General features: G+C 72.1%; 56 protein-coding genes (1 of these 56 running past the window's edge). 24 read left to right on the forward strand and 32 right to left on the reverse strand.

Features of this window, described 5'->3' with window-relative positions:
- Positions 1-910 (reverse strand): AfsR/SARP family transcriptional regulator (locus ABZ459_RS34290; RefSeq protein WP_357979297.1); only part of this gene is annotated, 910 nt, incomplete at its 3' end.
- A 79-nt stretch (positions 911-989) separates the two neighbouring features.
- Here ABZ459_RS34290 and ABZ459_RS34295 point away from each other — a divergent pair.
- The gene (locus ABZ459_RS34295; protein WP_357979299.1) at positions 990-4406 is read left to right on the forward strand and encodes a serine/threonine-protein kinase; all 3417 of its coding nucleotides are present in this window, start codon (positions 990-992) and stop codon (positions 4404-4406) included.
- On the opposite strand, the gene ABZ459_RS34300 is transcribed toward ABZ459_RS34295, so the two are convergent.
- A complete protein-coding gene (locus ABZ459_RS34300) occupies positions 4403-4843 on the reverse strand; it encodes an ATP-binding protein (RefSeq protein WP_357979301.1) in 441 nt (146 codons plus the stop codon). The two genes, ABZ459_RS34295 and ABZ459_RS34300, sit on opposite strands and share 4 nt — an antisense overlap.
- A 107-nt stretch (positions 4844-4950) precedes the next feature.
- On the opposite strand from ABZ459_RS34300, the gene ABZ459_RS34305 reads away from it, so the two are divergent.
- Together ABZ459_RS34305 and ABZ459_RS34310 are read left to right on the forward strand one after the other, a co-directional pair.
- Positions 4951-5724, forward strand: a complete 774-nt coding sequence (locus ABZ459_RS34305; RefSeq protein ID WP_357979303.1) for a helix-turn-helix transcriptional regulator — start codon at positions 4951-4953, stop codon at positions 5722-5724.
- Positions 5715-5954: a DUF397 domain-containing protein gene (locus tag ABZ459_RS34310; protein WP_357979305.1), complete on the forward strand. Its 240-nt coding sequence runs from the start codon at positions 5715-5717 to the stop codon at positions 5952-5954. Before ABZ459_RS34305 ends, ABZ459_RS34310 begins: the two co-directional genes overlap by 10 nt.
- A 32-nt stretch (positions 5955-5986) precedes the next feature.
- On the opposite strand, the gene ABZ459_RS34315 is transcribed toward ABZ459_RS34310, so the two are convergent.
- The gene (locus ABZ459_RS34315) at positions 5987-6466 is read right to left on the reverse strand and encodes a hypothetical protein (RefSeq protein WP_357979307.1); all 480 of its coding nucleotides are present in this window, start codon (positions 6464-6466) and stop codon (positions 5987-5989) included.
- Positions 6467-6790: 324 nt separating this feature from the next.
- The gene (locus ABZ459_RS34320) at positions 6791-7522 is read right to left on the reverse strand and encodes a Mut7-C RNAse domain-containing protein (RefSeq protein ID WP_357979309.1); all 732 of its coding nucleotides are present in this window, start codon (positions 7520-7522) and stop codon (positions 6791-6793) included.
- A gap of 26 nt (positions 7523-7548) precedes the next feature.
- Here ABZ459_RS34320 and ABZ459_RS34325 point away from each other — a divergent pair, with 26 nt between their 5' ends.
- Complete coding sequence (locus ABZ459_RS34325) at positions 7549-8448, forward strand: TAXI family TRAP transporter solute-binding subunit (RefSeq protein ID WP_357979311.1); 900 nt, start codon at positions 7549-7551, stop codon at positions 8446-8448.
- On the opposite strand, the gene ABZ459_RS34330 is transcribed toward ABZ459_RS34325, so the two are convergent.
- From ABZ459_RS34330 to ABZ459_RS34355, 6 genes are all read right to left on the reverse strand, one after another.
- Positions 8439-9764 (reverse strand): HAMP domain-containing sensor histidine kinase, encoded by a 1326-nt coding sequence (locus ABZ459_RS34330; RefSeq protein ID WP_357979313.1) that lies wholly within the window; start codon positions 9762-9764, stop codon positions 8439-8441. The two genes, ABZ459_RS34325 and ABZ459_RS34330, sit on opposite strands and share 10 nt — an antisense overlap.
- Complete coding sequence (locus ABZ459_RS34335; protein WP_357979315.1) at positions 9761-10426, reverse strand: response regulator transcription factor; 666 nt, start codon at positions 10424-10426, stop codon at positions 9761-9763. Before ABZ459_RS34335 ends, ABZ459_RS34330 begins: the two co-directional genes overlap by 4 nt.
- Positions 10427-10435: 9 nt before the next feature.
- Positions 10436-11746, reverse strand: a complete 1311-nt coding sequence (locus tag ABZ459_RS34340) for an MFS transporter (protein WP_357979317.1) — start codon at positions 11744-11746, stop codon at positions 10436-10438.
- A gap of 108 nt (positions 11747-11854) precedes the next feature.
- Positions 11855-13981 (reverse strand): glycoside hydrolase family 6 protein, encoded by a 2127-nt coding sequence (locus ABZ459_RS34345; RefSeq protein ID WP_357979319.1) that lies wholly within the window; start codon positions 13979-13981, stop codon positions 11855-11857.
- A gap of 26 nt (positions 13982-14007) precedes the next feature.
- Positions 14008-14982, reverse strand: a complete 975-nt coding sequence (locus ABZ459_RS34350; RefSeq protein ID WP_357979321.1) for a GNAT family N-acetyltransferase — start codon at positions 14980-14982, stop codon at positions 14008-14010.
- Between the two features lie 59 nt (positions 14983-15041).
- Positions 15042-15287, reverse strand: coding sequence for a DUF2630 family protein (locus tag ABZ459_RS34355; RefSeq protein ID WP_352327988.1), 246 nt, complete (start codon positions 15285-15287; stop codon positions 15042-15044).
- A gap of 38 nt (positions 15288-15325) precedes the next feature.
- On the opposite strand from ABZ459_RS34355, the gene ddaH (ABZ459_RS34360) reads away from it, so the two are divergent.
- On the forward strand, positions 15326-16072 hold the full coding sequence (ddaH, locus tag ABZ459_RS34360; protein WP_357979323.1) for a dimethylargininase: 747 nt from the start codon (positions 15326-15328) through the stop codon (positions 16070-16072).
- 239 nt (positions 16073-16311) lie between these two features.
- Positions 16312-18018 carry a 2-isopropylmalate synthase gene (gene leuA, locus ABZ459_RS34365; protein ID WP_357979325.1) on the forward strand — a complete coding sequence of 569 codons (1707 nt, stop codon included), beginning with the start codon at positions 16312-16314 and terminating at the stop codon, positions 18016-18018.
- 67 nt (positions 18019-18085) lie between these two features.
- On the opposite strand, the gene ABZ459_RS34370 is transcribed toward leuA, so the two are convergent.
- Positions 18086-18781, reverse strand: a complete 696-nt coding sequence (locus tag ABZ459_RS34370; protein ID WP_357979327.1) for a TetR/AcrR family transcriptional regulator — start codon at positions 18779-18781, stop codon at positions 18086-18088.
- A 117-nt stretch (positions 18782-18898) separates the two neighbouring features.
- On the opposite strand from ABZ459_RS34370, the gene ABZ459_RS34375 reads away from it, so the two are divergent.
- From ABZ459_RS34375 to ABZ459_RS34385, 3 genes are read left to right on the forward strand one after another with little or no spacing between them, the layout of a single operon-like run.
- Positions 18899-19252, forward strand: a complete 354-nt coding sequence (locus tag ABZ459_RS34375) for a YrdB family protein (protein WP_357979329.1) — start codon at positions 18899-18901, stop codon at positions 19250-19252.
- Between the two features lie 2 nt (positions 19253-19254).
- On the forward strand, positions 19255-20166 hold the full coding sequence (locus ABZ459_RS34380; protein ID WP_357979331.1) for an NAD-dependent epimerase/dehydratase family protein: 912 nt from the start codon (positions 19255-19257) through the stop codon (positions 20164-20166).
- The gene (locus ABZ459_RS34385) at positions 20163-21047 is read left to right on the forward strand and encodes a Gfo/Idh/MocA family oxidoreductase (RefSeq protein WP_357979333.1); all 885 of its coding nucleotides are present in this window, start codon (positions 20163-20165) and stop codon (positions 21045-21047) included. The genes ABZ459_RS34380 and ABZ459_RS34385 overlap by 4 nt, the downstream gene beginning before the upstream one ends.
- On the opposite strand, the gene ABZ459_RS34390 is transcribed toward ABZ459_RS34385, so the two are convergent.
- The 4 genes from ABZ459_RS34390 to ABZ459_RS34405 all read right to left on the reverse strand — a co-directional run bounded on the left by ABZ459_RS34390 (position 21031) and on the right by ABZ459_RS34405 (position 25432).
- Complete coding sequence (locus ABZ459_RS34390) at positions 21031-21855, reverse strand: hypothetical protein (RefSeq protein ID WP_357979335.1); 825 nt, start codon at positions 21853-21855, stop codon at positions 21031-21033. The genes ABZ459_RS34385 and ABZ459_RS34390 overlap by 17 nt on opposite strands.
- Positions 21856-21926: 71 nt before the next feature.
- Positions 21927-22931, reverse strand: coding sequence for an acetamidase/formamidase family protein (locus ABZ459_RS34395; protein ID WP_357979337.1), 1005 nt, complete (start codon positions 22929-22931; stop codon positions 21927-21929).
- Positions 22928-24295, reverse strand: a complete 1368-nt coding sequence (locus ABZ459_RS34400) for an APC family permease (protein WP_357979339.1) — start codon at positions 24293-24295, stop codon at positions 22928-22930. The genes ABZ459_RS34395 and ABZ459_RS34400 overlap by 4 nt, the downstream gene beginning before the upstream one ends.
- A gap of 57 nt (positions 24296-24352) precedes the next feature.
- On the reverse strand, positions 24353-25432 hold the full coding sequence (locus ABZ459_RS34405) for a substrate-binding domain-containing protein (RefSeq protein ID WP_357979341.1): 1080 nt from the start codon (positions 25430-25432) through the stop codon (positions 24353-24355).
- 51 nt (positions 25433-25483) lie between these two features.
- Between ABZ459_RS34405 and ABZ459_RS34410 the strand changes: the two genes are divergently transcribed.
- Positions 25484-25969, forward strand: a complete 486-nt coding sequence (locus ABZ459_RS34410; protein ID WP_357979343.1) for a MarR family transcriptional regulator — start codon at positions 25484-25486, stop codon at positions 25967-25969.
- Here the strand turns inward: ABZ459_RS34410 and ABZ459_RS34415 are convergent.
- The 3 genes from ABZ459_RS34415 to ABZ459_RS34425 form a co-directional block, all read right to left on the reverse strand.
- Positions 25938-26420: a cupin domain-containing protein gene (locus ABZ459_RS34415; protein WP_357979345.1), complete on the reverse strand. Its 483-nt coding sequence runs from the start codon at positions 26418-26420 to the stop codon at positions 25938-25940. The genes ABZ459_RS34410 and ABZ459_RS34415 overlap by 32 nt on opposite strands.
- 28 nt (positions 26421-26448) lie before the next feature.
- Complete coding sequence (locus ABZ459_RS34420) at positions 26449-26643, reverse strand: hypothetical protein (protein WP_357979347.1); 195 nt, start codon at positions 26641-26643, stop codon at positions 26449-26451.
- Positions 26644-26715: 72 nt separating this feature from the next.
- Positions 26716-27993 (reverse strand): Glu/Leu/Phe/Val dehydrogenase, encoded by a 1278-nt coding sequence (locus ABZ459_RS34425; RefSeq protein ID WP_357979349.1) that lies wholly within the window; start codon positions 27991-27993, stop codon positions 26716-26718.
- A 240-nt stretch (positions 27994-28233) separates the two neighbouring features.
- On the opposite strand from ABZ459_RS34425, the gene ABZ459_RS34430 reads away from it, so the two are divergent.
- From ABZ459_RS34430 to ABZ459_RS34445, 4 genes are all read left to right on the forward strand, one after another.
- A complete protein-coding gene (locus ABZ459_RS34430) occupies positions 28234-29763 on the forward strand; it encodes an alkaline phosphatase D family protein (RefSeq protein ID WP_357979351.1) in 1530 nt (509 codons plus the stop codon).
- Positions 29764-29772: 9 nt separating this feature from the next.
- A complete protein-coding gene (locus tag ABZ459_RS34435) occupies positions 29773-30498 on the forward strand; it encodes a class I SAM-dependent methyltransferase (protein ID WP_357979353.1) in 726 nt (241 codons plus the stop codon).
- A 63-nt stretch (positions 30499-30561) separates the two neighbouring features.
- The gene (locus ABZ459_RS34440; protein WP_352352506.1) at positions 30562-31152 is read left to right on the forward strand and encodes an RNA polymerase sigma factor; all 591 of its coding nucleotides are present in this window, start codon (positions 30562-30564) and stop codon (positions 31150-31152) included.
- On the forward strand, positions 31145-32338 hold the full coding sequence (locus ABZ459_RS34445) for a CU044_5270 family protein (protein WP_357979355.1): 1194 nt from the start codon (positions 31145-31147) through the stop codon (positions 32336-32338). Before ABZ459_RS34440 ends, ABZ459_RS34445 begins: the two co-directional genes overlap by 8 nt.
- 140 nt (positions 32339-32478) lie before the next feature.
- Here the strand turns inward: ABZ459_RS34445 and rocD are convergent, their stop codons facing one another.
- From rocD to ABZ459_RS34460, 3 genes are all read right to left on the reverse strand, one after another.
- Complete coding sequence (gene rocD / locus ABZ459_RS34450; RefSeq protein ID WP_357979357.1) at positions 32479-33684, reverse strand: ornithine--oxo-acid transaminase; 1206 nt, start codon at positions 33682-33684, stop codon at positions 32479-32481.
- Position 33685: 1 nt separating this feature from the next.
- Positions 33686-34483, reverse strand: coding sequence for a dimethylargininase (gene ddaH / locus ABZ459_RS34455; RefSeq protein ID WP_352323414.1), 798 nt, complete (start codon positions 34481-34483; stop codon positions 33686-33688).
- A 121-nt stretch (positions 34484-34604) separates the two neighbouring features.
- A complete protein-coding gene (locus tag ABZ459_RS34460) occupies positions 34605-35093 on the reverse strand; it encodes an Lrp/AsnC family transcriptional regulator (RefSeq protein WP_357979360.1) in 489 nt (162 codons plus the stop codon).
- 91 nt (positions 35094-35184) lie between these two features.
- Here ABZ459_RS34460 and ABZ459_RS34465 point away from each other — a divergent pair, with 91 nt between their 5' ends.
- From ABZ459_RS34465 to ABZ459_RS34475, 3 genes are all read left to right on the forward strand, one after another.
- Entirely contained in the window at positions 35185-37533 is a 2349-nt protein-coding gene (locus ABZ459_RS34465) for a GH1 family beta-glucosidase (protein ID WP_357979362.1), read from the forward strand.
- A 199-nt stretch (positions 37534-37732) separates the two neighbouring features.
- Positions 37733-38620 (forward strand): MBL fold metallo-hydrolase, encoded by an 888-nt coding sequence (locus ABZ459_RS34470; RefSeq protein ID WP_357979364.1) that lies wholly within the window; start codon positions 37733-37735, stop codon positions 38618-38620.
- A 113-nt stretch (positions 38621-38733) separates the two neighbouring features.
- Positions 38734-38943 carry a hypothetical protein gene (locus tag ABZ459_RS34475; protein ID WP_357979366.1) on the forward strand — a complete coding sequence of 70 codons (210 nt, stop codon included), beginning with the start codon at positions 38734-38736 and terminating at the stop codon, positions 38941-38943.
- Here the strand turns inward: ABZ459_RS34475 and ABZ459_RS34480 are convergent.
- The 5 genes from ABZ459_RS34480 to ABZ459_RS34500 form a co-directional block, all read right to left on the reverse strand.
- The gene (locus ABZ459_RS34480) at positions 38940-39887 is read right to left on the reverse strand and encodes a 2-oxoglutarate and iron-dependent oxygenase domain-containing protein (RefSeq protein WP_357979368.1); all 948 of its coding nucleotides are present in this window, start codon (positions 39885-39887) and stop codon (positions 38940-38942) included. The two genes, ABZ459_RS34475 and ABZ459_RS34480, sit on opposite strands and share 4 nt — an antisense overlap.
- A gap of 62 nt (positions 39888-39949) precedes the next feature.
- Positions 39950-41347: a glycoside hydrolase family 16 protein gene (locus ABZ459_RS34485; RefSeq protein ID WP_357979369.1), complete on the reverse strand. Its 1398-nt coding sequence runs from the start codon at positions 41345-41347 to the stop codon at positions 39950-39952.
- 96 nt (positions 41348-41443) lie between these two features.
- Complete coding sequence (locus ABZ459_RS34490; protein ID WP_357979371.1) at positions 41444-42127, reverse strand: hypothetical protein; 684 nt, start codon at positions 42125-42127, stop codon at positions 41444-41446.
- Between the two features lie 329 nt (positions 42128-42456).
- Positions 42457-43176 carry a DUF5941 domain-containing protein gene (locus tag ABZ459_RS34495; RefSeq protein WP_357979373.1) on the reverse strand — a complete coding sequence of 240 codons (720 nt, stop codon included), beginning with the start codon at positions 43174-43176 and terminating at the stop codon, positions 42457-42459.
- Positions 43173-44681 (reverse strand): CDP-alcohol phosphatidyltransferase family protein, encoded by a 1509-nt coding sequence (locus ABZ459_RS34500; RefSeq protein ID WP_357979375.1) that lies wholly within the window; start codon positions 44679-44681, stop codon positions 43173-43175. Before ABZ459_RS34500 ends, ABZ459_RS34495 begins: the two co-directional genes overlap by 4 nt.
- Before the next feature lie 140 nt (positions 44682-44821).
- On the opposite strand from ABZ459_RS34500, the gene recO reads away from it, so the two are divergent.
- The 4 genes from recO (at position 44822) to ABZ459_RS34520 (ending at position 48953) form a co-directional block, all read left to right on the forward strand.
- Complete coding sequence (gene recO, locus ABZ459_RS34505; protein WP_357979377.1) at positions 44822-45556, forward strand: DNA repair protein RecO; 735 nt, start codon at positions 44822-44824, stop codon at positions 45554-45556.
- Positions 45553-46335: an isoprenyl transferase gene (locus tag ABZ459_RS34510; protein ID WP_357979379.1), complete on the forward strand. Its 783-nt coding sequence runs from the start codon at positions 45553-45555 to the stop codon at positions 46333-46335. The genes recO and ABZ459_RS34510 overlap by 4 nt, the downstream gene beginning before the upstream one ends.
- 120 nt (positions 46336-46455) lie before the next feature.
- Positions 46456-47364 carry an ABC transporter ATP-binding protein gene (locus tag ABZ459_RS34515; RefSeq protein WP_357979381.1) on the forward strand — a complete coding sequence of 303 codons (909 nt, stop codon included), beginning with the start codon at positions 46456-46458 and terminating at the stop codon, positions 47362-47364.
- Positions 47361-48953, forward strand: coding sequence for a polyketide antibiotic transporter (locus ABZ459_RS34520; protein WP_357979383.1), 1593 nt, complete (start codon positions 47361-47363; stop codon positions 48951-48953). Before ABZ459_RS34515 ends, ABZ459_RS34520 begins: the two co-directional genes overlap by 4 nt.
- A 256-nt stretch (positions 48954-49209) precedes the next feature.
- Here ABZ459_RS34520 and ABZ459_RS34525 read toward each other — a convergent pair whose 3' ends face one another.
- Positions 49210-49737 (reverse strand): CGNR zinc finger domain-containing protein, encoded by a 528-nt coding sequence (locus ABZ459_RS34525; protein ID WP_352323427.1) that lies wholly within the window; start codon positions 49735-49737, stop codon positions 49210-49212.
- 112 nt (positions 49738-49849) lie between these two features.
- Between ABZ459_RS34525 and ABZ459_RS34530 the strand changes: the two genes are divergently transcribed.
- The gene (locus ABZ459_RS34530; RefSeq protein WP_357979384.1) at positions 49850-50746 is read left to right on the forward strand and encodes a DMT family transporter; all 897 of its coding nucleotides are present in this window, start codon (positions 49850-49852) and stop codon (positions 50744-50746) included.
- Here ABZ459_RS34530 and ABZ459_RS34535 read toward each other — a convergent pair.
- The 5 genes from ABZ459_RS34535 to ABZ459_RS34555 are packed head-to-tail and all read right to left on the reverse strand — an operon-like array spanning position 50686 to position 54042.
- Entirely contained in the window at positions 50686-51075 is a 390-nt protein-coding gene (locus ABZ459_RS34535) for a transcriptional repressor (RefSeq protein WP_352323403.1), read from the reverse strand. The genes ABZ459_RS34530 and ABZ459_RS34535 overlap by 61 nt on opposite strands.
- Positions 51072-51944: a metal ABC transporter permease gene (locus tag ABZ459_RS34540; RefSeq protein WP_357979386.1), complete on the reverse strand. Its 873-nt coding sequence runs from the start codon at positions 51942-51944 to the stop codon at positions 51072-51074. Before ABZ459_RS34540 ends, ABZ459_RS34535 begins: the two co-directional genes overlap by 4 nt.
- Complete coding sequence (locus ABZ459_RS34545; protein ID WP_357979388.1) at positions 51941-52720, reverse strand: metal ABC transporter ATP-binding protein; 780 nt, start codon at positions 52718-52720, stop codon at positions 51941-51943. The genes ABZ459_RS34540 and ABZ459_RS34545 overlap by 4 nt, the downstream gene beginning before the upstream one ends.
- Positions 52717-53640: a metal ABC transporter substrate-binding protein gene (locus ABZ459_RS34550; protein WP_357979600.1), complete on the reverse strand. Its 924-nt coding sequence runs from the start codon at positions 53638-53640 to the stop codon at positions 52717-52719. Before ABZ459_RS34550 ends, ABZ459_RS34545 begins: the two co-directional genes overlap by 4 nt.
- Before the next feature lie 57 nt (positions 53641-53697).
- A complete protein-coding gene (locus ABZ459_RS34555; protein ID WP_357979390.1) occupies positions 53698-54042 on the reverse strand; it encodes a DUF6703 family protein in 345 nt (114 codons plus the stop codon).
- Positions 54043-54099: 57 nt separating this feature from the next.
- Here ABZ459_RS34555 and ABZ459_RS34560 point away from each other — a divergent pair, with 57 nt between their 5' ends.
- Both ABZ459_RS34560 and ABZ459_RS34565 read left to right on the forward strand, forming a co-directional pair.
- Entirely contained in the window at positions 54100-54387 is a 288-nt protein-coding gene (locus tag ABZ459_RS34560; protein ID WP_357979392.1) for an antibiotic biosynthesis monooxygenase, read from the forward strand.
- 94 nt (positions 54388-54481) lie between these two features.
- On the forward strand, positions 54482-54914 hold the 5' end (the start) of the coding sequence (locus tag ABZ459_RS34565; RefSeq protein ID WP_357979394.1) for a glycine--tRNA ligase. The gene runs 953 nt beyond the window's last position; 433 of the gene's 1386 nt are visible here — the first part of the coding sequence; its start codon is at positions 54482-54484; its stop codon lies beyond the right edge, outside the window.

Below are 54914 nucleotides of genomic sequence, written 5' to 3' on the forward strand. Positions count from 1 at the left end.
CCTTCCCCCCCCCCCGCTCTTCGGCTGTTGGCCGCTCGCGGGGGGCGCCCCCGTGGCGGCGCGCCCGGGCCAGGGCCGACTTGCCCGCGCCGGCCTGGCCGTGCACGACGACGTGGCCGCCGACCACCCGGTCGAGCAGGTCGGCGCGGCCGGTGAAGTTCGCGATGTCCGGCGGCAGCAGCACCGGGGGGCCCGCCGAGACGTGCAGCGACACGTCGTCGTGGAGCATGCGGTGGTAGAGCAGTTGCAGCTCGGGGTCGGGCTCGATGGCGTGGCCGCCGTCGAGCTGGTCGCGCAGCACCGCGTACGCGGCCAGCGCGTCGACCCGGCGGCCGCTGCGGTAGAGGGCCAGCATGTACTGGCCGCGGAAGCGCTGCCACAGCGGGTGCTGCTTGGTCAGCCGTTTCAGCTCGGCCAGCAGCTCGCGGTGGCGGCCGGCGTCGAGGTCGGCCTGGACGCGGCGTTCCAGGGCGAGCAGGCGCAGCTCCTCCAGCTCCTCGCGCAGGCGCCGGGTCTCCTCCCACCGCTCGCCGTCGGGGTCGAGGTCCTCCAGGGCGGGGCCGCGCCACAGCGACAGCGCCTCCTCGTACGAGCCGCGGTCGACCAGCAGCCGGAACCGGTCGACGTCGAGCTGGTGCGCGCCGATCGCCAGCACGTACGAGCCGGACACGGTCGTGATCACGTCCTTGCCCAGGAGCTGGCGGAGCTGGCCCACGTACCCGCGGACCAGGGAGTCGGAGCGGTCGCCGCCCTCGCGTGGCCACAGCAGCCGGCGCAGCCGTTCCACGGTCAGCGGGCGGCCCGCGTTCAGCAGGAACATCGCCAGCAGGTCCCGGTGCTTCGGGGTCGTGGGGGTACGATCCCGGCCGCCGTCGCGGACGTCGAGCGGCCCCATGATGCGGAATTCCACGCGGCCTTCCTTTTCGGAGGAGATGTCGATCAGAATGGCACATCTGATGGCTCCCCTGATTTCGTCCGACCCTCACCGCTTGGGGCGTTACTGGCTGGCCGCACGGCTGGGCGCGGGCGGCCAGGGCGTGGTCTACGAGGCGTACGGCGAGGCCGGGGAGCGCGTCGCGGTCAAGGTGCCCAGGTCCGACAGCGCGGAGTCGCGGTCCAGGCTGGTCAAGGAGGCGGCGGCGGCCCAGCGGGTGGCCTCGTTCTGCACGGCCAGGGTGATCGAGGCGCAGGTGGACGACGCGCCGCTGTACATCGTCAGCGAGTACGTGCCGGGGCCGAGCCTGCGGGAGGTGGCCGCGGGGGCGGGGGCGTACGAGGGGGACGCGCTGCGCCGCCTGGCGATCGGCGTCGTGACCGCGCTGACGGCCATCCATCAGGCCGGGATCGTCCACCGCGACCTCAAGCCGGACAACATCATCCTGGGCCCGGACGGCCCGCGCGTGATCGACTTCGGCGTGGCCAGGGAGGTGGGGCCGACCACGACCGGGCCGGTCATGGGCACGCCGGGCTACATGGCGCCCGAGGTGCTCACCGGGCGCGCCGCCACCGAGGCGGCCGACGTGTGGGCGTGGGGGATGGTGGTGCTGTTCGCGGCGCGGGGGCGCGACGCGGTCGAGGCCGGCGAGCCGATGGCGGTCGTGGGCCGGGTGCTGGAGTTCGAGGCGGACGTCACCGGGCTGCCGGAGGAGCTGGCCCCGCTGGTGTCGGCCGCCACCGCCCGCGATCCCGACGCCCGTCCAGCCGCCGGGGACCTGCTGCTCCGCCTGCTGGGCGAGGGCGCCCGCCGGGACGCCGGCGACCCCCTGGCCCGTGGCGGGATCGTGGCGGGGGAGCTGAGGGGGCAGGCCGGGCCCGATCTGGGGGCGATCGCCGAAGAGCTCTACGGCGAGCTGAGCGAGGACGAGCGGACGGCCGTGCCCGAGGTCTTCCTGCGGCTGCTCGACGACGACGGCCTGCGTCCCGTGGAGCGCGAGGAGCTGCCCGAGGCCAAGGCGGTCGACTCGATGCTCGCCGTGTTCGTCTCGGCGGGCATCCTGGCGCCGGGCGGTGGCGCGTACGAACTGGTCGCCCCCGGCCTGGTGCAGGCGTGGCCGCGGCTGCGCGACTGGCTGGCGGGCAACCGCGAGGGGCTGCCCGTGCACCGCCGCCTGGCCGAGGCCGCCGCTGAATGGGACGGCCACGGCCGCAAGCCCGCCGACCTGCTCCAGGGCACCAACCTGGACCGCACGCTGCAGTGGGCCGCCACCGAACGCAAGGACCTCACCCTGGCCGGCCGCGAACGCGACTTCCTGGACGCCGCCGCCGGGCAGGCCCGCAGGCGCACCCGGCGGCGCGGCCTGCTCGCGGCCGTGCTGGCGGTGCTGCTGGTGGCGGCGCTGGGCGGGCTCGGCGCGGCGGAGTACCTGCGCAGGGAGTCGGCCCGGCAACGTGACGAGGCGCTGGCCAGGGAGCTGGCGCTGCGCGCCGCCGGGCTGCGCGAGCTGGAGCCCGCGCTGGCCGGCCTGCTCTCCGTGGCGGCCTGGCGGCTGGCCCCGGCGCTGGTCGAGACGGCGGGCGCGCTGTACGACGCGGGCTCCCAGCACGTCACCGACGTGTTCGTGGCGCCGTACGTGGACGCGGGGAGCGTGCAGGCGCTCAGCACGGACGGCCACGTCCTGGCCTCCGTGACGGACGGCACCGCCCGCCTCTGGGACGTCCCGACCGGCCGGAAGCTGCACGAGCTGGCCGGACTCGGCGCGGGCGTGCAGAGCGTCGCCGTGAGCCTCGACGGCCGCCTCCTGGCCGCCCTGGACGGCAAGGGCGTGCGGCTGTGGGACACCGTCACCGGCAGCCGCCTCGGCGGCCGGTTCGCGAGCAGGGCGGGCGGGTTCGGGGCGCTGGAGTTCGACCGCACCGGCCGCCGTCTCGCGGTGCCGTACGGCTCCGACGGCGAGCAATGGTGGGACGTCGCCACCCGCACCCCCCTCACCGCCCCCGGCGGCGCGATACTCAACGGCGTCAGCCCCGACGGCCGCTACGGCTTCGTCGCCGACGGCGAGGACCGGTCCGAGGTGTGGGACCTGGGCCGCCGCCGGCGGCTGCACCTGCCGGCGCTGCCCGGCACCGGCACCTCCGTCGAGGCCAGGTTCAGCGACGACGGCCGTGCCCTCGTGGTCGTCGAGGACGTGGCCCGCCACGACAAACCCAAGGTCCACCTGTACGAGCTGCCCTCCGGCACCACCGAGTACGAGCTCGAAGGCGAGAACGCCCAGACCGCGGACCTGGTCTTCGACGGCCGGTACGTGGCCACCTGGCGGCCGGCGGACCTGCTCGCCCTGCGGCCGCGCGACAGCCTGGTGACCGCACTGCTGCTCCCGGTGCCGGACGGCGTCACGCAGGTCCGCTTCGACCTGGCGGGCAAGGCCGTACGCCTGCTGAACGCGGCGGGCGGCGTCTCCACCGTCGATGTCTCCACGCTGTTCGATCCCCGGCTCGACGATGAGCTGCCCGACCTGCGGATGAGCCCGGACGGCCGGGTCCTGGCCGTCAAGCGGGACGACCGGCTCGAACTGCTCGACCCGGCGACCCGCCGCCGTCTGGCCGGTCCGATCGCCTGGAAGGGCGACGGCTCGGCGATGGCCTTCAGCGCGGACGGCACGCGGCTGGCCTACGGCGACGGCGCCCGCCTCCGCGTGCTCGATGTCCTGAGCGGGCGGGAGACACACGCGTTCCGGCTGGCCGGGAAGGGGGCGGAGAAGGCCGACGCGCTCGCCTTCGACCCCGGCGGCCGCACCCTGGCCGTGCTGCCGTCCAGGTTCGAGGGACAGCTGCCGCTGGAGCTGCATGACCTCGCCGGCTCGCGGGCGCGGACCACGAAGGTGACGGGCGCCGGGCCCATGAGCTTCGCGCCGGACGGTTCGCGGCTGCTCATGGGAGGCCCTGAGCTGCGGCTCTACGATCCGGCGGGCGGGACCGTGCTGCCGGTGGGGGCCGAGGCCCGGCGGGTCGGCGGCGCCTTCGCCTACAGCCCGGACGGCCGTCAGGTGGCCTTCTCGCATCCCGACCGGATCACGCTGTGGGACCGGGACCTGCGGACCATGCTCGGCGCCTTCCCCAGCGTGCCGGGCGCGGAGCAGTTCGCGCTGCCGGTCTGGTCGCCCGACGGACGGCTGATCGCCACGTACGAGAAGGGCCCGCGGATCCGCCTGTGGGACGTGGCCTCGCGGCGGTACGTCGGGGTCGTGTTCGACGCGATGGCCGAGTCGACCGGCGACAACGTCTGGCTCGGCTTCTCGGCCGACGGCACCAAGCTGTACACCCTGGACGACGACGGCGCCTTCCGTACGCACGACCTCGACCGGCGGCATGTGGCCGCGACCGTGTGCGCCCGCGCCGGCCGCGCGCTCACGGCGGCGGAGTGGCGGACGTACCTGCCGGGGGTCGAGCCGTTCGACGTGTGCCGCTAGGACGTCCAGGCGACGACCTGGAACCAGACCGCCTTGCCGGGCGGCACGGGGTTCCAGCCCCAGTCGTAGGACAGCCGATGGACGATGGCCAGCCCCCGCCCCCGGCAGGCCAGCGGATCGGCCTGGCCCATCCGGGGGAGGGCCGCGCACGAGTCGCGGACCTCCACGGTCAGCAGCCGGCCCTCCCTGACCACCACGACCCGGACGGGTTCGGTCGAGGAGTCGTGGGTGAGCGCGTTGGTGGCCAGCTCCGAGACGAGCAGTTGCGCGATCTCGACGGCGGCCTCCGCCGCTTCGTGATCCGTGGCGACGTCGCGGACGAACCGCCGGACGGAGGAGACGCATCCGGGGTGCCGGGGCATCCGCCGCTCGCCGAGGACCGTGTCCGGCAGGGGCCGCCGGTGGGCGAGCGTCACGGCGGGACTTTCGGATTTCATGTGGCCAGCGTGACGCCATATGACTACGGTCGGTAGTGATCTGATTGCAAGGAGTGGACTTTGAAGTCCGTGCCGTTGGCGTTGAACCCGGGCGAGGGGAGGGCGGGGTGGCCGACTTCTACGCGCCTCAGGCGATTTGGGGCAGGGAGTTGCGGCACTACCGGAAGTCGGCGGGCCTGACACAGGGGCAGCTCGCCGAGCGTATCCATTTCAGCGAGGGCCTGATCAGCGGCGTCGAGACCGGTCAGCTCCCGGCCAGCCCCGAGTTCGCCGAGGCCTGCGACAAGGCCCTCGGCACCGGCGGAGCCCTGCGCCGCCTGCTCGACTGGCGCAAGGGCCAGATCTTCCCCTCCTGGTTCGGCAAGTGGCACGAGAAGGAGCAGGCGGCGCTCACCCTGCGCACCTACGAGCCGCTCCTGGTGCCCGGCCTCCTGCAGACCGAGCAGTACGCCCGCGCCCTGCTGCGCGGCAACGAGGCCGCGGTGGCGGCGCGCATGGAGAGGCAGGCGATCCTTGCCCGCGACGACCCTCCGTCGCTGCGCTGCGTCATCGACGAGGCGGTGCTGTTCCGGCCCATCGGCGGGCCGGAGCTGATGAAGGGTCAGCTCCGGCGGCTGCTCGACGCGGTCACCCCGCGGCTCAGCATCCAGGTCCTCCCGCACGGGCTGCACTCCGGCTTGACGGGTGGCTTCGTGATCGCGACCCTGGACGGAGGCTCCGAGGTGTTGTACGCGGAAACCGCGGTGCGCGGCATCACCACGAGCGATCATGAGGACGTCTCGGCGGCCGTGGAGCGGTTCGAGGCCATCCGTACCGAGGCGTTGCCCTTGAGCATGTCCCTTGAAACGATAAAGAAAGCCATGGTGGAACGATGGACCTGAGCTATGCCCAGTGGCAGAAGTCCAGTTTTTCCGGCGACAACGGCGGCAACTGCGTGGAGATCGCCGAGCTCAAGAACGTTCCTGGCGGCCCTGAGCACAAGGGCGGGCAGGCCGAGCTGGTCGTCGTGCGTGACTCCAAGGACCCCGACGGGCCCAAGCTGTTCTTCACGCCCGCCGAGTGGGACGCGTTCGTGGCGGGCGTGAAGGCGAGCGAGTTCGACCGCGCCTGACGGCGAGGGCACGGCGAGGCTCAGAGCGGGGTTCAGCAGGTGGCCGGACCGGCGTCCCGCTGGACCTCTATGGAGGGCGTCTCGCCCACGTGCGGCGGCATCGCGGACGCGGACATCAGCGGATCGCCCGGGGTGCCGCCGACCTTCTCCAGGAAGTCGGCCCACTCGGTCGGCACGGTGAGCGCGGTGATCGAATACCACTCCCCGGCCATGGCGGGGTCGCCGCCTTCGAGCGAGACGGGCACGTCCCACTGGCCGGAGGCCCGTACGGTGTCGACGCGGTAGAAGCGGGTGTGTCTGGTGCGCGGCATGCCGGTCGTGCGGCGTACGCCGATCAGCAGGGTCGTGCCCTCGGGCAGCGTGGCGGTGCCTCTCACCAGCGGGCACGGCGAGGCGGTGGCCCCGGGGCCGGTGACGGGCGCGGTGATGACGAGCCGGGGCGTCTCCCGCTCGCTCTGCGCCTGGCTGTACTTCACCACGACGCCGGGCAGGCCCACCAGCGTCGTGGCCATGCCGACAATGGCGGTCGCCCACTTCCTTCTGACGCTCCATACGCGAGGAGCGGGCCCGGCACCGTGGCCGAGCTTTCGATTCTTGGCCATTTGCGGTATTTCCCCCGATCGTGCGCCGCGAGATGGATACGCGGAAACGCGACGTGTCCGAATTTTTCCGGATAAACGTCGAATTGGAGTCTTTTGCTCAACGGGGTGGAAGGGTGTCGGCGTGCACCCTGTTTCGGGTGATGCCGTTTCCCCTGCTCATACCCTTGATCGTCCGCGTAACCCCGGCCGAGGGTGTTTTTGAGATCAACTTGACGGTCGTTCTCAAAGAGGGAATCAGTGGCTATTGGCCCAAATGCGCGCCGATTGCACGATCTCCTCAAGGTTGTCGCTGTGCGCGCCCTGCCAGTAGACCTGGCCGCAGTCGCCGCACCGGCCGTAGGCGTCGTAGCTGCGCCGGGTGCCGGCCTCCAGCAGCGGCCCGACCTCGTCCTTCGACACCGGCACGAGCACGCCGTTGCAGGCCGTGCAGCGCGTCCAGGGGGCCAGCGGCGGCTCGAAGCGTTCGAGCACGTCGCGGAGCTGGTCGGCGGGGCGCGAGCCGCGGACGTAGGCCCCCAGCCACAGCGCGCGGCGGCGCAGCAGGCCGCGGTCCTGGGTGAGCAGCACCCGCCGCTCCTCGTTGGCCTGGACCACCAGCGCCGGGTCGTCCATGTCGTTGTGGTACGCGGTGTCCACGCCGAGCAGGCGCAGCCGCCGGGCCAGCGTGCCGAGGTGCACGTCGAGCAGGAACCGCGGCTCGGCGGGCAGCGGCTGCGGCCGGGGCATCGGGTGCACCTCGACCGTCTCGCCCGGCACGAGCAGGTGGGACGGGGCCACGCCGCGGCCGTCCGACACCATCGGGCCGGCCTCGGTCAGCGGGATGCCGAGCGACTCCACGTGGTGGCCGAGCGTCGAGGTGCCGTCGGTGGTCACCTCCTGCCACTCCCGCCGGCGGCTCACGGGCAGGAACATCCTCAGCTCGGCGGCGATGCGCAGGCGTGCGTCCCGTTCGGTCACACTGTCCATTCTGCGGGACCGGATACCGTGAAATCATGCCCATGTCCCGCCGAGCCTTCCTCGGGCTCGCCGCGCTCGCGGCCGGCTGCTCCACGGCCAGGCCCGCCGAGCTGCGACTGGTCACCGGGCTGGCGGGCGGCCCGTACGGCGCGCTCGGTCAGCGGCTGGCGGGCGAGCTGCGGCACGACGGGCTGACCGTGCGGGTGGTGGAGACCGCGGCCAGCGTCCAGAACCTCACCATGATGGCCGGCGGCCGGGCCGACGTCGGGTTCGCGCTGGCCGACAGCGCCGACGACGCGGTCAGGGTGCGCCACCAGCCGGTCTCCGCGCTGGCCCGGATGTACATGAACTACGTGCATCTGGTCGTCCGCGAGGGCGCGCGCATCACCGGCGTCGGCGACCTGGCGGGACGTCCGGTGTCGATCGGGGTCGAGGGGTCGGGCACGGCGGTGACCGCGACGCGCGTGTTGTCGGCCGCCGGGCTGCGCACGCCGCCGCGGATCACCAGGCTCGGCCTCGACGCCTCCGTCACCGAGCTGCGCGCCGGCCGCATCGAGGCGTTCTTCTGGTCGGGCGGCGTGCCGACGCCCGCGCTCGCCGCGCTCGACGACATCGCGCTGGTGCCGCTGGAGTCGCTGGTGCCGGTGCTGCGCCGCCGCTACGGGCCGGTCTACGAGCACGCCGCCGTGCCGGCCGGCGCGTACGGGCTGGCCAGGCAGGTGCCGACCGTGGGCACGCCGAGCTACCTGATGTGCCGTACGACGCTCCCCGACGACCTGGCCTTCACCGTCACCGAGACGCTCTTCCGCGCCCGCGACCGCCTCCAGGCCCCCTCGGCCCCCGGCGGCCGCCTCGACAGGCGTTACGCCATCGGCACCGGCGTCGTGCCCCTGCACCCGGGCGCGGCCCGCTACTACCGCTCGGTCTACGGCTGAGCCAGGGCCAGCTCGACCACCAGCCCGTGCGGCACGGCGGGCAGCAGCCGCAGGGTGGCCCCGCACGCCTTGGCCAGCTCGGCGGCGATGGCCAGGCCGAGCCCGCTGCCCGGCACGTTCGCGTGCGCCCCCGACCGCCAGAACCGCCCCAGCGCCTCGGCCCGCTCCTCCGCGCCCAGCCCCGGCCCGTCGTCGGCGACGCGCAGCACCTCGCCGTCGAGCGTGACCGTCACCGTGCCGCCCTCGGGGACGAACTTCTGGGCGTTGTCCAGGGCGATGTCGGCGATCCTGGCCGCCGCCTCCGGCACCACCGCGCCCGCGGGGACGTCGGCCACCAGGCACACGCCCTTGGCCGCGTAGACCTCGCGCCACACCGCCAGCCGCTCGCCGAGCACGACCTCCTTGCCCGCCAGACCCGCGCCCGCCTCCACCTTGGCCAGCGCCAGCAGGTCCTCCACCAGCAACGCCAGCCGGTCGAGCTCGGACATCGCCTCGGCGTACTCGGCCGTGCCCTCCTCGCGCAGGTGCGGCTCCAGGTTCTCCAGCCGCAGCCCGAGCACGGTCAGCGGGGTGCGCAGCTCGTGCGAGGCGTCGGCCACGAACGCGCGTTGCCGTTCCATCGCGGCCGAGACCGCGTCGGCCATCGCGTTGAAGCGCTCCTCCAGCCGCCGCAGCTCCGACGGGCCCGCCCCTGGATGCGCCCGCGCGTCGAGCTGACCCTGCGCGATGGCCCGCGTGGTGCGGTCGAGCTCGGTCACCGGCCGCAGGATCCAGCGGGCCAGCCGCCGGGCCGCCAGCGCCGACCAGGCCAGCGCGACCAGCGCCCCCGCCGCCAGCGCGCCCCAGACCAGCGACACGTCCAGCCGGGCCTGCCCGGTCGGGGCTTCCAGCAGCACCACGCCGGACAGCTGCGCGTCACGCCCGGCGGGCTCGGCCAGCAGCACCGTGGCCGGGCCGAACGGGCTGACCGTGGGCAGGTCCTCGGTCGTGCGGCCGGACAGTGCGAGCCGGGTCGCCTCCCGGTCGTCGGCCTCGAACCGGCCGGCCGAGACCAGGATCGAGCCGTCGCGGTCGCGCACCCGGACGGCCGCGCCGTACAGGTCGGCGTAGCGGGAGACCTCGGTGATCAGGCCCGTACGGTCGTCGTCGCGGGCCGCGGCGTCGGCCAGCTCGGCGAAGCGGGTGGCGTCGGCACGCCGGTCGAGCAGCAGGCGGTTGGTCCGGTGGGAGGCGTAGGCCAGGCCGAGCGGCACCGCCAGCGCCGCGATCAGGAAGACGATCAGCGTGGTGAACGTGACCACCAGACGCGCGTTCATCCCGCCGGGCCCAGCCGGTAGCCGGTGCCGCGCAACGTCTCCACCAGCCCGGGACGCCCGGTCTTGGACCGCAGCCCCGCCACGTGCACGTCGAGCGACCGGGACGCCGACAGCAGCGGATCGCCCCAGACCTCGTCGAGGATCTCCTCCCGGCTGCGCACCACGCCCGGCTCGCGGGCCAGCAGCGCCAGCACGTCGAACTCGCGCCTGGTCAGCGCCACCGGCTGCCCGGCCACCGTGACCTGCCTGCACTCCAGGTCGATGCGCACGTCGCCGACGCACACCACGTGGTCGCGCACCGGCATCGGACGCGTGCCGCGCCGCAGCACCGCCTCCATGCGGGCCATCAGCTCGACCGTGCGGAACGGCTTGACCAGGTAGTCGTCGGCCCCCGAGCGCAGGCCGCGCAGCACCTCGCGCTCCTGCGTGCGCGCAGTGACCACGATGAGCGGCACCGCCGAGACGCGGCGCAGCCGGCGCAGCACGTCGAGCCCGTCCATGTCGGGCAGGCCCAGGTCGAGCAGCACGAAGTCGACGCCCCCCGCCAGGCGGAGGGCGTCGACGGCCAGGCCGGCGCGGGTGACCGAATGGCCGTGCCGGGCCAGCGCCGTGGTGAGCGCGGAGGCGAGGCGATCGTCGTCCTCGACCAGGAGAACCCGCATGGTGCCAGGTTAGACGCGGGCGGTGACCGGATCCGACGGCTCGGCGCCCTCGCTGCGGGACAGCGCCGCGTCGCGGGTCTCGCGCATGGTCAGGTAGACGACCAGGGAGACGGCGGCGCAGGCGGAGACGTACCAGAAGAAGCCGGACTCGATGCCCTTGTCCTTGAACCACAGGGCGACGTACTCGGCGGTGCCGCCGAACAGGGCGTTCGCGATCGCGTACGGCAGCGCCACCCCCAGCGCGCGCACGTGCGTCGGGAACAGCTCGGCCTTCACCACGGCGTTGATCGAGGTGTAGCCGGTGACGATCACCAGGCCGGCGAGCGACAGGACGAGCGCGCCCCCGAAGCCGCTCGCCCCGCCCAGCGCGGTCATCAACGGCACCGTCCCCAGCATCGACCCGATCCCGAACGTGATCAGCAGCGGCCTGCGCCCGATGCGGTCCGACAGCGCCCCGGCCAGCGGCTGCAGGCACATGAAGATGAACAGTGCGCAGAAGCTGACCAGCGTGGCCGTCTCCTTCGCCAGGCCCGCGGTGTTCGACAGGTACTTGGTGAGGTACGTCGTGTAGGTGTAGTACGCGACCGTGCCGCCCATGGTCAGGGCGATGACCAGCAGCGCCTCCTTCTTGTGCGCGAGGAGCTGCCTGATGGTGCCCTTGTCCCGGCGCTCCTCTTCCTCCTCGCCGTACGCCTCGGTCTCCAGCAGGCTGCGGCGCAGGTAGAACACGACGGCGGCGGCCAGGGCGCCGACCACGAACGGCACGCGCCAGCCGTAGGAGTTCAGGGCCTCCTTCGACATCGTGTTCTGCAGGATGATCTGCAGGCCGAGGCCGACGAGCTGGCCGGCGGTCATGGAGACGTACTGGAAGCTGGAGGCGAAGCCGCGCCGGCCGCGCGGGGTGGCCTCGGTCAGGTACGTGGCGCTGGCGGCGTACTCGCCGCCGACCGACAGGCCCTGGAGCAGCCGCGCGACCACCAGGACCAGCGCGCCGGCGTAACCGACCGACTCGTACGTCGGGGCGACGGCGATCAGCAGCGCGCTGGCCGACATCAGCGTGACGGTGAGCGTGAGCGCCGCCTTGCGGCCCCGGCGGTCGGCGTAGCGGCCGAGCAGCCAGCCGCCGAGCGGGCGCATGAAGAAGCCGACGGCGAAGATGGCCGCGGTGTTGAGCAGCTTGGCCGTGTCGTCCCCGTCAGGGAAGAACGAAGCGGCGAAGTACACGGCGAAGCTGCTGTAGACGAACCAGTCGTACCACTCGACCAGATTGCCGACGGAGCCGCCGATCACTGCCTTCCACGGCACGCGCGCTTTGTTCATGTAGGACCTCCTGGGGGGAGTGGGTGCAGGCCAGAGCCTCTCCCCAGAAGGTTGTTCGGACAAGGTGCGGCGGCTCAGATCTAACGTGCGCTTAACATCGGGTTCTCCTCAGCGCAACGGGGGCCGGGCGTTCCTCGCGCGTTCGAGCGCCAGGTCGGCCCACCACTCGCCGCTCTCCGGCGCCACCACGCCGCGCTCGGGGTCCTTGTCGCCGTCCGTGCCGCGCCGGCACCGTCCGCCGGAGCTGCCGGCCCGGGTGATCCACAGGTAGGCGTCCGCCAGCTCCTCGCCCGTGTCGGTCGTGGGCCGCTCGCCGACGCCACGGCCCGGTGGGTTGCACCAGGTCTGCGGGTCTTTGTACTTCTTCGTCGGCGACCACGAGCCCTGGCCGTTCCTGGCCGTGTCCACCACGAAGTGCGGCAGGTCGCCGCCGGGGTCGGCGTCCTTCGGGCAGGTGGTGCCGCCGGTTTTGCGCATGACGGCGATGCAGGCCGACAGCGACTTGCCGTACTCGACGGCCCTGGGGGTGCGCTGGAAGGAGGCGGTGTTGACGAAGAACCCGTCGGCCTGGTCGATGCCCGCGCCGATCAGGCGCTGGGCCATGACCTCGGTGCCGGGGTAGAGGTCCTGGCTGCCGTCGAGGTAGACGGCCGTGCCGGCGTGCCCGGTCCTGAGCGACCGCACGGCCTCGCGCAGGTCGCGGTAGCGCTGCTCGGCCGTGCCGGCAGACGTGCAGTCCTTGGTGCCGGGGAGGTTGACCAGGCTGGACGGCTCCAGGATGATCACGGCCTTGCGGTCCCCGATCTGGTGGGCGACGCCCTTGACCCACTCCTGGTAGACCTTCATCTCGCCGGCGCCCGTGGCGGCGCAGTCGCCGCCGCCCGGCATGTAGTTGATCAGGAACACGGGCACGCCGCCCGCCTCCTGCGCGGCGGTCACGGCGGTCTCGACCGTGGCCCTGACCTCGGGCTGGTTCAGGCGGATGGCGTGGGGGACGGCGGCCAGCCGGTCCATGAGCGCGGCGTCGGCCGGGCGGTCCTTCCGCCAGACGGCGGCCTGGCGGGCGGCGGCCTTCTCCTTCTCGGAGTAGAAGGTGACGCCGTTCTCGCGCAGCGGGTTGCGGGCTGTCGTGGTGGTGGCCGGTGTCGTGGTGGTGGCCGTGCGGCTGCTCGCGGGGGTGTCGTCGTGGGGCCACAGCAGGACCGTGGTGACGCCGGCGGCCGCCACCACGACAGCCGCGGCCGTGGCCAGCAGCCTCGTCCGCCGCTTCCCCGCCGTCGTCTCCTCGGAGGGTGAAGGGGGGAGGGTGTCCGGCGATCCGGCGGGGGGTGGTGGTGTGGCGTTCGGGCGCCGCTTCTCCGCCGTCGTCTCTTCGGGGGGTGAAGGGGGGAGGGTGTCCGGCGGCCCGGCGGGAGGTCGTGTGGCGGCGGCTGAGGGGGTGGCGGTGCTGAGGTGGTCGATCAGGTCCTGGGCCGTGGGGCGGGCGACCGGGCTCTTGGACAGGGACGCCGTCACCAGGTCCAGCAGCGGCCCCGACAACCCCCGCAGCTCGGGAGCCTCGTTGACGATGCGTAACAGGATCGTCGGCACCGACCCCGACCCGAACGGCGGCCGCCCCCCGGCGGCGAAGGCGACCGTGCAGCCCCACGAGAAGATGTCCGAGGCCGGCCCGACCCGCGACCCCGCCACCTGCTCGGGCGACATGTACGACGGCGTCCCCACGATCGCGCTGCTCATCTCCGACTCCGCCAGTCGCGCGATGCCGAAGTCGATGACCTTGGGCCCCACCTGGGACAGCAGCACGTTCGACGGTTTGAGGTCACGGTGCACGACCCCGGCCCCGTGGATGGCCCGCAACGCCATCGCCATGGCCGCGGCCAGCCCGTCGAGCGCGGAGCCCTTCAGCGGCCCGGAGTCGCGCACCGCGTCGTCCAGGCTGGGCCCCTCGACGTACTCGGTGACCAGGTACGCCACGTCCGCGTGCACGTCGGCGTCGAGCACCGGGGCGGTGCAGAAGCGGGCGACCCGCCGGGCCGCGGCCACCTCGCGGGCGAACCTGCGCCGGAAGTCGGGGTCGGCGTCCATCCTGGCGTGGATGAGCTTGACGGCCACCCGCGTGCCGCCGGGGTCCTCGCCCAGGTAGACGACGCCCATGCCGCCCTCGCCCAGCCGGCCCAGGAGGGCGTAGCGCCCCACCTGCCGTGGATCCGCGTCCCTCAACGCCTCCAACGTCATGACGTGTCAGGTTAGCCGGGGAAAGGTCAGACCGTCAGCCGCCACTCGTCCCATTCGTCGAGCAGCTCGAACCCCATGGCCTCGTTGATGGCCAGCATGTGGGCGTTGGACGTGGCGTTCCAGGTGATGATCCGCTCCAGGTGCGGCTCGCGCTCGCGCAGCCACAGCAGGTTGGAGAGCTTGAGCAGCAGGCCCAGGCGATGGCCGCGGTGCTCGCGCAGGACGGTGGTGTCGGCCTGGTGGCCCCAGCCGTCGGAGCGGTCGGCGGTGAGGTAGATCCGGGTGTAGCCGGCGGGCGAGCCGTCGGAGTCGCGCCTGGCGATCATCGTGTAACAGGTCTCGCCGCCGAGCTTGACGCGCTCCTCGCGCAGGCGCAGGCGGTCGAGGCTGAAGGTCATGTCCTCGACGTCGGCGTCGCGCGGGGCGTCGTTCATGCCGCCCATCAGCGTGGCGAGGTCGGCCAGCAGCTCAGGACCGGCCGGGCCGGCGAACCGCTCGATGGTGTAGCCGGGCACCTCGGGCAGCATGCCGCGCAGCGCGGCCCAGTCGGCCGTGCGCAGGTCGAGCGTGCGGCGGGCCTCCTGGAGGGCGACCGTCATGCCGTGGGCACGGGCGAAGCGGGCGCCGACGCCGGTGGTGGGGGTCTCGGTGAGCAGCAGGGTGCGGCCGTGGGCGCGCATCCGGCCGAGGGCGTGCTCGAACAGCTCGCCGCCGAGGCCGCGGCCGCGCAGCTCGGGCCGGACCACGAGCGGGAAGAGCCAGCCCATGTGCCGGTTGTCGTACTGGTGCAGCGCCAGGGAGTAGCCGCCGGCGACCTTGCCGCCGTCGGTCGTCACCCAGGTCTCGACCTGGTCGCCGGGGCCGCCCAGGCGGGCGATGACGGACAGGCGGGCGAGTGACAACTTGGGGCCGGGCTCGTGCGCGTGGGCGGCCAGGTAGGCGTCGTGCAGGCCCGTCATCAGCTCGCCCGGCCGGTCGAAGTCGATTGGCTGGATGTGCATCCGTCCAGCCAATCGCATCGGCGGCGCCCCCTGCCAGCCGTTTTACCGCCGGTGGGGTGCTACTGCCGGTAGTTCTCCACCTCGCCGGCCGGGCGGACGGCCGCGCCGTCGGGGTCCTCGCCCGCGCCGCGCCTGGCCCGGCGCTGGCGGAGCAGGTCCCAGCACTGGTCGAGCGCCACCTCCAGCTGCTTGACCCGCGCGTGCTCCTCGTCGGAGGTGACCTCGCCCGCCGACAGCCTGCCGCGCAGCTCGTGCTCCTCGGCGACCAGAGCGCTGATCCTGGTGAGAATCTCGTCGTCCCGCATGCCCAAGACTCTAACGACTGCGTGATAGAACACGCCCTATGTCTGGTATCGCGCTGGTAAGGAAGCCCGGACCCCGGATCGCCGAGGGCATCGTCACGCACATCGAGCGTGCGCCCGTGGATCACGAACGTGCACGTCACCAGCATGACGCCTACGTCGCGGCGCTGGCCGCGGCCGGTTGGCGGCCGGTCTACGCCGAGGACGCCGACCACCTGCCCGACGCGCCCTTCGTGGAGGACGCCGTGGTGGTGTCGGGGCGGCTGGCCGTGCTCACCCGGCCGGGCGCGCCGGAGCGGCGTCCGGAGGTGGAGTCCGTGGAGCGGGCCGTACGGGAGCTCGGCCTGAAGGCGGTCAGGATCGCCCGCCCCGGCACCCTGGACGGCGGCGACGTGCTCCAGGTCGGCCCCACCGTGTACGTCGGCAGGTCGGCCCGCACCGACGACGAGGGCGTCACCCAGCTCGCCGCCCTGCTGCCCGAGCGGCAGGTCGTGCCCGTGGACCTGCGCGGCGTGCTGCACCTGAAGTCGGCGGTGACCGCCCTGCCCGACGGGACGCTCATCGGCGATCCCGGTCGCGTCGAGCTGCCGGGCCTGCTGGAACCGCCGGAGGAGCCGGGCGCGCACGTGGTGCCGCTGGGCGGTGACCGGGTGCTGCTGGCCGCCTCGGCCCCGAGGACCGCGGCGATGCTGGAGAAGCGCGGGCTCGTCGTGACGAGGGTGGACATCTCGGAGTTCGAGCGGCTGGAGGGTTGCGTCACCTGCCTGAGCGTGCTCATCCCGGACTAGCGATGGCCGCAGCCGGAATTTCACGGCCCTGACCAGGTGTTTCACCATCGGTGGACCGATCGGCTCTCATGATATGAGATCAAGGGCAGCGAATCCCGAGACGTCTGGTAGCGTGCTTGGCATGCTGCGCGGGCTGCTTCTTAGCTGCCGCGGCGAGGGCCTGTAAGGCCGGCTCCCTCGTCGCGGAGCCAGTCATGCGCGTCGGCCGCTTTCGACTCGACCGACGAGGAGCAGCAGACATGAACGCCCAGCAGCCCAGTCCCATGCCGGCCCATCGTTATCAGCCGTTCGAACCGATCAGGCTGACCGATCGCACCTGGCCCGACCAGGTCATCGACAAGGCGCCCCGGTGGTGCGCGGTCGACCTGCGCGACGGCAACCAGGCCCTGATCGACCCGATGGACTCCCACCGCAAGCTCCAGATGTTCGAGCTGCTGGTACGCATGGGCTACAAGGAGATCGAGGTGGGCTTCCCGGCCGCCTCCCAGACCGACTTCGACTTCGTCCGGCAGATCATCGACGAGGGCCGCATCCCCGACGACGTCGTCATCCAGGTGCTGACCCAGGCCAGGCCCGAGCTGATCGAGCGCACCTTCGAGGCGATCGAGGGCGCCAAGCAGGCCATCGTCCACCTGTACAACTCGACCTCCACCCTCCAGCGCCGCGTCGTGTTCGGCCAGGACAAGGAGGGCATCACCGCCATCGCCGTCGAGGGCGCCAAGCTGGTCAGGAAGCTGGCCGAGGCCACCGACGTCGACGTCTTCTTCCAGTACTCGCCCGAGTCGTTCACCGGCACCGAGCTGGAGTACGCCGTCGAGGTGTGCGACGCCGTCAACGAGGTGTGGCAGCCCACCCCCGACCGCAAGGTCATCATCAACCTGCCCGCCACGGTCGAGATGGCCACGCCCAACGTCTACGCCGACCAGATCGAGTGGATGCACCGCAACCTGCGCCACCGCGACTCGATCGTGCTGTCGCTGCACCCGCACAACGACCGGGGCAGCGCCGTGGCCGCCGCCGAGCTGGGCTACATGGCCGGCGCCGACCGCATCGAGGGCTGCCTGTTCGGCAACGGCGAGCGCACCGGCAACGTGTGCCTGGTCACCCTGGGCATGAACCTGTTCTCGCAGGGCGTCGACCCCGAGATCGACTTCAGTGACATCGACGAGATCCGCCGCGTCACCGAGTACTGCAACCAGCTGCCGGTGCACCCGCGCCACCCGTGGGGCGGCGAGCTGGTCTACACCGCCTTCTCCGGCTCGCACCAAGATGCCATCAAGAAGGGCTTCGAGCACCTGGAGCGCGACGCCGCGGCGGCCGGCACGCCGGTGGCCGAGTTCACCTGGGCGGTGCCCTACCTGCCGATCGACCCCAAGGACATCGGCCGCACCTACGAGGCCGTCATCCGGGTCAACAGCCAGTCGGGCAAGGGCGGCGTGGCCTACATCATGAAGGCCGACCACCAGCTCGACCTGCCGCGCCGGCTGCAGATCGAGTTCTCCAAGGTCGTGCAGGCCCGCACCGACGAAGGCGGCGGCGAGATCAGCCCCACCGCCATGTACGAGATCTTCCGCGACGAATACCTGCCCAACCCCGCCAACCGCTGGGGCCGGCTGAGCCTCATGGCCCACCGCCACGAGTCGACCGTCGACGACAAAGACCGCATCGGCGCCGACGTGCGCCTCGACGGTGAGATCCGGGAGATCGCGGGCGTGGGCAACGGCCCGATCTCGGCCTTCATCGACGCCATCGCCGGCGTCGGCATCAAGGTGCGGGTCCTCGACTACGTCGAGCACGCGATGAGCGCGGGCAGCGACGCCAAGGCCGCCTCCTACCTGGAGTGCGAGGTCGACGGGCAGGTGCTGTGGGGTGTGGGCGTCGACGCCAACACCACCACGGCCTCGCTCAAGGCCATCATCTCGGCGGTCAACCGCGCCGCGCGCTGACGTCCTCGCGGAAAGGGGCAGGAGTGCCGGACACTCCTGCCCCTTTCGCCTTGCCGGGACGTTCCGATCACGCGGCGAGGCCGAGCGCCGCGGCGGCCAGCCGCAGCGCGTGGTCGAAGGCCGCCCGCCGGCTGTCGATCGTGTTGTTGAACTGGCCGAACACCTCGAAGCTGACCCAGCCGTAGAGCGTCGACCAGGACGCCATGGCCCGCCACACCACGTCGTCGGGCACGCCGGGCATCAGGGCGCGGATGTTCTCGGCGTCCGCGGCCACCTCGGCGGGCGGCTCGGGAGCGGCCGGCGGGTGCAGCTCGCCCGCGTCCCAGGCGTCGGCGACGAGCGCGCCGAGCACGGTGACGTCGCGCAGCCGGGCCGCGACGGTGTCCTGCGGCGCCTGGTAACCGGGCACGGGCGAGCCGTAGAGCAGCGCGTACTCGTGGGGGTGGGTCACCGCCCAGTCGCGTACGGCGTGGCCGGCGGCCAGCCAGCGGTCGAGGTGGGCCGTGCGCGGGCAGGCGGCCTCGGCCTGCTCGACGGCCTCGCCCAGCGCGTTGTAGCCGTCGATGATCAGCGCGGTCAGCAGGTCGTCGCGGCTCGGGAAGTAGCGGTAGATGGCCGAGGAGACCATGCCCATCTCCCGCGCCACGGCCCGCAGCGACAGGCCGCCCGCGCCGTCGGTGGCCAGTTGGCGGCGGGCGATGTCGGTGATCTCCCTGGTGAGCTCGGCTCTCACGCGCTCTCGCGCGGTTCGGCTGGCTGTCATGGACAGCAGGCTATCAGAGCACTGGCAAAAAACGAGAGCACCGCTCTTGACGAATGCCGCTCTTTTGGGAGAGCATTGCTCTCGTAAGCGAACAGCGCACCCCCTCAGGAGATCCCCATGCTCGCCCTCGCCAAGAACGCCAACGCCGCCCTGATGTTCTTCCTGGAGCTCGGCGTGCTGGGCGCGGTGGCCTACTGGGGCTTCACGCTCAGCCCGAACTGGGTGATCAAGCTCCTGGCGGGGCTGGGCGGCCCGGCGCTGTTCATCGCCGTGTGGGCGCTGTTCGGCGCGGGTGGCGGCGCGAACGCCACGATCCCGCTCACCGGCCTGGCCCGCGTCGTGCTGGAGATCGTCTGGTTCGGCGGCGGCGCGCTCGCCCTCTACGCCGCCGGCCGGGTCACCCCGGCGATCGTCTTCGCCGCCGTCTTCGTCGTCAACGCGCTGCTGCGCGTCATCTGGAAGCAGGTCTGATCATGGGTAAGCACGTCGTCGTGGGGTCCGGCCAGGTCGGCACGCACCTGGCCGCCAAGCTCGCCGCGCAGGGGCACGAGGTCGTCGTCGTGACCCGCTCGGGCCGCGGGCCGGAGGGCACGGTCAGGGTGGCCGCCGACGTGGCCGACCAGGCCCGGCTGTCCGAGCTGGCCAAGGGGGCCGACGTCCTCTACAACTGTGTCAACCCGGCCTACCACCGCTGGCTGACCGACTGGCCGCCGATGGCCGCCTCGTTCCTGGCCGCCGCGGAGTCGAGCGGGGCCGTGCTCGCCATCCTGGGCAACCTCTACCCGTACGGGCCCGTCTCCGGACCGATGACCGAGGACCTGCCGCTGGCCTCCACCACCCCCAAGGCCCGGGTGCGGGCGAAGATCTGGCACGACGCGCTGGCCGCCCACCGCGAAGGACGCGTCAGGGTGACCGAGGTGCGCGGCTCGGACTTCTTCGGCCCCGGCGCCACCGACCAGTCCCACCTGGGCACCCGCTTCATCCCCGCGCTCAGGGCCGGCCGGACGATCCGGCTGGTCTTCCCCGCCGACGTCCCGCACAGCTGGACCTACCTGCCGGACGTGGCCGACGCCCTGATCACCGCCGGCGCCGACGAGCGGGCCTGGGGCCGCCCTTGGCACGTGCCCACGAACGACCCGATGACCTTCCGCGAGGTCGGCGCCCGGATGGCCGCCCTGCTGGACCTGCCGGAGCCTGCGATGACCACGCTGCCGTGGCCGCTGCTGCGGACGGCCGGGCTGTTCTCGCCCATGATCGGCGAGCTGCGGCACGTGCGCTACCAGTTCACCGCGCCCTACGTGCTCGACTCCTCGGCGTTTCAGCAGGTCTTCGGCGTCGCGCCTACGCCGGTGGAGGCCGCGCTGAAGGCTACGCTCGACGGATGAAGATAGCCATGATCGGCCTGGGCGACATCGCGGAGAAGGCGTACCTGCCCGTGCTCGCCGCCCAGTCCCTCGACCTCCACCTGTGCACCCGCAACACCGCGCGGCTCGACCGGCTCGGTGACGCCTACCGCGTCGCCGACCGGTCCACCAGCGTCGACGAGGTGATCAAGGCGGGGGTCGACGCCGCGTTCGTGCACGCCGCGACCGAGGCGCACCCGGAGATCGTCGAGCCGCTGCTCAGCGCCGGGATCCACGTCTACGTCGACAAGCCGATCGCCTACAGCCTGGCCGAGTCCGAGCGCCTGGTGCGCCTGGCCGAGTCCGAGGGCAGGTCGCTGATGGTCGGGTTCAACCGCCGCCACGCCCCCGGCTACGCAGGGCTCATGGCCCTTCCCCGTCATCTCGTGCTGCTGGAGAAGAACCGCGACAACTACCCCGACGCGCCCCGGCGGGCCATCTTCGAGGACTTCATCCACGTCGTGGACACGCTCAGGTTCCTCGCCCCCGGCCCGGTCACCGAGACCAGGATCCGCACCCGCGTCCGCCGCGACCTGCTCGAACACATCGTCCTCGAGCTGTCGGGCGCCGGGTTCACCGCGATCGGGGTCATGAACCGGGTCAGCGGCGCCGCCGAGGAGACCTGCGAGGTCATGGGCGACGGCATCAAGCGGCGCGTGGTCAACCTCGGCGACGTCCTCGACTACGAGGGCGGCGAGACGCTCACCAGGCGGCCCGACTGGGTGCCGGTCGCCCGGCAGCGCGGCATCGAGCAGATCTGCCAGGAGTTCCTGCTCGCGGTCCGCGAGGGCCGGGTGATCAGCGCCGACGACGCCCTGATCACCCATGCCATCTGCGAAGAGGCCGTCAGCCAGGCTTCCTGACCCGCATCGACTCGTCGGCCCTGGCGAACATGCGGTCGAACGTCGTCCCGCCCAGCCGGGCGAGCACCGTGTAGCCGTCGGTGTCGCTCAGCGGGCTGGAGGAGGAGACCACGCCCGCCACCGAGTCGCCGTACAGCACCGGGCCGCCGCTCCCTCCGGCGGCGGCATGGCAGTTGCGGGTGACCATCAGCCCGGGGCCCACCGTCGAGCCCTCGACCGCGTCGCCCAGGCACCGGTACATCTGCGTACCGGGGTAGCGTTTGCCCGCCGGGTAGCCGAGCAGTTCGAGCCCGCGCAGTTCGGCGCCGCGGCTCGTGCGCAGGGGCGGCAGGCCCTGGCCGACCACGTCCTCCAGCGGGCGCCTGCCCTTGACGACCCCGACCAGGCCGACGTCGTACGGCAGCACGTCGGGGGAGTCGGGGTTCGCCCGCCAGCGGTCCGGCGCCCACGTGCGCACCGCGGACCAGACGCCGTGCCGTGGGTTGCCCCTGTCGAACCCGGGCATGAACACCAGCCGCTTGAGCGGCCGGCCGTCGTGGTAGAGGCAGTGCGCGGCCGTCAGCACCAGGCTGCGGCTGCGCGAGCCGATGATCGCGCCGCCGCACCACACGTCGGTGCGGGTGACGGGATCATGGCCGAGCAGCACCCCGGTCAGCCGCCGCGCCCCCGTGTAGGGGCGCGGGACCGGCGCGTAGCCCAGGCGGTCGCCGTCCGGGGTCAGCACCTGGGGGACGGGGACGCTGCGCTGCGCGACATCGGTGACGCCAGCCGGATCGAGCAGGACCAGAGACAGTACCAACCTGAGCACTTTCCCACTCTACGGGGAAGATGATCAATGCTCTGACCTGCGACACCAAGGTTTACCTAAGTGGGGGATTGTCATGCGTCGTACTGGGCGCCCAGAGCGCGCAGGCGGGCGTGGGCGTCCTCGTACACCGAGGGGGCGCCCAGGTAGGTCTTGGGCAGCTTGGCGACCATGGTGTAGTTGGTGTCGCACACGTTCCCGACCGGCGCCTGGCCGGCCTGGCTGACGAGCTGGTACGCGTCCAGCGTGTCGAGCCCGGTCAGCTCCGACGTCCAGGTCACCAGGTCGTGCTGGCTGATGCGGTAGGCGTCCTCCAGGGGCCTGGCCGAGCCGGTGGACATCAGGTGCAGGTCGTCCTCCAGCCGGGGCCACGGCGTGGCCACGCCCTTGATCAGCTCGACCGCGACCACGGTGTTCATGGCCGCCTCGACGGCCGTGCCGCAGACCTCGCCGTGCCCCTGCAGGCCGTGGCCGTCGCCGATCGAGAACAGCCCGCCCTCGACGTTGACGCCCAGGTAGACGGTGACGCCGGCGCGCAGCTCGGGGGTGTCCATGTTGCCGCCGTGCGCGTCGGGGGTGATGGTCATGCGGGCCTCGTTCGCGCCCGGGGCCACGCCCACCGTGCCGTGCATCGGGTCGAGCGGCAGCGCGACGCTGAAGTCGCTGTTGCGCGCGTGGTAGACGGCCACGCCCTTGTCCACGTCGATGTCGTAGCGCCAGACCCGCTCCTCCAGCGGCGGCTGGAGCGTCGCCGTGGTGTGGGTGCCGGTCAGCGCGCCGAAGTGCGGGAACGTGGTGGAGACCGCCCAGTCGCGGGCCGGGGTGATCTTGACGAAGTGCAGCGCCAGCGTGTCGCCCGGCTCGGCCCCCTCCACGTGGAAGGGACCGGTCACCGGGTTCAGGTACGGGAACTCGCAGACCTGCGACGGCAGGTCCGCCACGGTCCGCACCCGGCCGCCGAAGCAGTCCTCGGTGTACAGCTCCAGCACCGTCCCGGGCCGCACCCTGCCCAGGGCGGCACGGCCGCCGAAGGTGTAGCTGAGCTCCTCCGGCGAGGGGTGGTAGGAGACGACGTTCACTTGACCTCCGAAGGGAGAACGGGCCTGCGGCCGATCAGATAGCTGACGCCGAGGACGACGAGACCGACCGCCAGCCAGATCAGGCCGACCGTCTGGGTCACCAGCTTGGTGTTGTACACCACGGCGGCCAGGACGAGGAAGCCTATCGCCGGCGCGATCAGATGGGCCCACACGTTCCGGCTGCGCCTGCGGAACCGGTAGTGGACGACGACGGCCACGTGCAGGATCAGGAAGGCGGTCATCGCGCCGAAGTTCACGAGCTGGCTGAGCAGCGCGATGCCGTCCTCACGGCTGTTCATGTAGAGGCCGATGCCCAGCGACAACACGGCGACCGCCAGCGTGGCGTTGACCGGCACCTGGTGCTTGGGGTGCACCTTGGCCAGGAACGAGGGGAGCATGCGGTCGCGGGCCATCGCGAACAGCAGCCGCGAGGTGGCCGCCTGGGCGACCAGCGAGTTGGCGAAGCCCCACGCGATCGCGGTGGCGACCGCGGTCAGCACGCTCAGCCAGTGGCCGCCGGCGAACTCCGCCATGCGGTAGAAGGCGTCGCCGGCGGGGTCGCCCTCGGCGATCAGCTGCGCGCGGTCCGGCATGAGCAGCGCCGCGACCCATGTCTGCGCCACGAACAGCACCGCGGCCAGTCCGAGCGCGGCCACCATCGAACGGCCGAGCCGCCTGCCGTCCTCCTTGTTCTCCTCGGCCAGCGTGGAGATGCCGTCGAAGCCGAGGAAGGACAGCACCGCCGTGGCCGCCGCGCCGAACACCAGCGTCCAGCTGAACGCGGAGGACTCGAAGATCGGGGTGAACGCGCCCGCCTGGGCCTTGCCCTGCGCCAGGGCGATGCCGCCGACCACCAGGAAGATCGCCAGCACGGCCAGCTCGGCGACCAGCATCACCCGCGTGATGCGCGCGGTCATCTGGATGCCCATGTAGTTGACCGCGGTGTTGAGCAGCACGAAGATGACCAGCCAGCCCCACACCGGGATGCCGGGCACGAACGAGTTCATGGCCAGGCTGGCGATGAGGTAGAGCAGCGACGGCACCAGGATGTAGTCGAGCAGGATCGCCCATCCGGCGATGAACCCGACCGGCGCCGAGATGCCGCGCCCGGCGTAGGTGTAGACGGAGCCGGCCATGGGGAACGCCTGGGCCATCTGCGAGTACGACAGCGCCGTGAACGCCATGGCGACCAGGCCGATGATGTAGGCCAGCGCGACCATGCCGCCGGACGACTGGAACACGCCGCCGAAGATGCCGAACGGTGCGATCGGCACCATGAAGATCAGGCCATAGATCATCAGGTCGGCGAAGCCCAGAGAGCGTTTGAGCTCTTGGCGGTAGCCGAACTGCTCAACGGTGCTCATAGTGCGCGGCTCCTTGTTGAGGTTGGGGGGCGATTGGCACCTTAGAGCCAAAGCTTTCTAGTGAAAAGGTTTCTCAAGCAAGAAATCCAGGCCGTCCGCCCTGCCGAGGTGCACCGTGCGCCGCACCTGCCGGTTCAGCAGCGTGAGCGGGCCGCGCGCGCTGACGATCGTGGTGCCGTCGGCGACCGCGTCGAGGGCGGGCACGGCCAGGCTGCCCGCCCGTCCGGACAGGGCGGCGAGCATCGCGACGGCCTCGTAGCAGCCCTGGCCGTGGGCGTTGAGCATGGGGGCGTGCGGGCCGAAGCGTTTGGCGTAGCGCTCGGCGAAGTGCAGGCTGGCCTCGGTCGGCAGGTCGCGGAAGTAGCCCATCGACGCGTAGAGCTCGCCGGTGCCGTCGCCGCCGATGCCGAGCAGGCCGTGCTCCTCCAGCGCCCCGCACAGCCGGGCCGCGCCGAGGCCGGCGGCCGCGTAGGCGCGGTTGAAGGCGACCAGGTCGCTGCCGATCAGCGTGAGCAGGATCGCGTCGGGGCGGGCGTCGGCGATCCGGCCGAGCCAGGAGGCCGCCTCGCCGTAGCGGACGAACGCCTCGCCGACGACGGTCGCGCCGCGCGCGCGCAACCGGCGCCGGGCGCCCGCGTGCACCAGGCGCGGCCAGACGTAGTCGTTGCCCAGCAGGTACCAGCGGCGTGCCCGGTGGACGCTGACCAGCCATTCGATGCCCGGTTCGAGCTGCCTGCCGGGGGTCTCGCCGAGGAAGTAGACGCCCGGCGCGTGCCCCCCGCCCTCGTACGGCGGCGCGTACACGAACGGGACCCGCCCGCCGATGGCCGCGACCACGTCGATCCGCACGTCGCTCGCGTGCGTGCCCACCACCGCCTCGACCGTGCCGGACGCGACCAGGCCGGCCACCTCGGCCGCCACCTCGCGCCCCGGCCGCCCGCCGTCGACCAGCACCAGCTCGATCTGCCTGCCGAGCACGCCGCCCCGGGCGTCGACCTCCTCGGCGGCCAGCACCGCGCAGTTGATCGCGCACGGCCCCACCAGCCCGAGCACCCCCGACACGGGCACGACCAGGCCGATCCGGACCGCGTCCGAGGGGATGAGCCGGGCCTCGAAAGGATCGACGATCGCCGCCACGCCGACGAGTATCCTCCGAACTAGCTCTCCGGTGAAAGGACCTGATCTCTCATGGCTAAATCCGGGCTGGGGTCCTCACTCGCGTACGTGCTCAGCCGCGCCGAACGCGACGTCACGCGCGGTCTGGCGGCGACCCTGGCCGGCGAGGACGTCACCGTCGAGCAGTGGCGCATCCTGCGCGCGCTGGCCGACGGGCGCGGCCACTCGATGGGGGAGCTGGCCGAGGCGGTGCTCATGCCGCACCCGACGCTCACCAAGGCGGTCGACCGGCTGATCGACCGGGCGCTGGTCCACCGGGGCGCGTCGGCGGGCGACCGGCGGCGGGTGGCGGTGTTCCTGGCCGACCGGGGGCGCGACCTGCTGGCCCGCGTGGACGGCGCGGTGGCCGAGCACCACCGGGCCATCGCCGCCGCATTCGGCCAGGAGCGCACCGAGCGGCTGATGCGCGAGCTGGAAGACCTGGCGGCGGCCCTCGACCGGGCCTCGGCGCAGGCGCCGGGCCCCGTCAGTCCAGCCAGTACGTGTCGTGGCGGATGAAGAACTCGGCCTTCTCCTCCTCGCTCTTGCCTGCCAAATCGAGCAGCCCCTCGAAGTAGCCCTCGCGCGGGGCGCCGGGGGCGAAGTGCAGCAGCATGGTCGCGGGCTCGCCCGACTCGTTGCGGAAGGCGTGCACGCCGCCCTCGGGCACGTGCACCCAGTCGCCGGGGCGGGTGTCGATCCAGCGGCTGCCGTCGTAGATCCGCACCGATCCGTCGAGGACGTAGAACGACTCGGAGATCGACTTGTGGAAGTGGGGGCTCGGGCCGGACGGCTCGGGCCCCATCACCCAGCGGTAGAGCCCGAACTGACCGTTGGTGGTGGCCCCGGTGGCCAGGTAGTGGACGGTGTTGCCGCTCGGGTAGGTCAGCTCGGGGGCGTGCTCGTAGGGGCGGTACGTGGCGGACAGTTCGCCCTTGTCGCCCGAATAGCGTGGTTCCGGATAGGTCATGAGGCCATCCTGCCCGACCAGCCCGCGATCAGCTCCGGCGGTTCTTCCCGTCGTGGCCGGACCACAGCAGCAACGCCAGGCCCACGACCGCGAGCCCCAGGTAGGCCGCCAGCGGCAGCTCCACGAACCGCCCCACGAACCCCCACTCCGTGTCGAACCAGACGCGCCCGGCGAACCCGCCGAGCCCTTGGATGATGGCGATGACCCCGATGAAACCCCTCATGACCCCGACCGTCGCAGAACGGGACCCGCCCCGGCATCCGACCTTGGGCGGGTCACGTGCGACCAAAGTAGGTCAGGGGTAGAGGCCCCGCATGCTGTGGGCCTCGGCGACCCGGCCCACGCCGATCACGTGCGCCGCCTCCCGCAGCGTCAGCCCGCGCTCGGCGGACATCGACTTGACCTCGGCGAAGGCGCCCTCCATCAGGTCGCGCAGCTTCACCTCGACCTCGCGTGAGCTCCAGGAGAAGGCCTGCATGTTCTGCACCCACTCCAGGTAGGACACGATCACCCCGCCCGCGTTGGCGAGGATGTCCGGCACGACGGTGGTGCCGTTCGCGGCCAGGATCTCGTCGGCCTCCGGCGTGGTGGGGCCGTTGGCGCCCTCCACGATCAGCCGGGCGCGCACGCGGGGCGCGTTCGCCTCGGTGATCACGCCTTCGAGCGCGGCCGGGACGAGCACGTCCACGTCCAGCTCGAACAGGTCGTCGTGGGCCATCGCGTCGGCGTGCGGGTAGCCGGCCACGCCGCCGGTCTCGGCCACCCAGGCGCGCACGCGGGCGACGTCGAGGCCGCCGGGCGCGTGGACCGCGCCGGTGACGTCGGAGACGGCCACCACCTTGCAGCCCTCGTCGGACAGGTACTGCGCGGCCAGCGCGCCCACCTTGCCGAAGCCCTGCACGGCGACCGTGACGCCTTCAGGCGAGCGTCCGAGCGCGGCCAGGGCCGCGATCTGCACGCCGCGCGAGGTCGAGCCGGTGCGGCCGAGCGAGCCGCCGAGCGTCATCGGCTTGCCGGTGACCACGCCGGGCACCGAGTAGCCGGCGTTGACGCTGTAGGTGTCCATGATCCAGGCCATGGTCTGCTCGTCGGTGCCGACGTCGGGGGCCGGGATGTCCTTCTCCGGGCCGATCAGCGGCAGGATCTCGTTGACGTAGCGGCGGGTGAGCCGTTCGAGCTCGATGGTGGTCAGCGCGCCCGGGTCCACGGCCACGCCGCCCTTGGCGCCGCCGTACGGGATGCCGACCAGTGCGCACTTCCACGTCATCCACATCGCCAGGGCGGTGACCTCGTGGATGTCGGTGCTGGGATGAAAGCGGATGCCGCCCTTGGCGGGGCCGCGCGAGACGTTGTGCTGGACGCGGTAGCCCTGGACGACGTCCATGCGTCCGTCCTCGCGGCGCACCGGGACCGAGACGGTCAGCGAGCGGCGGGGCGTGGCCAGCATCGTGCGGAGGCCGTCGTCGAGCCCGAGGTGGGCGGCGGCCTGGTTGAGTTGGTGAAGAGCGGAGTCGAGCGCCTGTTGACCAGGTGTGATCAGCGCCGGCGTCTTTGACGGCACCATGATGCTCATGGTCGAGTTTCCTCCTGTATGCGCGCCCATTTTGTGGGAGAAGGCGCCGTTGCCTTCCCTCTTGGGCGTGTTGTCTCGATCATCCTAGGCCGGGCAGTTTGACCTTGCCTAGGTTATGAAGGGATATCCAAGCCGTTGATCAACGTGCCGGGAACGTGCCACTCTGGCAGGCTGTCGAGCGAGAGTGTGCCGAATCGTCGAAAACCGGAGGGTTGGATGCCCGCACTCGTGGTTGGGCCGATGTTGCGTCACGTCGACTCGGTCAGTGCCTCGATCTGGGTGGAGACCAGCGAGCCCTGCACGGTCACCGTCGAGACGGCAGGCGGGGCTTATCGGTCGCCCACCTTCACCGTGCACGGTCACCACTACGCGATCGTGGATCTCGTTGAGCTGTCCCAGGATATCGCCTCCTATTCCGTCAGCCTCGACGGGGACCAGGTCTGGCCCCTGGCGGGTCGCCCGGCCAGCCGGGTGCGGCTGCTGCCCGCCGAAGGGCCCCGCAGGCTGGCGTTCGGGTCGTGCCGCACGAGCGTGCCGCACGACTCGGCCCACGTGCGCACCCACGGCGACGACGTGCTGCGCGCCTACGGCGTGAGCCTCATGCGCGCCGACGAGGAGGAGTGGCCCGACCTGCTGCTGCTCCTCGGCGACCAGGTCTACGCCGACAGCCCCTCGCCCCAGATGCTCGACTACATCCACGCGCGCAGGACCACCGAGCCACAGGGCGAGATCGCCGACTACGAGGAGTACGCCGAGCTCTACCGCCAGGCATGGACCGACCCCGAGATCCGCTGGCTGCTGTCCACCGTGCCCACCGCCATGATCTTCGACGACCACGACCTGCGCGACGACTGGAACACCTCCCAGCCCTGGCGGGAGAAGATGGCCCTGACGAGCTGGTGGCCGCGCCGCGTGGTCGCCGGGCTCGGGGCCTACTTCGTCTACCAGCACCTCGGCAACCTGACCCCGGCCGAGCGCGCGGCCGACGCGCTGGTGCGCGAGCTCACCGAGGGCGGCGGCGACGGCGGCCCGGCCCTCGACGCCTTCGCCGCCAAGGCCGACGCCGAGCCGAGCAGCAACCGCTGGAGCTACACCCGCGACCTCGGGCACACCCGGCTCATCATGATCGACACCCGGTGCGCCAGGCAGCTCACCCCCGGCGACCGGCGCATGCTCGACCCCGAGGAGTGGGCCTGGCTCCAGGAGCAGGCCGCCGCCCCCGCCGAGCGGCTGGTCATCGGCTCCTCGATCCCGTTCCTGCTGCCGGAGGGCGTGCACGGCGTCCAGAACTGGAACGAGGCGCTGTGCGACGGCAAGTGGGGCCGTACGGTGCAGCGGTGGTCGGAGCAGCTCCGCCAGGCCGTCGACCTGGAGCACTGGGCGGCCTTCCGCCGCTCGTTCGAGGACCTGGGCAGGCTGCTGGTCCGGCTCGGCAAGCCGGCGGTGATCCTGTCCGGCGACGTCCACTACTCCTACCTGGCCAAGGCCTCGGCCGGGCAGATCTACCAGGTCGTCTGCTCGCCGATCCGCAACCCGCTCAGCCGGCTGCTGCGCTGGGCCAACGTGCTCACCCAGTTCGGGCTGGCGACGCTGGTGGGCAGCCTGCTGGCGCGGCTGGCCGGCATCCCGCGGCCGCCGTTCCGCTGGCGGGTGACCAAGGGCCCGCTGTTCCAGAACGCCCTGGCCACGCTGACCTTCCCCGACACGATCACCTGGTACGAGTCGGTGGGCGACGGTGTCAGACCGATCGACTCGGCCCGGCTGGCGTAGAAATGACCCATGAATGACGACCAGTACTCCAGGGCCGTGCCGTTCTACGACCTGTGGCACGAGGACGGGCACGTCCCCGAGATCCGTGAGTCGCTGCCGCCCCTGCTGAAGGGGGTGCGGCGCGGCGTCATGGAGATCGGCGCGGGCACCGGCCTGATCACCGAGCTGATCGTGCGTGAGACGCCGGGCGAGGTGTTCGCCGTCGAGCCGGCGCTCGCCATGCGGTCGGTGCTGCTGTCGCGGCTGGCCGCCAGCGAGGAGGCCCGGCGCCGGGTCACCGTGCTGGCCTGCGGGGCGCTCGACGTCGACGTCGACGAGCCGGTCGAGGCCGTCGTGATGATCTCGGTGCTGCAGGCGTTCCCGGCCGGGCGGCGGGAGGAGCTGTGGCGAGTGCTGGCCAGGCAGCTCGAACCGGGCGGGCTGCTGCTGTTCAACTGGCGCGAGCGGCCCGCGCCCACGCCCGGCGAGCTGGAGCTCATGGGGTCCTACCAGGTCGGGCGGCACGCCTATGAGGTCTGGGGCCAGGTGCTCGACGTCCGCGGCGAGACCGTGCGCTCCCGCTTCCTCTACCGGGTCAGGCAGCGCGGCGTGGTGATCGGCGAGGACGAGGTGACCAGCGAGGCCCACCGGCCCGGCGGCGACCGGCTCGCCGCGGAGCTGACGGCGGCCGGGTTCACCAGGGACGAGGCCCCCGACGGCCTGTCCGCCTGGCGAAAGGCGGCATACCCGAAATAGGTGGAACCGGGCTTCCGGGTGCGGCCAACAACAGGGTGACCGCATGAGAGAGGACCGGATGTGGTGAGTGTCGAGGACACAACCGCAACGCTGGATGACTCGACCCTGATCGGGCATTCGCTGAGCGATCCTGAGCGTTTCGCCGCGCTCTTCGACCGGCACGCCGACGAGATCCACAGGTACGCCGCCCGCCGCCTGGGCGCCGAGCTGGCCGACGACGTGACGGGGGAGGTGTTCCTCGTCGCCTTCCGCGGCCGCGGCCGCTACGACCGCACCCTGCCCGACGCCCGTCCCTGGCTGTACGGCATCGCCACCAAGGTCGTGTCCCAGCACCGCAGGGCCGAACGGCGGCGCACCGCGGCCATGGCCAGGGTCGGCGCCGAGCGTCCGGGCACGTTCGACGAGCGCAGCGCCGACCGGGTCACCGCCGAGCAGCTCCAGCCCCGCCTGGCCAGGGCGCTGACCAGGCTCAGCGCGAGCGAGCGCGACCTGCTGCTGCTCGTGGCGTGGGCCGACCTGACCTACGAGGACGCCGCGCGCGCCCTCGGGGTGCCCGTCGGCACCGTCCGGTCCAGGCTGCACCGGCTCCGCGTCAAGGTACGCAGGGCGCTCGGCGGCATCGATCCCTTCGCAGAGGAGCCCCAGCATGGATGACGAGATCCGGACGTTCGCCGACGGCAGGCCGTCGGCGCCGGCGTACGAGCCGCAGGCCCGCGCGCGGGCCAGGGAACGGCTGCTGGCCGAGGCGCGCGGCGGGCGGCGCCTGCGGCTGCCGAGGCTGGGCTGGCAGGCGGCCGCGGCCTTCGGCGTCACGGTGGTCCTGGTCGGCGGCGTGGCGGTGGCGCTGTCCGGCCAGGGCGGGACGGACGCCCGCCCGGCCACCTCCGTGCTGCTCGCGGCCGGCGAGCTGAACCCCCGGCCGGACCAGTTCATCCTGATCGAGTCCGACACCATGTACGGCTCGCACTCGATCGACAGCTCCGGCGCACAGAGCCGCTACCTCTACCGCCAGCACCGCAGGATCTGGAAGTCCGTGGACGGCAGCAAGGACGGCCTGCTGCAGATCGAAGGCCGCGAGCCGCGCCCCTGGCCGGGCGAGCCGCTGCCCGCGGACGCCACCAGCCGGCAGGGCAGCGAGTGGAACCGGCTGGCCGCCTGCCCCGACCGGCGCGGCCCCTACCGCGACGACTACGCCTACCTGAGCACCCTCCCGGCCGACGCCACGGGCATGCGCGACCGCCTGTACCAGTCGTCCCCCAAGGGCGGCAAGGACGTCGATCCCGACGCCGTCGCCTTCACCCGCGCCGGCGACCTCGTCAGGGAGAACTACCTGCCCAAGGCGCAGCGGGAGGCCCTGTTCGAGGTGGTGAAGGCGATCCCCGGCGTCGAGGCGGCCGAGGGCGTCGCCGACTCCTCGGGACGCGTGGGCGTGGCACTGGGCCGGGTCGCCGACTGGGGCGTACGCGAGGAGCTGATCTTCGACCCGGCCGGGCACACGTTCCTGGGCGAGCGGCAGGTCGTGGTCGACGCCAAGGCGGGCGCGCCCAAGGACAGCGTCCTGGCGCTGACCGCCCAGCTCGACGTCTCCGTGGTGGACGCCCTGCCGGAGGCCCCCGGCGCCGCCCCCGACGCGAGTTGCATGGCGGAGACCCTGGCCCCCACGCCCGTCCCGTCGGAGTCCGGCTCGACGACGGCGGAGCTGCCGACGGCCGAGGCGACGATCACGTTCACCCCGGAGCCGACCAGCGTGCCCGCGGCCGAGTCGACCGGCGAGCCGGAGCCGACGGTGACGCGTACCGTCACCCCTACCCCGATGGAGAGCGCCCCCGCCGGTTCGTGACCCCCGGCCGGCCGACCACCCAGCAGGCCCACAGGGCGCGCCGTCACGGCGGCGCGCCCTTGAAGGGTCAGCGGCCGTTTCCTGGAGGGCCGCCGGCCGTAGTACGGCGGGTGGCGTGACCAGGCGAAGCCGTAAGAGACCTAGAGGTCTTCAAGGACGGCGGCGAGCTGGTCGACCGCCCAGACCAGGTCCTCCTCGGAGATCACGATCGGCGGCGCGAGCCGGATCGTGGACCCGTGGGTGTCCTTGGCGAGCACGCCGCGCGCCATCAGCGCCTTGGAGACCTCGCGCCCGGTGCCGAGGGCCGGGTCGATGTCCACGCCCGCCCACAGCCCGCGCCCGCGCACCGCCACCACGCCCTTGCCGGCCAGCTCGCGCAGCCGCGCATGCAGCACCTCGCCGAGCCGGGCGGCCCTGGCCTGGAACTCGCCGGTGTTCAGGATGTCGATGACGGCGATGCCGACCGCGCAGGCCAGCGGGTTGCCGCCGAACGTGGATCCGTGCTGGCCCGGCTTGATGACCCCGAGGACGTCCTCGTCCGCGGCGATGGCCGACACCGGCACCACGCCGCCGCCGAGCGCCTTGCCCAGGATGTAGACGTCGGGGACGACCTTCTCGTGGTCGCAGGCGAACGTGCGGCCGGTGCGCCCGAGGCCCGACTGGATCTCGTCGGCGATCATCAGCACGTTGTTCTCGGTGCAGATGCGCCGGACCTCGGTCAGGTAGCCGTCCGGCGGCACCAGCACGCCGGCCTCGCCCTGGATAGGCTCGACGAGGACGGCCACGGTGTTGTCGTCGATCGCCTCACGAATCGCCTCGGCCGAGCCGTAGCGGACGATCCGGAACCCGGGCGTGTACGGCCCGAACCCGTCGTGCGCGTCGGGGTCGGTGGAGAAGCTGATGATCGTGGTGGTGCGGCCGTGGAAGTTGTCCTCCATCACGATGATGTTGGCCTGCTCCGGCGCGACGCCCTTGACCTCGTAACCCCACTTGCGGGCCACCTTGATCGCGGTCTCGACGGCCTCGGCGCCGGTGTTCATCGGCAGGATCATGTCCTTGCCGGTGAGGTCGCCGAGCCCGGCGCAGAACTGGGCGAACTGGTCGTGGTAGAAGGCCCGGCTGGTCAGCGTGAGGTTCTTCAGCTGCTCCTGGGCGGCCTCGATGATCTTCGGGTTGCCGTGACCGAAGTTCAGTGACGAGTAGCCCGACAGGCAGTCGAGATAACGCTTGCCCTCGACGTCGGTGACCCACGCGCCGTGCGCCTCGTGGATGACCACGGGCAGCGGATGGTAGTTGTGCGCGCTGCGGCGCTCGCTTACTTCGATCAGCTCTGCGCTGGTGCTCATGTTACTTCTCCCCCCTGATCTCCAGTGTGCAGCACTTGGGACCGCCGCCCGCCTTGCGCAGCTCCGACAGCTCGACCGGGATCACCTCGTAGCCGTGCCGCTTGAGCTCCAGCTGGAGCCCGGACGCCTCGGAGTTGATCACCACGTTCCTGCCGTCGCTGACCGCGTTGAGGCCGAGCACCTCGGCGTCCTCGGCGGTCGCGATCACCGCGTCCGGGAACATCGCGCGCAGCACCTCCTGGCTGCCCTGGGAGAAGGCGCCGGGGTAGTAGGCGACGTTGCGGCCGTCGAGCGGGAACAGCGCGGTGTCCAGGTGGTAGAAGCGCGGGTCGACCAGCTTCAGCGAGACGACCGGGCGGCCCAGGTACTCCTGCGCCTCCTGGTGGGCGACCACGTCGGTGCGGAAGCCGGTGCCGGCCAGGATGACGTCGTCGAGGGTGAGGAAGTCGCCCTCGCCCTCGTTGACGTGCGTGGGCTCCAGCGTCGGGTAGCCGCGCTCGACGAACCAGCGCAGGTAGGCCGGGCCCTCGGGGCCGCGCTCGGGGAAGGTGAAGCGGGCGCCGTAGACCCGGCCGCCGACGACCAGCGCGCCGTTGGCGGCGAACACCATGTCGGGCAGGCCCTCGATCGGGTCGATGAGGCTGACCTGGTGCCCGAGCTCCTCGTACGCCGACTTCAGCCCTTCCCACTGCCGGATCGCCACCTCACGGTCGGCGCCGGCCTCGGGGTCCATCCACGGGTTGATGGCGTACTCGACCGCGAAGTAGTCCGGGCGGCACATGAGGAAGTGTTTGGGCATGCAGGGCTCCGTCGTCATTGCAGGGGAAGTTCCCGTGTCGGGGGAGACGAGCACAGCCTAAGAATTGACGTTTGCGCAGGCCAAGCGGTGCGCATTGCGCGTTGGCGCAGGTCTGTTGCGTCTATCGGCCGGCGACGTGCGATCCGTTGCGCGACTCCGTCAGGGCGGCTCCGGGAGGGGTGTCGACCAGCCGCGACAGCACGATCGAGCTCTTGGTCCGCACCACGAAAGCCTGCGCCGCGATGCGCTCGATGACCCGCTCGACGTGCCGCACGTCCGTGGCCCTGATGTGCAGCAGCGCGTCGGCCTCGCCGGTGATCGTGGCCGCCGCCACCACCTCGGGGAACTTGGCCACCGCCAGGGCGATGTCCGACGGCTTGGTCTTGCCCTGGCAGAACAGCTCGACGTACGCCTCGGTGGTCCAGCCGAGCGCCTGCGGCGCGACCCGCGCGCTGAAGCCGGTGATCGCCCCGCTCTTCTGCAGCCGGTCGACCCGCCGCTTGACGGCCGACGCGCTCAGCCCCACCTGCTGGCCGATGTCCGCGTAGGTCGCGCGGGCGTCGTCGACGAGCGCCGCGATGATGTCACGATCGAGCCGGTCCAGTTCCACGGGCTCTGTATACCGCCTGGCCAGGCTGGCGCGCGACGAGCGGCGCGCGGGAGACTGGGCGTTCGGTCCACTGCCGGAGGATTGCCGCCACATGAACAGCGCACGTTTTCCCGAGGGTTTCGTCTGGGGGGTCTCGACGTCGGCCTTCCAGATCGAGGGCGGCACGGCCGCCGACGGCCGTGGGCCGTCCATTTGGGACGCCTTCGCCGGTGGCCCGGCCGACGCCTGCGACCATTACCGCCGATATCGCGAGGACGTCTCGCTGATGAAAGACCTGGGAATGGCCGCGTACCGGTTCTCGGTGAGCTGGCCGCGCATTCTCCCGGACGGCTCCGGAAAGGTGAACGCGGCCGGTCTCGACTTTTACCAGCGGCTGGTCGACGCACTGCTGGAGGCGGGCATCACGCCTTTGGCCACCCTCTATCACTGGGATCTGCCGCAGGCGCTGCAGGAGCGCGGCGGATGGCCGTCCCGCGACACCGCCCGCTGTTTCGCGGACTACGCGGCGATCGTGGCCGAGCGGCTGAGCGACCGGGTCGCCACCTGGTTCACCGTCAACGAGCCGTGGGTGGCGGCCTTCGTCGGCCACGGCTCGGGGGTGCACGCGCCGGGCCGCCGGTCGGCCGCCGAGGCGTTCAGAAGCGCTCACCACCTGCTGCTCGCCCACGGCCTGGGCGCCCAGGCCCTGCGCGCCGCCGGGGCCGCCGAGGTGGGGGCCGTGCTCAACTTCTCGCCCGTGCTGACGCCGGCCCAGGTCGGCGACTTCGACCGGCCGCTGTCGGAGGAGGACGCCGAGGCCGTGGCCAGGATCGACGCGCTCGTCCACCGGCAGTTCCTCGACCCGATGCTGCGCGGCGCCTACCCCGCCGACCTGCTGCCGGTCATCGAGGAGCACGCCGGGCTCGGGCACGTCCACGACGGCGACCTGGCCGACATCGCCCAGCCGCTCGACCTGCTCGGCGTCAACTACTACGCGCCCGCCGTCGTCCAGGCGCAGCCCGGCGAACCGGCCGATCCGGCTTATCCGGGAAGCGCGGGCGTGCTTTTCAGCACCATTCCCACGGCGGTCACCGCGATGGGCTGGCCGATCGTCCCGAACGCCCTTTCCCTGGGACTGCGGCGGCTCGCCGGCGAATATCCCGGGCTCGAACTCATGATTACCGAGAATGGCGCGGACTTCGTCGACACGGTCACTCCCGACGGCATTCACGACGTCGACCGCGTGCATTTCATCGAGGAGCATCTGCGGGCCCTGCGGACCGCCGTCGAGGCGGGCGCGAACGTCCGCGGATATCTCGCCTGGACGCTGCTCGACAATCTCGAATGGGCCGAGGGATACCGGCGCAAGTTCGGCCTCGTGCACGTCGACTTCGACACCCAGCGCAGGCGGCCCAAGGACAGCGCGCTGTGGTACCGCGACGTGATCAGGCGCAACGGCCTGACCGAGGCCCCGCCCAGGCGTCCCACGCTGGAGACCGTGGCCGCCCGCGCCCGCGTCTCCCGGGCCACCGTCTCCCGCGTCGTCAACGGCGAGGCGTCGGTCAGCCCCGAGGTGCGCTCCACGGTCCTCCAGGCCGTCAAGGAGCTCGGCTACGTGCCCAACGCCGCCGCCCGCAGCCTGGTGACCCGGCGCACCGACACCGTCGCGCTCGTGCTGTCGGCACCCAGGCACGCCGCCGACCCGATGGTCGCGGCCGTCGTCCAGTACGTGACGAGCCTGCTGGAGGGCGCGGGCAAGCAGATCACCCTCATGCTCGCCGACACCGCCGAGAGCCAGCGCCGCGTCGTCCGGCACGCCGAGGCGCGGCTGGTGGACGGCGTCGTCCTGCTGCCGCCCGAGCGGGGCGACACCCTGGCCGAACGGCTCTCGCGCACCGGCGTGCCGCTCGTGCTGCTGGGCCGGCCGCCGGTCGCCTCGCTGGTGCCGTACGTGGACGCCGACAACGCCGCGGGCGCGGCGGCGGCCACCGAGCACCTGCTGGCCACCGGCCGCCGCCGCATCGGCATGATCTGCGGCCCGATGGACCTGGTCGCCACCCAGGACCGGCTCGCCGGCCACCGCGCGGCCCTCGACCGCGCCGGGCTGCGGCCCAGACTGGCGATCGGCGACCTGACCCGGGCCTCCGGCACGGCGGCGGCCGGGCAGCTCCTCGGCGACGCCCCCGACCTGGACGCGATCTTCGCGGCCGACGACCAGATGGCGATCGGCGCGCTGCTGGCGGCCCGCGCCACGGGCCGGCGAGTGCCCGACGACCTGGCGATCGTGGGCTTCGACGACATCGACGCCGCCTCGGCCACCACTCCCGCCCTCACCACCGTCCGGGTGCCCGTCACCGAGCAGGCGCTGGCGCTGGCGCGGCTGCTGCTGTCGCGGCTGGAGGGCAGGAGCACCACGCCGGTCGTGCTGCCCACCCGGCTGGTGGTACGGGAGTCGGCATAGACGGAAACCGCGCGGCTTCGCGAAACGATCGCTTTCTCGGATTCACTTGACAATTTCCGAAATGGCTATCTCTCCATCGGCGTATTTTTGAGATCAGGATATTCCGGAAAAGTCAACGGCGCTTTTCATTTGTCCCCTCCCCGGCGGGCGTGATAGTAAATCGGGCGTCAATTCTCGCCATTCCGGGAAGGACCACGCCATGAACGAGCCATCGGCCGACGTCGTCTGGAGCGTCGACCGTCGCTGCACCAACTGCGACGCCGCCCGGCAACTGGCCCCGGAGCTCATCGCCGAGGTCGCCGGCCGCTCCACGGTCGTCCGCGGGCCGCGCACCGAGACGGAGGAGCGGGCGATGTACGCCGCGGCGTTCGCCTGCCACACCCGATCGATCCGGCGCGGCACGCGCGGACCGGATCCCGCGCTCGATCCCTTTCCGCTGCCGCTCACGGAGCACGTGTACCTGTGCGGCCACAATTCGCCGCACACCGCCGGCGCGAACGCCTATCTGCTGCGCCGGCCCGCCGGGAACCTCATGATGATCGACACGCCGCGCTGGAGCGCCTCCCTGGCCGCGCGGTACGCCGCGTGCGGCCCGATCACCGACGTGCTGCTCACCCACCGCGACCACGCCGCGCACGGCCGCCAGTACGCCGACCGGTTCGGCGCCCGCCTGTGGATCCACGAGGGGGACCTGACCGCCGCCCCGGACGCCGACCGCGTTCTCCGGGGAGAAGAGCCGGTCGAGATCGCCGACGGCGTGACGGCCCACCCGCTGCCCGGGCACACCGAGGGCAGCGTGCTGTACGTCGCCGACGAGAGGTACTGCTTCAGCGGCGACAGCTTCTACTGGTCCAGGTCCGCCGGGGACCTCGCCGTCGCCGAGTCGGTCACCTGGTACTCCATCACCGTGCTGGCCGCGTCGCTGGCCCGTACGGCGGCGCGGATCCGGTTCGAATGGCTGCTGCCCGGCCACGGCGACCGCAGGCGGCTGCCCGCCGAGGAGTTCGCCCACAGGATGCGCGACCTGGCCGGGCGTACCGCGGAACTCGGGCCCCGGCCGATCGACTTCTCCGCGCTGCGCTGGTGAGCCGGATCCTGGCGGCGTGCGGCTTGATGGGGGAGGATCGGGTGGCAAGAGCGACATACGGCAGATGGAGGGGTCAAGTGTCCGAAGGGCCGGAAACCGGACAGACGCCTGAGTTGGGGCGCGCCTCTTCGCGCGATGCCCATGAGCACACCGTCGAGCGGATCAGGGACGTGACCCGCGGCGGCAAGGTCGTGCTGAAGGGGGGCGGCGGCGTGGACACCGCCTTCCGGCAGCTCTTCCCCACCACCTATGACCTGGTCGTGGAGCATCCCGAGGGCGAGGAGACCGGCGAGGACAAGGAGCCGCGGGGGCCGCTCTCCTAGATCCGGCGTTCGAACAGGCGGGGGAAGACCTTGGACACCTTCGACAGCAGGTACTCGCCGTAGGTGCCGGTGAAGTCGACCTGGCCGTCCCACCGCTCGCCGGCGGCGTAGGGGAGGGGCGGCACCACGCTGTCCCACCCGGGGTCGAAGAAGAACGGGTAGCTCAGGCGCTCGTTGCCGCTGCGGTTGCGCACGCGGTGCGGCGTCGAGCGGTAGCGGCCGCCGGTGAGCTTGTCGAGCATGTCGCCGATGTTGCAGACGAACGTGCCGGGCAGCGGCGGCGCCTCGATCCAGCCGTCCGCCGTCCGGACCTGGAGGCCGCCGTTGGCGTCCTGGAGGAGGAGGGTGAGCAGGCCGTAGTCGGTGTGCTCGCCCACGCCCCAGGTCTCGTCGTCGTCCGGGGGCGCGGGCGGGTAGTGGAAGATCCGGAACAGCACGGTCGGGTCCGCGGTGTAGCCGGTGCGGAAGTAGCCCTCGTCCAGGCCCAGGCTGAGCGCGACCCCCGACATGACCGCCTGCGCGACCTCCGTCATCGTGTCCAGGTAGGCGAGCACGGCCTCCCGCAGCTCGGGCACCTGGACGGGGAACTGGTTGGGGCCGTGCAGCGGGAGCGGGCCGGGCGGCTGCTCGACGCCGAAGTAGACGCCCTCCTTCAGGTCCGGACGCCCGGAGGTCAGCTCGCCGCCCACCGGGAAGAAGCCGCGCCAGGCCGGGCCGCCCCGGTCCATCGAGATCTCGTCCTTGACCTCCTCGGGCAGCGCGAAGAAGCGCCTGGCGGCGGCGTCGAGCCGGTCGAGGAGCTCCTGCGGCACGCCGTGCCCGCGGACGTAGAAGAAGCCGCTGTCCCGGCAGGCCGCGCCGATCGCCGCACCGACGGCCTGCCTGTCACCGCCTGTGGTGTCGCTGAGCAGCGGGGAGATGTCGATCACCGGCAATTCGCGCACCGTCCCATTGTTCCCCATCTCCCGCCGTCACCACCGAAGCAGCCTCCGCCGTCCGCGGGCGGTCAGGTCGTCGAGAAGGTGAACCAGTTGACGTTGACGAAGTCGGCGGGCTGGCCGCTGCTGAAGGTCAGGTAGACGGTGTGCGTGCCGGTCACCCCGCTGATGTTGGCGGGGACCGTCCGCCAGCTCTGCCAGCCGCCCGTACTGGCCAGCGCGAAGTCGCCGATCGGCGGGGCGGACGGGCTGTCCAGCCGCACCTGCACCAGCCCGCTCACGCCGGCCGCCGCCCCCGACGCCACCCTGGCCCTGAACTGGCGGGCGGGCTCGGAGCCGAAGTTCACCCCGTCGTAGCGCAGCCAGTCGCCGCCCGCGATGGCGCCGACGTTCTGGCCGCCGCCGGTGTCGGTCGTGGCTTCCACGATGGTGCCGGACTGGGCCTGGTAGCGCTCGGCCTGGATGGTGGAGCGCGCGTCCACGCCGCCCGGGACGGTGGGGGTCGCCGTCGGGGTGGAGACCGTGCCGCTCTGCCAGACGGCCACGTAGTCCACCAGCAGCGGGTGCCCGGGGACGGTCGCGGCCGTCGGCGTGCCCGTGCCGGCCAGGGCGTTGGGGAACGCGCCGCCCATGGCCAGGTTGAGCAGCAGGAAGTAGCCGCCGTGTCCGGTCATGTCGGTCCAGGTGGTGGCGTCGAGCTGGTTCTGGCTCACGCTGTGGAACTGCTGGCCGTCGACGTACCAGCGGAGCTGGTTGGGGCTGGCGGCGCGGTCCCACTCGAAGCGGTAGGTGTGGAAGGCCGACTGGCAGGACGATCCGGGGCAGGCCCGGCTCGCGCCCAGGCCGGTCGTCTCGTTGCAGGGCCCGCCGGGGCTGACGCCGCAGTGGAGCACGCCCCACACGGAGTTGATGCCGTTGACGTTCTCCATGATGTCGAACTCGCCGATGCCCGGCCAGTTCCAGTAGTTCCCCCGGTACGGCGCCCCGAGCGCCCAGAACGCCGGCCAGTAGCCGAGCGCCGCCTGACCGGTCACGTTCGGCATCTGGATCCGGCCCTCGATCCGCAGGACGCGTCCGGCGGCCGGCTTGAAGTCGGCCCGCCTGGTCTCGATGCGGGCCGAGGTCCACTCGCCCGAGCCGCTGCGCAGGGGCGTGATGCGCAGGTTCCCGGAGCCGTCGAGGCTGACGTTGGAGGTGCTGGAGGTGTAGTTCTGGATCTCGCCGGTGCCCCAGTTGCCCGGCCCGCCGGGGTAGCCGTGCCCGGTGTCGATGATCCACTCGGCGGACGAGGGCGGCGTGCCCGCCGAGCCGTTGAAGTCGTCGGACCAGACCAGCGACCAGCCGGACGGCGTGGACGGCACGGACGCCGAGGCGCTGACGGCCACTTTGACGAGCAGGCCGGTGAGTGCCAGGAGCACCACCGCCACGGCCACCAGGCGGCGCCTGTGCCGGATCTCTGTTGTCATCCCTGCTCCATGGGGGGTGGTGGAGTCGAGTGAGAGAGCGCTCTCTTGAGGCGACGTAAACACGCTGCTGACCGCGTGTCAATATGGGAGAGCGCTCTAGAGCAGGTCGACGGACGACGTCCCTGCGGCCTCGAACGCCTCCCGCCAGAAGCTCTCCAGCAGCGGGAACCGGGCGGGGGCGGACTTCTTCCCCCGCAGGAACCCGTGCACCACCACCGCGTACCCGGACAGGTCGGGCAGCAGCCGCGCGTGCCGCAGTTCCTCGATCTTCCGGCCGCGGGCGGCCTCGCTCAGGTCCAGCTTGCCGACGTCCAGGTCGCCGTGGTTGTTGACCAGGTCGCTGAACACGATGAGCCGGTGCCCCCTGTCCGGCTGCCGCAGCGCGCTGAGCTGCTTGACCGCGTACCGCAGGGCGCCCAGTACGTCCGAGCCCCGGCCCTCCTTCGGGCAGTCGAGCAGCTCGACCGCCCGGGGCAGCACCTGCGTGATCCGGCGGGCCCTGACCCGGTCCTCGACCACGGGATCGCCGTCGGGGTTCTCGGTGCGGGTGGCGGCGATGGGCGCCGGGTCGGCGCGGCACGTGCTGCTCTCCGAGCTGCCGGTCACCGCCGCGAAGCCGATCCAGTCGCAGCCCTTGGCGAACTCCGGCAGCTCGGAGCCGACGTCGTTCCTGGAGGTCACCGGGTCGGCGTAGCCCGTCGAGTCGACGACCGCGCCGCACACCGGGCCCGGATCCGTGCCGCACCCGCTCACCAGGCCCGCGACCAACGCCAGCACCACGACGGGGACCGTTGACGGGCCTGCTCGGGCGGGTCGTGGCGAGAAGGGGCGCACCTCCGCGCGCTCGTCCGGCGGGTCCCCTCGCTTGAACGGCGCCTCCGCGCGCTCGTCCGGCGGGTCCCCTCGCCTGAACGGCCGCGACAAGAACGCCCTCCGCGTCTCCTGGCTCCGGCCGGACCGGACTCCGGCTCGAATGTCCGCAAATTTCAGACTAGTCCGTCATGTCCTTTCCGGTGGGGCGATCCGGCGCCCGCACGCGAGACGGCGGCCACCGGCGCCCTGATCGGGAGCCCGTGACCGCCGTCGTGTCCGGAGGGGGAAGTGGCCGCTCAGCCCTTCTCCGCCTCGCCGGTGGCCTGCTCGAGCGCGTCCTCGGGCGAGGCCTCGAGGTCCTGCTCGGCGTCGGCCCCGGCCTGCGCGGAGGCCTTGTCCAGGCGCACCCAGCTCGTCACGCTCTCCACCGCGAACAGCACGAACAGGTACGCCGTCAGCACCGCGAGCACCGGCGTCAGCCAGCCCAGCGCCGCGCCGACACCGATGATCAGCAGGCGCAGCTCCCAGCCGAGCCCCGCGTGGAACACCCACGCGGGCGGCCAGATGCTCTGCCGGGTGCGGTAGACGGTGTCGTAGGTGTGGTAGCCCACCACGTAGACCAGCACGAACAGCAGCCACTTCGGCGCGCCGGCGGCCAGGCCGACCGCGATCATGGCGAGGAACTCGGTGCCGCGCAGCAGCGGCGGGGTGAGCCAGTCGAAGCGGCCCAGGTGGTCGCGCGGCGCGGTCGGCAGCACGAGCAGCAGCGTGATGGCCACCGGCAGGAGCAGCATGGGCCCCTTGTCGGGCAGCCCGACGACGGTGACGGCGACGACGGCGAGCAGCGCCACGAGCGTGGCGGGCACGGGCGGCAGGCCCTTGCCCAGCTTGCCTGCGAGGGCGTGCACGAGCGGGCCGTCGTCGCGGTAGGCGAGCAGGCGGGCGGTCTGGATGCGGCGGCGTTCCTCGTCGGGGTCCGGCGTGGGGGTGGCCATGGCCTGCGGTTGAGTGATCATACGAGCGACCTCATGAGGCGTCCGGTGAGGGTGTAGGCGGCGGCGACGGAGCCCCAGATCACGAGGGTGAGGAAAGTGATCCGGGCGTCGAAGAGGGCGGCGGTGATCGCGATGGCCGCGAACCGCTCGCCGATGGGGAACACGATCATCTTCCGCGCCCAGTGGACCGCGCGGAACTTGCCCGCCCTGGTCCACATCTTGAGCACGCCGCGCAGGCCCTGGCTGCGCTCGACCTTGCGCCGCTCCAGCGCCCTGCGCAGGTCGCGGTCGTCGGGGGCGTCGAGCGGAAGGGTGGGGAGCTGCCCGGGCGGCTTGCGCCGGTTGGAGATGCCGAAGGAGAAGTCGAGCAGGTGGCGTACGGACTGGAGCCCGATGGCGGCCAGCGCCAGGATCCAGATGTCGTCGCCGTTGCCCGAGACGACCCAGCCGACGGCCAGGCCGGCGAAGACCACGTATTCCTTGAAGCGGTCGAAGGTGGCGTCGAGCCAGGCCCCCAGCACGCCGAACTTGCGGGCGTACCGGGCCACCTGCCCGTCGACGCAGTCGAAGACGAAGGCGAAGTAGATCAGCAGGCCGCCGGCGACCATCCACGGCCGGTCGCCGGTGGCGAAGCAGGCGGCGGCGGCCACGCCGAGCAGGATCGAGATCAGCGTCACCTGGTTGGGCGTGAGCCCGCGCCGCGCCGCCCAGCGGGCGATGAAGCGCGAGTAGGTGGAGACGAAGTAGGTGGTGAAGAAGCCGTCGGCGCCCTTGACCGCGTTGTTGAGCCGGGCGCGGTCCTCGTTCATGCCGGCCATCTCGGCGCCGGCCTCGTTGACCTCCTCCGGCGTGCTCACCCGGCGGTAGAACAGGTCGCGGCGGCCGCGCACGCCGACCGACACGCCGTTGCGCACCAGGCCGAACACCACGAGCTGGACGAGGTCGTCGTCCGCGCCGAAGCGGTCGGCCATGAGGGCCAGCTCGCGGCAGGTCTGCGCGAGCACGGGGGCGTTGCGGGCGCTGATGTGCAGCGGGCCGAGCACCACCGCGTTGGGCCTGGTCACCGCGTGGTTGGCGGTGCCGACCGACACGACGCGCGACTTGCCGACACGCGCGCGCACCGGCAGCCCCTCGAGACGGCCGTAGCCGATCTCCGGGTCGGCCTCGTCGATCGGGACGGTGTCCTCCTGCGCCTCCTCGGTCACCTCCAGCCGCGGCTCCTTGGCCACGAGCGCCAGCGCGCCGCGCTTGGCCTTGCTGATCTGGTAGATCAGCTCGTCGTGGAGGACCGAGTTCTGGGGGATGATGAAGAGGTTCTCCGTTGCCGATTCTGCGACGTCGGCCAGGGCACGCAGGGCGGCGGCCACGTCGCCGGTCTCGATCGTGGCGGGCCGCGGGTCATAGGAGACGAGCTGGCTGCGCAGCCGCTCGGCCACGGTGGGATTGCCGGGCAGCGCGGCCAGCCTCAGGCCGGTCGGAGAGGTGTCGGGGCCGGGCGAAGAGCCCAGCAGGACCACGCGGGTCATGACTCCCTTTCGAGGCAGTAGCGGGGGGTTGAACAACGGGTGATGCGGGGACAGACGTCAAAGTCTAGTGACGGCAGGGCAAACTCGCGTCACCAGAGCATGCCCGGAACATGCCGCGCGTGCGGCCGTAAGATGGGCAAGTGAGTCTCTACCGCGACGAAGGCGTCGTCCTGCGGACGCAGAAACTCGGTGAGGCCGATCGCATCGTCACCGTTCTGGCCAAGCGCACCGGCAAGATCCGGGCGGTGGCGAGGGGCGTGCGCCGCACCAAGTCACGCTTCGGCGCGCGGCTGGAGCCGTTCACGCACGTCGACCTCCAGCTCCACACCGGCCGCACGCTCGACGTGATCACCCAGGCGGAGACCATCAGGCCCTACGGCGAGGCGCTGGCCGTCGACTACCCCCGTTACACCGCCGGCAGCGCCATGCTGGAGACGGCCGACCGGCTGACCCACGGCGAGAAGGAGCCGGCGCTGCGGCAGTTCCTGCTGCTGGTCGGCGGCCTGCGCACACTGTCCGAACGCGTCCACGAGGCCAGGCTGGTCCTCGACGCGTACTTCCTGCGCTCGCTGGCGGTGGCCGGGTACGCGCCCGCGCTGGAGGCGTGTGCCAAATGCCAGGCCCCGGCGGTCAGGGCCTTCGCCATCGTCGCGGGCGGCGTGGTGTGCGGGGCGTGCCGTCCGGCGGGCTCGGCGGTGCCGGCGGGGGAGACGATCGGGCTCATGACGGCGCTGCTGCGCGGCGACTGGGCCACCGCCGACGCCTCGGAGTCGCGCCACCGCAGCGAGTGCAGCGGTCTGGTGGCCGCATATCTGCAATGGCATCTGGAACACGGAATACGCTCTCTGCGACACGTCGAAAGGGAGCATGCGTGAACGTCCGGCCTCCGACCCCTCATCCGTCAGGCGCGACCCCGCCGCCGATCCCGCGTGACCTCGTGCCCCGGCACGTCGCCATCGTGATGGACGGCAACGGCCGCTGGGCCAAGGCACGCGGCCTGCCGCGCACCGAAGGGCACAAGGCGGGCGAGTCCTCGCTGTTCGACGTCATCGAGGGGGCCCTTGAGCTGGGCGTCCCGTACCTGAGCGCCTATGCCTTCTCCACGGAGAACTGGAAGCGCTCGCCCGACGAGGTGCGCTTCCTGATGGGCTTCAACCGCGACGTCATCAGGCGGCGGCGCGACGAGCTCAACGCCATGGGCGTGCGGGTGCGCTGGGCGGGCCGTCCGGGCCGGCTGTGGAAGAGCGTGATCTCCGAGCTGCAGAGCGCCGAGCAGATGACCGTCGGCAACAACAAGCTGACGTTGCAGTTCTGCGTCAACTACGGCGGCCAGGCCGAGATCGTCGACGCGGCGGTCAAGCTGGCGGCCGACATAGCGGCCGGGCGGGTCAAGCCGTCCAAGGTGAGCGAGAAGGTGTTCGCCCGCTACCTCGACGAGCCGGAGATCCCGCCGGTCGACCTGTTCCTGCGCTCCTCGGGCGAGCAGCGCTTCTCGAACTTCCTGCTGTGGCAGTCGGCCTACGCCGAGATGGTCTTCCTCGACCGGCTCTGGCCCGACTTCGACCGCCGCGACCTGTGGGCGGCGTGCGAGATCTACGCCAAGCGCGACCGCCGCTACGGCGGCGCGATCCCCAACGAGGTGACCGGCTCCTAGAGACACCCCGGGGTTCACCCCTGCTGAGCTGCCGCGCTGGACAACGACTATACGCCGATATAGCGTCCTGCTCGTTCGGGTAGTCAACTGTACGAGCGAACAGTCATGAGGCAGATCATCATGAGCGACGCCATCTCGGTGGCCGCACTCGTCAAGGCGTACGGCCGGACCAGAGCCCTCGACGGGCTCCACCTGAGCGTGCGCACCGGCGAGGTGCACGGCTTCCTGGGCCCCAACGGCGCGGGCAAGAGCACGACGTTCCGGATCCTGCTCGGCCTCGCGCGGGCCGACACGGGCAGTGTCCGGCTGCTCGGCGGCGACCCCTGGCGGGAGGCCGCCGAGCTCCACCGCCGCCTGGCGTACGTGCCGGGCGACGTCACGCTGTGGCCCGACCTGTCCGGCGCCGAGGTGATCGACCTGCTGGGCCGGCTGCGTGGCGGTCTCGACCGCGGGCGCAGGAAGGACCTGCTCGACCGGTTCGGCCTCGATCCGCGCAAGAAGGGCCGGGCCTACTCCAAGGGCAACAGGCAGAAGGTCGCGCTGGTCGCGGCGCTCGCCTCCGACGCCGAGCTGCTGCTGCTGGACGAGCCGACCTCCGGGCTCGACCCGCTCATGGAGGAGACGTTCCGTGAGGTCGTCAGGGAGGAGCGGCGGCGCGGCGACCGGACCGTGCTGCTGTCCAGCCACGTCCTGTCGGAGGTCGAGGCGCTGTGCGACCGGGTCACGATCATCCGCGACGGCCGCGCGGTCGAGAGCGGCACCCTGGCGGCGCTGCGTCACCTGACCCGCACCACCGTGCACGCCGAGCTCGACCGGCCCGCCGAAGGGCTGGCCGGGCTCCCCGGCGTGCACGACCTGCGCGAGGAGGGCGGCCGGGTGCGCTTCGACGTGGACGCGGACGCGCTCGGCCCCGCGCTGCGCCGCCTGACCGCGGCGGGCGTGCGCACCCTGGACAGCCGCCCGCCCACGCTGGAGGAGCTGTTCCTGCGCCACTACGAGAGCGGCCGGCGGACGGAGGCCGTGCGATGAGCGCAGGCACCGGGACGCTCGTCCGCCTGGCGCTGCGCCGCGAGCGCGCCATCGCCCCCTGGTGGTTCCTGCTGCTGGTGGCCATGAGCCTGGCCATGGTCGGCTACATCAACCGCAACATGGGCACCTACGAGCTGAAGCTCGCCTACACCGAGGTCGTCCGCCGCTACGCCTTCTTCCGGGCGCTCGGCGGCGGGGTCGTCGAGCCGCGCCTGGAGGTGCTGGCGACCTGGCGCAGCGGCGGCTTCCTCTACGTGATCAACGCGTTCGCCGCCCTGATGACCGTGATCAGGCACACCCGCAGGGAGGAGGACGCGGGCCGGACCGAGCTGGTCCGCGCGGGCGTGGTGAGCCGCCGGGCGCCGCTCGGCGCGACCCTGCTGGTGGCCGGGGCGACCAGCCTGACCGGCGGGGCGCTGACCGCCGCCGCCCTGCTCGCCGCCGGCCTCGAACCCGCCGGCACGCTCGCCTACGGCGCCGCCGTCGTGGTGGCGGGCTGGGTGTTCGCGGGCGTCGGCGCCGTCGCCGCGCAACTGGCGCGCGACGCCCGCACCGCCACGGTCATCGGCCTGTACGCCCTCGGCCTGGCCTACGTCCTGCGCTACGCCGCCGACGCGAGCGACCGGCCGTGGCTCAAGGTGCTGTCACCGCTCGGCTGGAGCCACCTGGTGGACGCCTACCGGGGCGATCGCTGGTGGTGGCTCGGCGTCTCCGTGGCGGCCGCCGGGGGGGTGTGCGCGCTGGCGTACACGCTGCTCGGCCGCCGCGACCTCGGCTCGGGCCTGCTGCCGGAACGGCCGGGCAAGCAGGAGGCCCCCCGGCTGCGCGGCCCGGTCGCCCTGGCCTGGCGGCTGCACCGCGGCCTGCTGCTGAAGTGGGCGGCGGGGACGGCGGCGTTCGCGGCGGTGGGCGGCGCGATGGGCCCGCTGGCCAAGGACGTGCTGGCCCGCCCGAGCATTGTGGTCACCAACATCACGACCCTGCTCGGCGTCCCCGCGGACGCCGCCCTCGACGGATACATGTGGTACTACCTGCTGATCCTCGCCTACTGCGGCGCGCTCTACCCGGTGCTCATGATCATGCGGCTGCGTTCGGAGGAGACCTCGGGCCGCGCCGGCCAGGTGCAGGCCACGCCCCTGACCCGGGTCCGCTGGGCGGCCGGGCACCTGGTGGTGGCCGCGCTCGGCACGGCCGCGCTGTCGGCGCTCGCCGCGCTCGTCTTCAGCGCCGTGTACGCCGCGCTCCTCGGCGACTTCGCCGGCACCGCGCCGCGCTTCCTGGCCGCCGCCCTGAGCCAGGTACCGGCGGCGTGGTGCCTCGGCGCGGTCTGCCTGGTGGCCTACGGGCTGCTGCCTCGGGCGAGCGTGCCGCTGTGCTGGGCGGCCTGGATCCTGACCGCCCTGCTCGGCCAGGTCGTCGCCCCCTTCTACGGGGTGTGGGGCGGCACGCCGTTCGAGCCGTTCCACTACCTGCCGAACATCATGGCGGGGCAGGCGTTCGGCACGGTGCCGGAGCTGACGCTGCTCGCGCTGACGGCCGCGCTCACGGCCGGCGGGCTGCTGGCCCTGCGGCGGCGCGACGTCGGCTGAGGGACGTGGCGGCGCGGCGGTATCCGGAATTCTGGCACGAGGGTCAGGCTGAGAGCCGGTGAAGGCGGGTACAACCCGTTCCCCCACGCTGAAGGAGGGCCGATGATCCCAGGTTGCGGCTCGTGCAACTGTTCCGACGTCTTCGCCACCGCCAAGCCGCCGTGGTGGCAGACGTCCAGCGAAGCACCCTGAATCACCCGCACCTGCCGCCCGTCCCCCGATCGTCGCGGGGACGGGCGGTTTGCGTGCGGGACGGTCAGGCGCGGCGGCGGGCCCGGTAGGCGGCGACGTGCATGCGGTTGCCGCAGGTGCGGCTGTCGCAGTAGACCCGCGAGCGGTTGCGGGACTCGTCGACGAACACGCGGTCGCAGTCGGGGGCCGAGCAGGTGCGCAGGCGTTCCATCTCGCCCTCCACCAGCAGGTGCGCCAGCGCCACGCCGCAGTCGGCGGCCACGTGCTCGGCCAGGGAGGCGTCGGTGGCGAAGTAGTGCACGTGCAGCGGGTGGCCGTCGTGCTCGGTCAGCCTGGGCGTGATGCGCGTCTCGGCGAGCAGGGCGTTGAGCGTGCGCACGGCGCTCGCCACGTCGGAGGCCGTGAACACCCGGTGGAACGCCTCGCGCACCATGCGCACCTGGCCGAGGTCGCGGGCGGTCAGCGCGCCGATGCCGCTGATCTGCCGGGACTCCACGAACGCCTGCAGCTCGGCCAGGCTGGCCAGACCGTCGTCGCCGCCGGTGGACGGCGAGGTGTTGACCAGGTCGACAACGGTCGCCAAAGAATGCACCATGTCATGGCCAAACGGCATGTTGACTCCTGTCGGGGCCGGTTCTAGCGTGGTCGCAGCGTATCTCTCCCATGGGACTCCGGGGGTTTCCGTGAGTGCATATCGGCGTATCGTGCTGATCGCGATCGCCGGAGCGCTGATCATCTCCACCTCCGCGCCCCTGGTGCGCCTGTCCGGGGCGTCGCCCGCGACGTCGGCGTTGTTCCGCTGCGCGTACGCGGTGCCGCCCATGTTGCTGCTCGCCTGGCTCGAACGGCGGAAGCTGGGGCCCCTGCCCTGGCGGAACGCGCTGCCGGCCTGGGCGGCGGGCGTGCTGTTCTCGCTCGACCTGCTGTTCTGGCACCAGTCGATCAAGCTGGTCGGCGCGGGCCTGGCGACCGTGCTGGGCAACCTCCAGGTGTTCATCGTGGCCTTCGCCGCCTGGGGCGTCTTCCGCGAGCGTCCGTCCAACCGGCTCATGGCGAGCACGCCGATCGTCTTCGGCGGGGTCGTGCTGATCTCCGGGGTGTTCGACGGCGCGGCCTACGGGCTCGACCCCGTCATGGGCGCCGTCACCGGGCTGGCGACCTCGGTCGTGTACGCCGCCTACCTGCTGCTCATGAAGGCCGGGCCGGGCCGGACGGCGGGGCCGCTGGCGCACGCGACCGTCGTGGCCACCGTGCTGATCGCCGCGCTCAGCCCGCTGTTCGGCGGGGCCGACCTGGCGCCGGAATGGCCGGCGCACGGGTGGCTGCTGCTGCTCGCGCTGGGGCCGCAGGTGGCCGGATGGCTGCTGATCACGTACTCGCTGCCCAGGCAGCCCGCGGCGCTCACGGCGCTGCTGCTGCTCGTGCAGCCGATGACCACGGTCGCCATCTCCACGCTCACGCTGGGGGAGCGGCCCTCCGCGCTGCAGCTCGCCGGGTGCGCCGCCGTCGTGCTCGGCGTGCTGTACGGCTCCCGCGGCCCTCAGCCCACGCGAGCCGGCGCCGAGCAGGACGAGCAGGTGCCGAAGACCTCGACCGTGTGAGTGATCTCGGTGAAGCCGTGGTCGCTGCCGACCGCCTCGGCCCAGCGCTCGACCGCCGGCCCGGCCACCTCGACCGTGTGCCCGCAGCGGCGGCAGACCAGGTGGTGGTGATGGTCGTCGCTGGCGCACGCCCGGTAGACCGACTCGCCCTCGTCGGTGCGCAGAACGTCGACCTGGCCGCAGTCGGCCAGCGCCTGCAGCGCCCGGTAGACGGTGGTCAACCCGATCTTCGCGCCGTGCAGGCGCATCTCTGCATAGACGTCCTGGGCGCTGCGGAACCCCTCGCTGCGGCGAAGGGTGTCGTGCACGGCATCGCGCCTCGTCGTCATGCGACCTCCTCGACACGGACATGTGGTCGCCGGCTCACTGGGGACTCCTGGATACGGCCTCGCCGTACGAATTTACCGACAGCCAGGGCCAGGACGAAGCCGGCGAGGGCGAGAAGCACGATCGCCGCGCCCGGAGGCACCCGTGACGACATCGTCGAGGCCAGCAGACCGCCCACCGAGGCGAGCACGCCGAACAGCATCGCCAGCCCCATCGTGGCCCTGAACCCCCTGGTGAGCTGCTGGCTCGTGGCCACCGGGATCACCATCAGGGCGCTGACCAGCAGCAGGCCGACCACGCGCATGGCGATGACCACGGTGAGCGCGGCGGTGACCGCGATCAGCAGGCTGAGGAAGCGCACCGGCAGGCCGCTGGCCTTGGCCATCTCCTCGTCCTGGCAGAGCACGAACAGCTCCCTGCCGAAGACGACGACCACCCCGATCACCGCCACGGCCAGCGCGCCGATGATCCAGATGTCCTCCCGCGTGACGCTGGCGATGGCGCCGAACAGGTAGGAGTTCAGCTTGGCGTTGCTGCCGCCGGGGGCGATGCCCATGAGCATGACGCCGCCCGCGATGCCGCCGTAGAACAGCAGGGCGAGCGCGACGTCGCCGCTGGTCCGGCCCCGGGCCCTGACCAGCTCGATCGCCACCGCGCCCAGCACCGAGACGATCACGGCGGTCAGCACCGGCGCCGTGCCGGTCAGGAAGCCCAGCGCCACGCCGGTCAGCGCGACGTGCCCGATGCCGTCGCCGAGCAGCGACAGCCTGCGCTGCACGATGAACGTGCCCACCGCGGGCGCGCACAGCCCCACCAGCAGCGCGGCGATCAGCGCGAGCTGGAAGAGGTTCTCCTGCAGAAGGTCGATCATCGCGGTTCTCCCTGCCAGCCGGTCAGCGGGCCGGCGGCCGGCTCCTCGGCGTGCGGATGCTGGTGCTCGTGTCCCGGCCTGGCGCACTCGCCCTCGGGCCGCGGCGGCTCGCCGTCGTGCGCGACGCGGCCCTCGCGGACCACGACGCCGCGGGTGATCAGCGGCTCCAGCGGGCCCAGCTCGTGGGCGACCAGGACGATCGTCTTGCCGTCGCGGACCAGGCTCCCCAGCGTGTCGGCCAGGAGCCGCTGGGTCTCGGCGTCGACGCCCGCCGTGGGCTCGTCCATCACGTACGTGTCGGGCTCCCCGGCCAGGGCGCGGGCGATGAGCACGCGCTGCTGCTGGCCGCCCGAGAGCGACTGCACGGGGTCGCCGGCCCGGCCGGTCAGGTCGACCGCGTCCAGGGCGTGCGCGACCGCCGCCCGGTCGGCCGCGCTGGTCCTGCGCAGCCGGCTCTGCCTGGCGACGCGGCCCGAGGCCACGACCTCGCGGACGGTGGCGGGCACGCCGCCGCCGACCTGGAGGCGCTGGGGCACGTAGCCGATGCGCCACCACTCGCGGAACCTGGCGGGCGGGGAGCCGTACAGGAGGGTCTGGCCGCCGGACAGCGGGGTGAGGCCGAGCAGCGCGCGGACCAGGGTGGACTTGCCCGAGCCGTTGGCCCCCAGGAGGGCCACGACCTCGCCGGGGCACACGGTCAGGTCGACGCCGCGCAGGATCTGCCGGCCGTCGAAGCTGACCCGGCCGCCGGTCATCGCGAAGGCCGTCTCGCTCATGCCGCACACCCCAGCGCCGTCCGGAGGGTCTTGAGGTTGTCGCGCATGGCCGTCAGGTAGTCGCCGGCGGGCTTGCTCTCCAGCGGGTCGAGCACGGCCGTCTTCGCGCCGACCTCGCCGGCCAGCACCTCGGCCACCTTCGGGCTCACCAGGGACTCGGTGAAGATCGTGGTGGCGCCCTCGGACCTGGCCAGCGCGGCCACCTCCGACAGGCGCTTGGGCGACGGCTCGGTCTCGGGGTCGAGCGTGATGCCCACCTGCTTGAGCTTGTAGCGGTCGGCCAGGTAGCCGAACGCCTCGTGCGCGGTGACCAGCGTCTTGCCGGCGCAGGCGGCCAGGCCCTTGGCGAACTCCTGGTCGAGGCCGCCCAGCACGCCCGCAGCCGTGGCGGCGCGGTCCTTGTACGCCTGCGCGTGGGCGGGGTCGGCGGCGGCCAGGCGCTCGCCCAGCTTTCCGGCGACCGTGGCCAGCCGGGACGGGTCGAGCCAGATGTGCGGGTCGTAGGAGACGCCGTGCTCCTCCGCGTGCCCCTCCTCATCGGCGTGCCCGCCCGCCGGGATCGTCGTGACGGCGGCGGCGGCGTCGAAGGCGGTGTCGGCGGAGACGGCGTCGTCGACGGCCGGCTGCACGCCCTTGACGTAGACCGTGAGCGCGGCGTCCTGGAGCTTGGTCATCTGCTGGATGCCCAGCTCCAGGTCGTGCGGCTCGACGCCGGGCGCGGTCAGGACGGTCACGTTCGCGTCGGGCCCGGCCACCTGCTCCGTGAGCCACTGGAGCGGGTAGAAGGCGGCGATCACCTCGGGCCTGCCGCCCGCGGCGGTCTCGGTGCTCTCCGCGGCCCCGGCGCCACAGGCGGACGTGGCCAGCAGGGCTGCTCCGGCGAGGAAGATCAGGGCGCGCATTGGGGGCGTACGGGACATCACGCCCTCAAGTATGGAGAAAATGAAAATGATTGTCAAAATCTCCGGCGGGCCGCCCTAGAACGCCCCAAACCGGTCAGCGGCCAGGATCGCCAGGAAGACCAGCATCGCGACCCGCAGCAGCCGCCCGCCGATGCCCAGCGACGGCCACGACAGGTACGCCAGCCACCCGACGAACGCCAGCACCAGCAGCGCCGCCACGCCGCCCAGCCAGTTGGCCAGCGCGAAGGCGGCCAGCAGCAGGATCACCAGCACGGCGGGGGCCACCCACCTGGGCACCTGCGTGAACAGAAACGTCATCGGGACCGCGCTGCGCCGCTCGACGGCCTTGCGCGCGCCGCCCGCGCCCGGCGTGAAGAACTGCTCGCCCTGGGGCAGCGGGCGCTTGTTTTTGGAGGCCACGTCGAGAGCCTATGGGAGTTCGTGTGACAGCAGGGTGCGCACCTCTAGGCTGGGCTGGTGCTCGCCGTGATCCGATACACCGTGCCAGAGTCCCAGTCCCAGGACTTCCTCAAGCAGGGCCACACCATCCTCGACACCTTCGCCGCCCAGCCGGGTTACCACCGCGGGCGGCTGGCCCGTTCGGTCGACGAGCCCAACCTGTGGGCGCTGGTCAGCGAATGGGAGGGCGCGGGGTTCTACCGCAGGGCGCTGTCGGCCTCCAGGATGGTCATGTACCCGTTGATGATCCTCATGGTCAACGAACCCAGCGCGTACGAGGACGTGTACACGCAAGAGGGTGCGTAGCGTTACTCGCGCGCGAGACCGGGTGAGCGTCCCCTAAGCTGGGATCTCATCGAATTCACTCGCCGACCTCCAGCCGGAAAGAGACGCAACCAAAATGGCACGACGCACCGACGTCATGGACACCATCGTCAGCCTCGCCAAGCGCCGCGGGCTTGTTTACCCGTCGAGCGAGATCTACGGCGGACTTCGCGCGTCGTGGGACTACGGTCCTCTGGGTGTCGAGCTGAAGAACAACGTCAAGCGGCAGTGGTGGCTGTCGATGGTCCAGTCGCGCGACGACGTGGTGGGCCTCGACTCCTGCGTCATCCTGGCCCCCGAGGTCTGGCGGGCCAGCGGCCACGTCGAGACCTTCAGCGACCCGCTGACCGAGTGCATGTCCTGCCACAAGCGCTTCCGCGCCGACCACCTCGTGGAGGCGTACGAGGAGAAGAACGGCAAGGAGCCCGAGAACGGCCTGGCCGACATCACCTGCCCCAACTGCGGCAACAAGGGCACCTTCACCGACCCCCGGCAGTTCAGCGGCCTGC

The sequence above is a fragment of the Nonomuraea sp. NPDC005692 genome, from assembly GCF_040631115.1.
GTDB lineage: Bacteria > Actinomycetota > Actinomycetes > Streptosporangiales > Streptosporangiaceae > Nonomuraea.

What these genes read in the sequence shown, in the direction of transcription:
- ABZ459_RS34300 (WP_357979301.1), bottom strand. Translation starts at nt 4,843, where the DNA reads ATGAAATCCGAAAGTCCCGCCGTGACGCTCGCCCACCGGCGGCCCCTG.
- ABZ459_RS34310 (WP_357979305.1), top strand. Translation starts at nt 5,715, where the DNA reads ATGGACCTGAGCTATGCCCAGTGGCAGAAGTCCAGTTTTTCCGGCGAC.
- ABZ459_RS34315 (WP_357979307.1), bottom strand. Translation starts at nt 6,466, where the DNA reads ATGGCCACGACGCTGGTGGGCCTGCCCGGCGTCGTGGTGAAGTACAGC.
- ABZ459_RS34320 (WP_357979309.1), bottom strand. Translation starts at nt 7,522, where the DNA reads ATGGACAGTGTGACCGAACGGGACGCACGCCTGCGCATCGCCGCCGAG.
- ABZ459_RS34325 (WP_357979311.1), top strand. Translation starts at nt 7,549, where the DNA reads ATGCCCATGTCCCGCCGAGCCTTCCTCGGGCTCGCCGCGCTCGCGGCC.
- ABZ459_RS34330 (WP_357979313.1), bottom strand. Translation starts at nt 9,764, where the DNA reads ATGAACGCGCGTCTGGTGGTCACGTTCACCACGCTGATCGTCTTCCTG.
- ABZ459_RS34335 (WP_357979315.1), bottom strand. Translation starts at nt 10,426, where the DNA reads ATGCGGGTTCTCCTGGTCGAGGACGACGATCGCCTCGCCTCCGCGCTC.
- ABZ459_RS34340 (WP_357979317.1), bottom strand. Translation starts at nt 11,746, where the DNA reads ATGAACAAAGCGCGCGTGCCGTGGAAGGCAGTGATCGGCGGCTCCGTC.
- ABZ459_RS34345 (WP_357979319.1), bottom strand. Translation starts at nt 13,981, where the DNA reads ATGACGTTGGAGGCGTTGAGGGACGCGGATCCACGGCAGGTGGGGCGC.
- ABZ459_RS34350 (WP_357979321.1), bottom strand. Translation starts at nt 14,982, where the DNA reads ATGCACATCCAGCCAATCGACTTCGACCGGCCGGGCGAGCTGATGACG.
- ABZ459_RS34355 (WP_352327988.1), bottom strand. Translation starts at nt 15,287, where the DNA reads ATGCGGGACGACGAGATTCTCACCAGGATCAGCGCTCTGGTCGCCGAG.
- ddaH (WP_357979323.1), top strand. Translation starts at nt 15,326, where the DNA reads ATGTCTGGTATCGCGCTGGTAAGGAAGCCCGGACCCCGGATCGCCGAG.
- leuA (WP_357979325.1), top strand. Translation starts at nt 16,312, where the DNA reads ATGAACGCCCAGCAGCCCAGTCCCATGCCGGCCCATCGTTATCAGCCG.
- ABZ459_RS34370 (WP_357979327.1), bottom strand. Translation starts at nt 18,781, where the DNA reads ATGACAGCCAGCCGAACCGCGCGAGAGCGCGTGAGAGCCGAGCTCACC.
- ABZ459_RS34375 (WP_357979329.1), top strand. Translation starts at nt 18,899, where the DNA reads ATGCTCGCCCTCGCCAAGAACGCCAACGCCGCCCTGATGTTCTTCCTG.
- ABZ459_RS34380 (WP_357979331.1), top strand. Translation starts at nt 19,255, where the DNA reads ATGGGTAAGCACGTCGTCGTGGGGTCCGGCCAGGTCGGCACGCACCTG.
- ABZ459_RS34385 (WP_357979333.1), top strand. Translation starts at nt 20,163, where the DNA reads ATGAAGATAGCCATGATCGGCCTGGGCGACATCGCGGAGAAGGCGTAC.
- ABZ459_RS34400 (WP_357979339.1), bottom strand. Translation starts at nt 24,295, where the DNA reads ATGAGCACCGTTGAGCAGTTCGGCTACCGCCAAGAGCTCAAACGCTCT.
- ABZ459_RS34410 (WP_357979343.1), top strand. Translation starts at nt 25,484, where the DNA reads ATGGCTAAATCCGGGCTGGGGTCCTCACTCGCGTACGTGCTCAGCCGC.
- ABZ459_RS34415 (WP_357979345.1), bottom strand. Translation starts at nt 26,420, where the DNA reads ATGACCTATCCGGAACCACGCTATTCGGGCGACAAGGGCGAACTGTCC.
- ABZ459_RS34420 (WP_357979347.1), bottom strand. Translation starts at nt 26,643, where the DNA reads ATGAGGGGTTTCATCGGGGTCATCGCCATCATCCAAGGGCTCGGCGGG.
- ABZ459_RS34425 (WP_357979349.1), bottom strand. Translation starts at nt 27,993, where the DNA reads ATGAGCATCATGGTGCCGTCAAAGACGCCGGCGCTGATCACACCTGGT.
- ABZ459_RS34430 (WP_357979351.1), top strand. Translation starts at nt 28,234, where the DNA reads ATGTTGCGTCACGTCGACTCGGTCAGTGCCTCGATCTGGGTGGAGACC.
- ABZ459_RS34435 (WP_357979353.1), top strand. Translation starts at nt 29,773, where the DNA reads ATGAATGACGACCAGTACTCCAGGGCCGTGCCGTTCTACGACCTGTGG.
- ABZ459_RS34445 (WP_357979355.1), top strand. Translation starts at nt 31,145, where the DNA reads ATGGATGACGAGATCCGGACGTTCGCCGACGGCAGGCCGTCGGCGCCG.
- rocD (WP_357979357.1), bottom strand. Translation starts at nt 33,684, where the DNA reads ATGAGCACCAGCGCAGAGCTGATCGAAGTAAGCGAGCGCCGCAGCGCG.
- ddaH (WP_352323414.1), bottom strand. Translation starts at nt 34,483, where the DNA reads ATGCCCAAACACTTCCTCATGTGCCGCCCGGACTACTTCGCGGTCGAG.
- ABZ459_RS34465 (WP_357979362.1), top strand. Translation starts at nt 35,185, where the DNA reads ATGAACAGCGCACGTTTTCCCGAGGGTTTCGTCTGGGGGGTCTCGACG.
- ABZ459_RS34470 (WP_357979364.1), top strand. Translation starts at nt 37,733, where the DNA reads ATGAACGAGCCATCGGCCGACGTCGTCTGGAGCGTCGACCGTCGCTGC.
- ABZ459_RS34485 (WP_357979369.1), bottom strand. Translation starts at nt 41,347, where the DNA reads ATGACAACAGAGATCCGGCACAGGCGCCGCCTGGTGGCCGTGGCGGTG.
- ABZ459_RS34495 (WP_357979373.1), bottom strand. Translation starts at nt 43,176, where the DNA reads ATGATCACTCAACCGCAGGCCATGGCCACCCCCACGCCGGACCCCGAC.
- ABZ459_RS34500 (WP_357979375.1), bottom strand. Translation starts at nt 44,681, where the DNA reads ATGACCCGCGTGGTCCTGCTGGGCTCTTCGCCCGGCCCCGACACCTCT.
- ABZ459_RS34515 (WP_357979381.1), top strand. Translation starts at nt 46,456, where the DNA reads ATGAGCGACGCCATCTCGGTGGCCGCACTCGTCAAGGCGTACGGCCGG.
- ABZ459_RS34520 (WP_357979383.1), top strand. Translation starts at nt 47,361, where the DNA reads ATGAGCGCAGGCACCGGGACGCTCGTCCGCCTGGCGCTGCGCCGCGAG.
- ABZ459_RS34535 (WP_352323403.1), bottom strand. Translation starts at nt 51,075, where the DNA reads ATGACGACGAGGCGCGATGCCGTGCACGACACCCTTCGCCGCAGCGAG.
- ABZ459_RS34540 (WP_357979386.1), bottom strand. Translation starts at nt 51,944, where the DNA reads ATGATCGACCTTCTGCAGGAGAACCTCTTCCAGCTCGCGCTGATCGCC.
- ABZ459_RS34545 (WP_357979388.1), bottom strand. Translation starts at nt 52,720, where the DNA reads ATGAGCGAGACGGCCTTCGCGATGACCGGCGGCCGGGTCAGCTTCGAC.
- ABZ459_RS34550 (WP_357979600.1), bottom strand. Translation starts at nt 53,640, where the DNA reads ATGTCCCGTACGCCCCCAATGCGCGCCCTGATCTTCCTCGCCGGAGCA.